Origin of the sequence: Hyunsoonleella aestuarii (assembly GCF_006148925.1) — a bacterium.
Lineage (GTDB): Bacteria > Bacteroidota > Bacteroidia > Flavobacteriales > Flavobacteriaceae > Algibacter_D > Algibacter_D aestuarii.
Genome location: NZ_VAWB01000001.1, coordinates 1322741 through 1380411, shown reverse-complemented (window position 1 = coordinate 1380411; position 57671 = coordinate 1322741). Strand labels below are relative to the sequence as shown.

The 57671-nt window shown below is 33.7% G+C and carries 44 protein-coding genes (2 of these 44 running past the window's edge); 19 read left to right on the top strand and 25 right to left on the bottom strand.

The features are described 5' to 3' along the window. From FEF17_RS06200 to FEF17_RS06180, 5 genes are all read left to right on the top strand, one after another. A protein-coding gene (locus tag FEF17_RS06200) for an META domain-containing protein (RefSeq protein ID WP_139001478.1) crosses the window boundary here: on the top strand, nt 1-457 show its 3' portion. It extends 335 nt beyond the left edge of the window; the window shows 457 of its 792 coding nt (coding positions 336-792); its start codon lies beyond the left edge, outside the window; its stop codon occupies nt 455-457. Nucleotides 458-497: 40 nt separating this feature from the next. Next, on the top strand, nt 498-920 hold the full coding sequence (locus FEF17_RS06195) for a SufE family protein (RefSeq protein WP_139001477.1): 423 nt from the start codon (nt 498-500) through the stop codon (nt 918-920). Nucleotides 921-997: 77 nt separating this feature from the next. Next, nucleotides 998-1324, top strand: coding sequence for an SUF system Fe-S cluster assembly protein (locus tag FEF17_RS06190; RefSeq protein WP_139001476.1), 327 nt, complete (start codon nt 998-1000; stop codon nt 1322-1324). 57 nt (nt 1325-1381) lie between these two features. Further along, nucleotides 1382-1888, top strand: a complete 507-nt coding sequence (locus FEF17_RS06185; protein WP_139001475.1) for a DUF2480 family protein — start codon at nt 1382-1384, stop codon at nt 1886-1888. 70 nt (nt 1889-1958) lie between these two features. Next, nucleotides 1959-2903, top strand: coding sequence for a DUF3078 domain-containing protein (locus FEF17_RS06180; protein WP_139001474.1), 945 nt, complete (start codon nt 1959-1961; stop codon nt 2901-2903). Nucleotides 2904-3076: 173 nt separating this feature from the next. Here the strand turns inward: FEF17_RS06180 and hflX are convergent, their stop codons facing one another. Then, nucleotides 3077-4294: a GTPase HflX gene (hflX, locus tag FEF17_RS06175; protein ID WP_139001473.1), complete on the bottom strand. Its 1218-nt coding sequence runs from the start codon at nt 4292-4294 to the stop codon at nt 3077-3079. A gap of 62 nt (nt 4295-4356) precedes the next feature. Between hflX and FEF17_RS06170 the strand changes: the two genes are divergently transcribed. After that, nucleotides 4357-5325, top strand: a complete 969-nt coding sequence (locus tag FEF17_RS06170; RefSeq protein ID WP_139001472.1) for an endonuclease/exonuclease/phosphatase family protein — start codon at nt 4357-4359, stop codon at nt 5323-5325. Nucleotides 5326-5367: 42 nt separating this feature from the next. Here FEF17_RS06170 and FEF17_RS06165 read toward each other — a convergent pair whose 3' ends face one another. The 3 genes from FEF17_RS06165 to FEF17_RS06155 all read right to left on the bottom strand — a co-directional run bounded on the left by FEF17_RS06165 (nt 5368) and on the right by FEF17_RS06155 (nt 10151). Next, the gene (locus FEF17_RS06165) at nt 5368-5745 is read right to left on the bottom strand and encodes a hypothetical protein (protein WP_139001471.1); all 378 of its coding nucleotides are present in this window, start codon (nt 5743-5745) and stop codon (nt 5368-5370) included. A 65-nt stretch (nt 5746-5810) separates the two neighbouring features. Continuing rightward, a complete protein-coding gene (locus tag FEF17_RS06160; RefSeq protein WP_170180974.1) occupies nt 5811-7277 on the bottom strand; it encodes a DUF5689 domain-containing protein in 1467 nt (488 codons plus the stop codon). A 69-nt stretch (nt 7278-7346) separates the two neighbouring features. Beyond that, nucleotides 7347-10151 (bottom strand): carboxypeptidase regulatory-like domain-containing protein, encoded by a 2805-nt coding sequence (locus tag FEF17_RS06155; RefSeq protein ID WP_139001469.1) that lies wholly within the window; start codon nt 10149-10151, stop codon nt 7347-7349. A 125-nt stretch (nt 10152-10276) separates the two neighbouring features. Between FEF17_RS06155 and FEF17_RS06150 the strand changes: the two genes are divergently transcribed. Further along, nucleotides 10277-11326 carry an endonuclease/exonuclease/phosphatase family protein gene (locus tag FEF17_RS06150; RefSeq protein WP_139001468.1) on the top strand — a complete coding sequence of 350 codons (1050 nt, stop codon included), beginning with the start codon at nt 10277-10279 and terminating at the stop codon, nt 11324-11326. Between the two features lie 33 nt (nt 11327-11359). Here FEF17_RS06150 and FEF17_RS06145 read toward each other — a convergent pair whose 3' ends face one another. The 11 genes from FEF17_RS06145 to uvrC all read right to left on the bottom strand — a co-directional run bounded on the left by FEF17_RS06145 (nt 11360) and on the right by uvrC (nt 28025). Beyond that, the gene (locus FEF17_RS06145) at nt 11360-11800 is read right to left on the bottom strand and encodes a hypothetical protein (RefSeq protein WP_139001467.1); all 441 of its coding nucleotides are present in this window, start codon (nt 11798-11800) and stop codon (nt 11360-11362) included. A gap of 102 nt (nt 11801-11902) precedes the next feature. Further along, complete coding sequence (locus tag FEF17_RS06140; RefSeq protein ID WP_139001466.1) at nt 11903-13768, bottom strand: hypothetical protein; 1866 nt, start codon at nt 13766-13768, stop codon at nt 11903-11905. Between the two features lie 12 nt (nt 13769-13780). Continuing rightward, the gene (locus tag FEF17_RS06135) at nt 13781-16354 is read right to left on the bottom strand and encodes a TonB-dependent receptor (RefSeq protein WP_139001465.1); all 2574 of its coding nucleotides are present in this window, start codon (nt 16352-16354) and stop codon (nt 13781-13783) included. Nucleotides 16355-16531: 177 nt separating this feature from the next. Next, nucleotides 16532-18151 (bottom strand): glucose-6-phosphate isomerase, encoded by a 1620-nt coding sequence (pgi, locus tag FEF17_RS06130; RefSeq protein ID WP_139001464.1) that lies wholly within the window; start codon nt 18149-18151, stop codon nt 16532-16534. After that, a complete protein-coding gene (locus FEF17_RS06125; RefSeq protein WP_139001463.1) occupies nt 18152-19471 on the bottom strand; it encodes a peptidoglycan DD-metalloendopeptidase family protein in 1320 nt (439 codons plus the stop codon). Continuing rightward, nucleotides 19429-20346 carry a tryptophan 2,3-dioxygenase family protein gene (locus tag FEF17_RS06120; protein WP_139001462.1) on the bottom strand — a complete coding sequence of 306 codons (918 nt, stop codon included), beginning with the start codon at nt 20344-20346 and terminating at the stop codon, nt 19429-19431. Before FEF17_RS06120 ends, FEF17_RS06125 begins: the two co-directional genes overlap by 43 nt. Before the next feature lie 7 nt (nt 20347-20353). Beyond that, the gene (locus FEF17_RS06115; protein ID WP_139001461.1) at nt 20354-21160 is read right to left on the bottom strand and encodes a DUF3108 domain-containing protein; all 807 of its coding nucleotides are present in this window, start codon (nt 21158-21160) and stop codon (nt 20354-20356) included. Nucleotides 21161-21306: 146 nt separating this feature from the next. Next, nucleotides 21307-22467 carry a 4-hydroxyphenylpyruvate dioxygenase gene (gene hppD / locus FEF17_RS06110; RefSeq protein WP_139001460.1) on the bottom strand — a complete coding sequence of 387 codons (1161 nt, stop codon included), beginning with the start codon at nt 22465-22467 and terminating at the stop codon, nt 21307-21309. 26 nt (nt 22468-22493) lie between these two features. After that, nucleotides 22494-23651: a homogentisate 1,2-dioxygenase gene (locus tag FEF17_RS06105; RefSeq protein WP_139001459.1), complete on the bottom strand. Its 1158-nt coding sequence runs from the start codon at nt 23649-23651 to the stop codon at nt 22494-22496. A 253-nt stretch (nt 23652-23904) separates the two neighbouring features. Further along, a complete protein-coding gene (locus FEF17_RS06100) occupies nt 23905-26181 on the bottom strand; it encodes a patatin-like phospholipase family protein (protein ID WP_139001458.1) in 2277 nt (758 codons plus the stop codon). A gap of 50 nt (nt 26182-26231) precedes the next feature. Continuing rightward, complete coding sequence (uvrC, locus tag FEF17_RS06095; protein ID WP_139001457.1) at nt 26232-28025, bottom strand: excinuclease ABC subunit UvrC; 1794 nt, start codon at nt 28023-28025, stop codon at nt 26232-26234. A gap of 84 nt (nt 28026-28109) precedes the next feature. Between uvrC and rimK the strand changes: the two genes are divergently transcribed. The 3 genes from rimK to FEF17_RS06080 are packed head-to-tail and all read left to right on the top strand — an operon-like array spanning nt 28110 to nt 30556. Continuing rightward, nucleotides 28110-28985, top strand: coding sequence for a 30S ribosomal protein S6--L-glutamate ligase (rimK, locus tag FEF17_RS06090; protein WP_139001456.1), 876 nt, complete (start codon nt 28110-28112; stop codon nt 28983-28985). Nucleotides 28986-29010: 25 nt separating this feature from the next. After that, the gene (locus tag FEF17_RS06085; protein WP_139001455.1) at nt 29011-29982 is read left to right on the top strand and encodes a succinylglutamate desuccinylase/aspartoacylase family protein; all 972 of its coding nucleotides are present in this window, start codon (nt 29011-29013) and stop codon (nt 29980-29982) included. A gap of 1 nt (nt 29983) precedes the next feature. Further along, a complete protein-coding gene (locus tag FEF17_RS06080) occupies nt 29984-30556 on the top strand; it encodes a 5-formyltetrahydrofolate cyclo-ligase (protein WP_139001454.1) in 573 nt (190 codons plus the stop codon). Here the strand turns inward: FEF17_RS06080 and FEF17_RS06075 are convergent. The 9 genes from FEF17_RS06075 to panC form a co-directional block, all read right to left on the bottom strand. Continuing rightward, nucleotides 30551-32092 (bottom strand): phospholipase D-like domain-containing protein, encoded by a 1542-nt coding sequence (locus FEF17_RS06075; protein ID WP_139001453.1) that lies wholly within the window; start codon nt 32090-32092, stop codon nt 30551-30553. The genes FEF17_RS06080 and FEF17_RS06075 overlap by 6 nt on opposite strands. Before the next feature lie 124 nt (nt 32093-32216). Then, nucleotides 32217-32843, bottom strand: coding sequence for a lipoprotein signal peptidase (locus FEF17_RS06070; RefSeq protein ID WP_139001452.1), 627 nt, complete (start codon nt 32841-32843; stop codon nt 32217-32219). 60 nt (nt 32844-32903) lie between these two features. Continuing rightward, nucleotides 32904-33278 carry a TraR/DksA family transcriptional regulator gene (locus tag FEF17_RS06065; protein ID WP_246046793.1) on the bottom strand — a complete coding sequence of 125 codons (375 nt, stop codon included), beginning with the start codon at nt 33276-33278 and terminating at the stop codon, nt 32904-32906. Between the two features lie 4 nt (nt 33279-33282). Next, nucleotides 33283-36687 carry an isoleucine--tRNA ligase gene (gene ileS, locus FEF17_RS06060; protein ID WP_139001450.1) on the bottom strand — a complete coding sequence of 1135 codons (3405 nt, stop codon included), beginning with the start codon at nt 36685-36687 and terminating at the stop codon, nt 33283-33285. 73 nt (nt 36688-36760) lie between these two features. Next, on the bottom strand, nt 36761-38119 hold the full coding sequence (radA, locus tag FEF17_RS06055; protein ID WP_139001449.1) for a DNA repair protein RadA: 1359 nt from the start codon (nt 38117-38119) through the stop codon (nt 36761-36763). Beyond that, entirely contained in the window at nt 38119-39270 is a 1152-nt protein-coding gene (locus FEF17_RS06050; RefSeq protein WP_139001448.1) for an alpha/beta hydrolase, read from the bottom strand. The genes radA and FEF17_RS06050 overlap by 1 nt, the downstream gene beginning before the upstream one ends. Before the next feature lie 87 nt (nt 39271-39357). Further along, nucleotides 39358-40326 (bottom strand): lysylphosphatidylglycerol synthase transmembrane domain-containing protein, encoded by a 969-nt coding sequence (locus FEF17_RS06045; protein WP_139001447.1) that lies wholly within the window; start codon nt 40324-40326, stop codon nt 39358-39360. Nucleotides 40327-40330: 4 nt separating this feature from the next. Then, entirely contained in the window at nt 40331-40681 is a 351-nt protein-coding gene (gene panD, locus FEF17_RS06040) for an aspartate 1-decarboxylase (RefSeq protein ID WP_139001446.1), read from the bottom strand. Between the two features lie 13 nt (nt 40682-40694). Beyond that, nucleotides 40695-41546, bottom strand: coding sequence for a pantoate--beta-alanine ligase (panC, locus tag FEF17_RS06035; RefSeq protein ID WP_139001445.1), 852 nt, complete (start codon nt 41544-41546; stop codon nt 40695-40697). A 109-nt stretch (nt 41547-41655) separates the two neighbouring features. Between panC and FEF17_RS06030 the strand changes: the two genes are divergently transcribed. From FEF17_RS06030 to FEF17_RS05990, 9 genes are all read left to right on the top strand, one after another. Next, entirely contained in the window at nt 41656-42465 is an 810-nt protein-coding gene (locus FEF17_RS06030; RefSeq protein ID WP_139001444.1) for a glycogen/starch synthase, read from the top strand. 21 nt (nt 42466-42486) lie between these two features. Next, a complete protein-coding gene (gene bamH / locus FEF17_RS06025; RefSeq protein ID WP_139001443.1) occupies nt 42487-44121 on the top strand; it encodes a BamH family beta-barrel-assembly machinery protein in 1635 nt (544 codons plus the stop codon). 12 nt (nt 44122-44133) lie between these two features. After that, entirely contained in the window at nt 44134-45981 is a 1848-nt protein-coding gene (gene glmS / locus FEF17_RS06020; RefSeq protein ID WP_139001442.1) for a glutamine--fructose-6-phosphate transaminase (isomerizing), read from the top strand. A 331-nt stretch (nt 45982-46312) separates the two neighbouring features. Continuing rightward, complete coding sequence (locus FEF17_RS06015; RefSeq protein ID WP_139001441.1) at nt 46313-49120, top strand: TonB-dependent receptor; 2808 nt, start codon at nt 46313-46315, stop codon at nt 49118-49120. Between the two features lie 170 nt (nt 49121-49290). After that, a complete protein-coding gene (gene atpD, locus FEF17_RS06010) occupies nt 49291-50799 on the top strand; it encodes a F0F1 ATP synthase subunit beta (RefSeq protein WP_139001440.1) in 1509 nt (502 codons plus the stop codon). Nucleotides 50800-50876: 77 nt separating this feature from the next. Beyond that, nucleotides 50877-51155, top strand: coding sequence for a F0F1 ATP synthase subunit delta/epsilon (locus tag FEF17_RS06005; protein WP_139001439.1), 279 nt, complete (start codon nt 50877-50879; stop codon nt 51153-51155). 98 nt (nt 51156-51253) lie between these two features. Next, nucleotides 51254-53626: a type IX secretion system anionic LPS delivery protein PorZ gene (gene porZ / locus FEF17_RS06000; RefSeq protein ID WP_246046792.1), complete on the top strand. Its 2373-nt coding sequence runs from the start codon at nt 51254-51256 to the stop codon at nt 53624-53626. After that, a complete protein-coding gene (gene recO / locus FEF17_RS05995) occupies nt 53626-54345 on the top strand; it encodes a DNA repair protein RecO (RefSeq protein ID WP_139001438.1) in 720 nt (239 codons plus the stop codon). Before porZ ends, recO begins: the two co-directional genes overlap by 1 nt. Further along, nucleotides 54345-56750, top strand: coding sequence for a TonB-dependent receptor plug domain-containing protein (locus FEF17_RS05990; protein ID WP_139001437.1), 2406 nt, complete (start codon nt 54345-54347; stop codon nt 56748-56750). The genes recO and FEF17_RS05990 overlap by 1 nt, the downstream gene beginning before the upstream one ends. Here FEF17_RS05990 and FEF17_RS05985 read toward each other — a convergent pair. Continuing rightward, nucleotides 56747-57671, bottom strand: partial view of a DUF8693 domain-containing protein gene (locus FEF17_RS05985; RefSeq protein ID WP_139001436.1) — the 3' portion only. It continues 1373 nt past the right edge of the window; only the last 925 of its 2298 coding nucleotides appear in the window; its start codon lies off the right edge, out of view — the gene reads right to left on this strand; its stop codon occupies nt 56747-56749. The two genes, FEF17_RS05990 and FEF17_RS05985, sit on opposite strands and share 4 nt — an antisense overlap.

Here is a 57671-nt window from a genome sequence, read left to right as displayed (position 1 = left end):
AAAAGCACTTGAAGATGCCAATACCATTTTGTTCTCAGAAAGCGGTTTTTCGTTATTTAAGAATAAAACATTACTTGTTGTTGCAACAAAAGAAATTCAAACAATGTTAAGCTTTGAATATGGCGCCAGTTCCCGAGGTTATTTTAAACACATCAAAATTGATAACAAACACATATCGGTTTCAAGTAAAAGAGGAAAAGATGCCATTATAAAAAACTGCTCAGAATCAGACTGGAATAAACTTGTAAGTGCTATTGAAAATATTGAAGTTAAATATATTGAAAATCTAGACCCTCCCTCTAAAAAACATCAATTTGATGGTGCGCCCATGGCACGATTAACCATAACTAAAAATGGAACCGTATATAAGACACAAGGGTTCGACGATGGTAATCCTCCAGAGGCTATCGCATCACTTGTCAAAGAAATCTTATCAATAGCTGAAAACATTGAATAGCAACTTTTGATGTTGTATTTTTGCATAAAAATTTGTGATTGTGAGTATTGATGAAATCCAAGAAGAAATAATAGACGAATTCTCAATGTTTGAAGATTGGGAGGAACGCTATCAATATATGATTGATTTAGGGAAAGAACTTCCTTTAATTGACGACCAATATAAAACTGAAAGCAATATTATTAAAGGTTGCCAGAGTAAGGTTTGGGTGCATGCCGAAATGAAAGATGATAAAGTTGAATTTACTGCAGATAGCGATGCCATAATTACTAAAGGCATCATAGCAATTTTAATTCGTGTATTTTCAAATCAACATCCAAAAGACATTATTGATGCCGACACCAGTTTTATCGATAAAATTGGTTTAAAAGAACACCTTTCTCCTACTCGTGCAAACGGATTGGTGAGTATGGTTAAACAATTAAAAATGTATGCCATTGCATACCAAACACAGTTGAATTAAGCTAGTCGTTTGTTGTGGAGTCTTTTAGAGCCTTCTCGACTTTACATCAAACAACTTAACAACAAACAATTTATATTATGAGTGAAACAACAATAGATACAACAGAGTTAGGAGAAAAAATTGTAAATGTTTTAAAAACTATTTACGACCCAGAAATACCTGTAGACATTTACGAGCTTGGTCTTATTTACGATGTATTTGTAAACGAAGATTACGATGTTAAAATACTAATGACATTAACAACTCCTAACTGCCCAGTAGCAGAAACTTTGCCTCTTGAGGTTGAAGAAAAAGTAAAGTCGCTAAATGACGTAAAGAGCGCTGAAGTGGAAATTACTTTTGACCCCCCTTGGACTCAAGATTTGATGAGTGAAGAGGCGAAACTTGAACTAGGTATGCTTTAATTTAGTTTCAGTTACCCTCTACCTGGTTAACAACTAAAAGATAAATACGATATTTCTATGGCAGATGAAATTATAAATCGCGTAGCGAAAAGCAAATTAGTAACCATTGACTTGGAAGACTTTTATCTCGAAGGAAAGCGCGTTCTATTCGATATTAAAGATTGGTTGTTTGAAGGTTTTGTGCTCCGTGAAAAAGACTTTAGGGATCAAGTATCGAAATACGACTGGAGCCAATACAAAGGTGCTTATGTTGCATTAACATGTAGCACTGATGCAATTATTCCAGGATGGGCCTATATGTTACTAAGCATTCAGTTGGAACCATATGCTAAACGTGTGATAGCTGGTAATTTGGAAGAATTGGAATCTGCCATTTACCAAGATATTATTAATAGTCTTAATCTGTCAGCTTATAAAGAAAAGCCGATTATTATTAAAGGCTGTGCTAACAAGCCCGTACCACAAAATGCTTACATTATGCTTACCAACAAGCTTAAACCCTTTGCGAAATCCATCATGTATGGGGAAGCTTGCTCTTCGGTACCCTTATACAAGAAGAAATAATTGTTTGTGACCAATTTATAATTATAAGGTCTAAACCTTATATTTGCACATATTTTATACCCAAAGAAAAATGAAAAAATTATTACTCGTATGCGTCTTTTTTATTGGTCTTATATCAATAAACGCGCAATCAAAGGAAGAGTTACAAGCTCAAAAAGCGGAAAAACAAGCTGAAGCCGATGCTGCACAAGCCGAAGTAAAAGCCTTACAAGCTCAAATTGATGCCCTCCCTGGTTGGCGTGTTGGAGCGTTTGGAACTATAGGTGGGAGTTTATCTAACTTTAACAATTGGTACGCACAAGGGACTCCAAACAACTCCTCTGGTAATATTGGTTTTACCTTTAATGGTTATGCCAATTTAATCCAAGAGAAATTCTTTTGGCGAAACGCCCTTACAACAAATCTTAATTGGGTTAAATTAGACGATAAAGATAACCCTACTGACGACGATAGCTTTAAGCCAACAACTGATGTATTTAACTTGTCTTCACTTTACGGAAGAAATATTACCAAAACATTAGCTATTTCTGGGTTAATGGAATACAGAACTACCCTTCTCGATAACTTTAATGACCCAGGTTATTTAGATTTCGGTGTTGGAGCAACTTGGACACCTATTGAAAACTTGATAGTGGTTATTCATCCATTAAACTACAACTTTGTATTTAGTAGTGGAGATACTGTTTTTGAATCGTCACTTGGCGCAAAAATAGTGGCTGATTATACCAGACAAATTGGAGCTATAAACTTTAAAACAAACTTATCTATGTTCCAAAGTTATAAGAGCTCAGACTTATCGAACTGGACATGGACCAACTCTTTTAGCTATACGCTTTGGAAAATGATTGGTGTTGGTTTTGATTTTGGTTTACGAAGCAATAAACAAGAAGCATTAAATTATGCCTTAGGACAGTTTGATCCTTTAGCTATTCCTGCTCAAACAGAACCAACATTCGATAATATTGATAATGATTTACAAACGTATTACACTGTTGGTTTAAGTTATAAATTCTAAATATCAATTAGAACTAATATTAAAAAATGCGCTTCCTTGAAAAAAGGAAGCGCATTTTTTGCGTTAGGGATAGATGTGGTAGCTTTTGGCGAGGCTTACATAGAGCCAAAACTATTAACGGATAGCCTGACATGTTATTGAAATAAATTCAGGATAAAGGTAACGCCATAACACTACCCCATGTCTTCGTAATTATAATCTGGATATAGGAAATGGTTATACGGGAAACGGGTAATGTGAATCTCCCGCACCTCATCGTAAACCCGTTTTTTAAAATCCTCAAGGTTTTGCTTATTCAATGCAGAAATAAACAAAGCGTTATTCCCTACTTTACTCATCCAAGTGCTTTTCCATTCCTCTAAAGAGTAATGTTTTTCGGTGCGCTCGGTTTCTAAATCATCCTCATCTAAGGGTTCTGCTTGATAGGCGTCTATTTTATTAAAAACCATAATAGTTGGTTTATCACTGCTTTTTATTTCACCTAAAATTTTATTTACAGAATCGATGTGCTCTTCGAAATTTGGGTGTGAAATGTCTACGACGTGGAGCAACAAATCAGCCTCTCTTACTTCGTCTAAGGTGCTTTTAAAACTATCTACAAGTTGCGTGGGTAACTTTCTAATAAAACCAACGGTATCACTTAACAAAAACGGCAGGTTTTGAATAACCACCTTTCTCACTGTGGTGTCTAAAGTTGCAAACAATTTATTCTCTGCAAAGACTTCACTTTTACTGATGGTGTTCATTAAAGTAGACTTTCCTACATTAGTGTAACCAACAAGTGCGACGCGTACCATTTGTCCACGGTTACCACGCTGTACAGCCATTTGCTTATCTATCTTCTTAATACGATCTTTTAACAAAGCTATTTTATCACGTACAATACGTCTATCGGTTTCTATTTCCGTTTCACCAGGTCCACGCATTCCAATTCCTCCTTTTTGTCTTTCAAGGTGGGTCCACATACCTCTTAAACGAGGCAGCAAATACTCGCATTGCGCCAATTCTACCTGTGTTCGTGCGTAGCTGGTTTGTGCACGCTGTGCAAAAATATCGAGTATTAAATTAGTTCTATCTAGAACTTTTACGTTAAGAATTTTACTAATATTACGCTCTTGAGCAGCAGATAACTCATCATCAAAAATTGCGGTGCCAATATCATTTTCTTCAATAAAAGACCTAACATCTTCCATTTTACCCGAACCAATAAAGGTTTTAGGATTGGGCATGTCCATTTTCTGTGTAAAACGTTTTACAGCATAACCACCAGCAGTAAAGGTTAAAAACTCTAACTCATCTAGGTACTCCTTTAACTTAGACTCATCCTGGTCTTTGGTAACAATACCTATTAAAACAGCTCTCTCAAGGCTTACATCTTTCTTTTCAATCATGGCGCAAAGTTACGCAATTGATTGCATTTTCTTTTTCATTATTTTAAACCTATTTTTGAGTCATGACAGAAACTTTTGATGACATTCCTGAGCGACACAACATGCAAACAGTGGCATTTTATAATGTTGAAAATTTATTCGATTTAAGAGATGGTAAATTTACTAATGATGGTGATTTTTTGCCCGAATCTGTTAAACGATGGACATCTAAACGTTATAAAAACAAATTGCGTAAAATTGGTTTTGCTATTTCCAATATTGGTAGGCAAGAAACAGGTAAACATCCAGCAATTGTTGGTTTAGCTGAAATTGAAAATGCAAAAGTTTTGAAAAATTTACTCGAATCTAAACATTTAGAAACATGTAATTACGATTACGTTCATTTCGACTCTTTAGATGAACGTGGTATTGATGTCGCCTTGTTATACGATACAAAAGTTTTTGAGCCTCTGTACACTGAAACTTTTTCGGTTATTTTAACCGATGAAAATGATATACCAGATTACACAAGGGATATTTTATTAGTTGGCGGGAATTTAGATGGTGAAAAAGTATATTTTATAATAAATCATTGGTCGTCTAGACGCGAAGGCGTAAAGGAGACAGAGTTTAAACGAATAGCGGCTTCTGAGAAGGTAAGTGAAATTATTTCTTCTTTAACTATAAATAATGAAAACGCAAGAATCATGATTTTAGGCGATTTTAATGACAACCCTCAAAATGAAAGCTTAAAACGATTGATAGAAGACCATAATTTATTTAATCCTTTCGAAACATTACGATCCTTTACACGAGGCACAGTAAAACATAGAAGACAATGGTTTTTGTTTGACCAAGTTTTAATATCAACCAACTTTTTTAAAAGTTCAAAAAAACAATTTGAATTCTTTAAGGCTAACATTTTTGATGTCGACTTTTTAAAACAATTTAAAGGCACTTTTAAAGGCGCTCCCTTTAGAACTTATGTTGGTAAAAAGTATAAAGGTGGATATAGTGATCACTTCCCTGTTTATGCTATTTTTAAGAAGTGATTTTAGCATTAAATGACGCTGAAAATAGCTTTGTCATTTTATTTATGAAGCTTGAAACAGAATATAGGTTAACCCTAAAACTACAATAGGTAATAACCAAAGAATATGTATATTATGCCTTTTGGATTTCTTTTTTATCATTTTCGCATTAATCATCATGCGCTTTTTACCAGTATATTGCATCCAATTTTTAAAGTAAATAAAAACCATTACCATCACAAATAAAAACCAAGCTTTGGTAGCAGACATGGCTACCATATTCATTTGTCTAAAAAATCCAGTAAAAAATACGCCTAAAAGTAATAGCAAAGTTGCTTGTAAAAGTGTGATATAGACAATAGCAATACTGCTAGCTTTTTGTTTATATCTGTTTTTATAAAAAATGAAAATGGTGTAAAAAAGTTCATCAAAAACTGTCATGGTCTAAAAATATAAAAGCCTGCTAAATTAGCAGGCTTAATATTTGAATTTATTTAACTTTTCAATTAGTAATCGATGCTTATCTCATCCAGCTCGTACGTACCATCAAAATCGGCCTCACCACTTCCAGTATATTTAAAGGCGATATATATAGTTCCAGAAGCACATGATAAGTCGACTATTCCAGAATCAAACCAAGCACCAAAAAAATCAGAGTCTTGCGTAATATAACCGTCTGTTAAAATACCCCATGTTGCAGCAGAAATTCCTTCTTCGGTTCCATCCCAATCGTTAGAAAACAATAATTCCATTTCGCTACCGTCAGAGAAACTATTCGACGTTTGAAACACTAAAGTCTCGTTGTCTTGAGCATCTAAATTAATCGCAGGAGAAATTAACCACGCTATAGTGGAAGCATCATCGGAACGGAAAGAACCTACTCTTGCCGATACTCCTAAAGAAGCATTAGTACCACCAGATGAATACGCTTCCCAACCTTCGGTTCCGGATTCAATATAGTTTGTCCACCCATTTCCAGAAATAAGAGATCCTGTAGATTGCGATTCAAAATCATCAGCAAATAAATTGTTTGTCCCTTGGGCAGACGCTAATCCACAACTTAACTCAATTGGGTCGCATCGTTCTTCATTCTCAAAACTTATATCTTCTCTTGTGTTAATTAGAAGCACACTAAAATCGTCTCTAAAATCACGACTATAAATTCCTTTAATACTACCTCTTAATTGAGGCACTGGTAAAGATTTAAAATCGGCAAAAGTACTTGTTTGCAAAGTTAGCGTACTATTGTCTGAGCAACTTTCTAAGGTTCTAAATCCATCAAATTCATCACTTACATCTCCTGCGAAAGTCTTATCAAGTTGGTTTCTGTTAATTTGAACGTCATCCAATTGAATAAATGTGTTTTCATCTAATTCAGTTAATTCAGAAATCGCTGTTACCTTTGGAGTAATCTCCGCTACCTCAGCACTTCTCATAATGAAATCTTGAAATTCAAATGCTTGGATTTGACCAACTTGAGTGCCATCTGGTTTCCCTATAACTAGAACGCCATTAGATTCTCCAATTGCTAAACCATTCATTTTTATATATACTTTACGACCAAACTCATAAGTATTATATAAACTGCTTACATTAAGTTCTACTTTAAAACCAAGCCGTGGGTTTTCAGACGGATTGCTGTCGTCTGGATAATTTTGAATTATTAACTCCTCAAAAAAGTTTCCCCCTTTATCACTTGAAACTACATAACCTTCTATGATTAATTCCGACTCGTCTGCTTCAAAAATACCGATGTCATCACCTCTTTCATTATCATCTAGTTCGCCATTTTCATTTGCATCAACCGCAGACACATAACGTTGAACAACGGCCTTAAACGTTGTTTTACTATTAGGGTCAATCTCTGGCTCATTAATAGTTAAATTTGGTGTATCATAATCGTCATCTTGAACGCAAGATGCCATTGAGAACACAAACGCAAATACACTTAATAAGGTTATAATTTTATTCACTTTATTCATAATTAGGTTTTTTTCTGATTTTGGAAATGCAAAGCATTTCATATGTTTTCTTAGTCTTTATTAAAATCTGAAGTTTACGTTAACAAAATAAGTTGTTCCCCTTCCATACCAATATTTAGATCCAAATACTTGAGTATCTAGTGCTTTATCGTCCCGCAATTGTCTAAAATTAGCGTTTCTGCCTTGTTCGAATCCTCCAGTTTTATAAACTTCATCTAAAAGGTTATTAATACTTGCAAATATGCTAATGTATTTATCTCCTAATTTCCAAGATTTACCTCCTATAAGATTAACAACCATGTAATCATCAAAGCGCTCTTGCTTTAGTAATTCCCTAGCAAGGTCTTCATCGTAATCATTGAACGTATTTCCATCAAAATCTGAGGTGAAATTTTCCGATCTGGTTAATGGGCTAACATCAATATATGTATTGGTGAAAAAATTAGCTGTTGCTCCAACCCACCAATAATCTGGATCACGATATTCGAAACCAACCGAATAAGCCCTATGAGGTCCAGCAGCCAATTTATAATCTTTTAAGTTAGCTTGTCCAAAATCCTTAAACCCTTCAACAAAACCTGCTGCAATTGACTCATCATCGGCCTCAGTTGTTAGAAATAAGTTTGGATTATTATCATAAGTATATTGACCAACAGAAGCAACACCTTTTAATTTAATGGTAGGTGTAACTTGCGCTTCAATTCCTAATTCACCACCAATATGTCTTTTATCAATTCCCTGCAATATTTCTTGAACAAAAGCCGTATTATCGCCACCAATACCATCTGCAAAAAAGAAAGATATTTCACTGGCATCTTGAATTTTGGTGTAATATCCTGTAAGTTTAGCCTTAACTATAGGTGAACGGAAAATATAACTTGCATCTACAGATGCTATTTTTTCTTCCGTTATATTAGGTACTACATTATGATTCTCCCTAGAATTAGAATAGGTGTTTCTTAGTGATGGTGCACGGGTAATATAACCCGCATTAAAATCAAACAAATGCTTTCCCGAAAATTTATATGTTAAGCCTCCTTTTGCTCCAATACCAGTAAAACTAAGTTTGTCTCCTTTACCAGCTGAATTATCTGGAAAACCTCCATTTTGGTAAATTCCTTCTCTTTGATATTGTGTACTTGTAACGCTCCCAGATAAGTAAAAATCTATCTTGTTATATTTAAACTGAGCCTGAGCATATCCGCTAATAATGTCTGCAAATAAATTAAAATTATACGCGAATCTATCTCCTTCTCCAACCAATCGGTTAGGGTTTAATAAGTCGTTTTGAGCTTCATCAATATCTGTTGCGAAGGCATCCACATCTAAATAGGTCGTCGCCCCTAACAAATCAATAATTTCAGCAAAATTTTCTGATTTTAAAGACTTATAATTTAATGCAGCATTAAGAATAATATTTTCATTTAATTCGGTATTGAATATGGTATTAACCGTAAGTTGCTTATCATCTGATCTATCCTCGTATAATGCATAAATAGCATTTCCACCGTTCTGAGCATTCGTGATATTGGCTTGATAAAGTGCATCCCAATCGATCTGTCCGTCATTTATAAACTGTTGTTGTAATCCAAATGCTATGCTAGTATCATCTGGAAAATTTCTTAACGCATAACTCGGCAATTTTTGGTAATAAGCAGGACTTGGGTTTAAGGCACCTCCTTCTGGAAAACCATTAACTAAATCGGTACCGTTATTATTTAAACGGCTATTTCCAATTTTCCCAAACTGATATCCAATATTAGTATTTAAAGTTGTTTTACTATTTAAATCCCAGTAATGATTAAGCATTACGATTGGTTCTTCAACTTCCTTTATACGCGAATTACGTTTTTCCCCATCTTGCCATCCCCAGTATTCATTATATCTAATATCCTTAAGATCGAAAATCTCTTGTGTATTTGGTGACGACTTTCCTCGTCTATTTGGTGCATAAATAGAAGTAAAACTTAAACTATGATTATCATTAAATTTCTTTTCAACGGATGCAAAAAAGGAATTAGAATCGTATAAAGTAGCATCTTGGAATCCTTCATTTCCCCATCGTCTTGCAACAGAGAAAGTGTAAGCAAAGCCATTTTTTAATAACCCAGATGCATAAGTAGCCATCAGCCTATTCGTGTAGCTTCTATTTGAAGAAGAATAGGTTATCCTTCCTCCTGGTCTCGCTTGAGATGCTCTTACATTAATGTTCGTTGTGCCTAAAATACCACCAAAATTATAACTTGAAGGCGTTAGACCTACGGTTAATTCTTGGTTTCGAACTACATCATTTAATCCTCCCCAATTACTCCACTGTGGTCTTCCGTTAAACAACTTATTCATTTCTATACCATTAATAAGTACCGAGCCATTATCGGAATCTAACCCTCTTACTCTAAAGAATGACGAACTAAACTCAAAAGCTGCTGTTCGTTGAAACACATCTAGTGAAGATGCCAACAAACCGGATATATTATCGGCTCCACTCTCATCATTGTCTAATTGATCATCTGACAGTGTGATGGTAAATAGTTCTTCTGCTGAAGAATCGTCCACCTCAAGAATCATATCTGTTATGTTCACGGTTTGGTTTTCATTTACAACAATTGGATATCTTCTGGTTACATACCCAATTTTAGAAATTCTTAAAACTTGTTCGCCTAAGGGAATATTTAATGTAAATTCAAACTCCCCAAAAGCATTTGTTTGCGTTGTTTGATCTGTTTCTTCAATAGTCACCAAAACATCCGCGATAGGCTCTAAAGAAATAGACTCTTTAACACTTCCTTTTACAAGTGTTTGTTGTGAAAATGCTGTGAAAATTGAAAAAAATCCGAATAAAAAAATAAGTAATTTTTTCTTCATACTTGAATTTATAATTAATACCTTCATCATGTATTTAAGGGAAACAAATTTACATTTTTTCTAGTTAATTCATAATTTTGGCTCAAGATTTGTACACAAAACAACAATAAATTAATATTCTTTTAATGAAGACATTTAAATCTCTACTCCTTTTTTGCTTTTTATGCCTATTAATTAAGGTAGAAGCCCAAGAAAAAAAATATAAAATTCACACCATAGCTTTCTACAACCTAGAAAATTTATTTGACACAATAAATGACACCACAAAGTTTGACGAAGCAAGCCCAATGATGGAGTTAAAAGCCGATCGTGATATTATTTATAAAAAGAAGGTTAAAAACATGGCAAGAGTTATTTCCGATATAGGTCGTGATGTTACAAACAATACTCCTGCAATAATAGGTGTGTCTGAAATAGAGAATAGAGAGGTTCTTGAAGATCTAGTAAATGATCCCTCTTTGATTTCTAAAGACTATGGCATTATTCACTATCACTCACCTGATGCTCGTGGGATAGACGTCGCCTTACTTTATCAAAAACGATTGTTCACTCCAATTAATACGAGTAGTCATGAATTGAAAATTTATGACGATTTATCTAGAAAACGTGTTTACACCAGGGACCAATTATTAGTTAGTGGAAAACTTGAAGGTGATTTAATACATTTAATAGTCAACCATTGGCCTTCAAGAAGTGGTGGCGAGGCTCGTAGTAGGCCTAAACGTGTTGCTGCTGCTAAACTTAGTAAACGTTTAGTTGATTCGTTACAAGTAATAGACCCCTATGCTAAAGTTTTTATTATGGGCGACTTAAATGATGACCCAACCAATAACAGTGTTAAGGATGTTTTAAAAGCTCAAAAAAACAGAAAAAAGGTTGGACTGAAAGGGATTTATAATCCTTATGAAAACTTCTTTAAAGATGGTTTAGGGACCACGGCATATCGCGATGCTTGGAGTCTGTTTGATCAAATACTTATAACGAAACCTCTACTTGAAAAAGATTACTCATCATTTCGTTTTTACAAAGCGGGGATTTTTAACAAAAACTATTTGATTAATAAAAAAGGGCAATATAAAGGATATCCATTTAGAAGTTTTTCAAATAGTGCCTTTACCGATGGCTTTAGTGACCATTTTCCTGTTTACACCTATGTGATAAGAGAAGCGAAATAAAAAAGGGAGCTAACTAATTAGCTCCCTTTTTTATTAGCCCAACCAAGCACTCCATGGAATTCTCGATAAAAACAACACCAAAGCAATACTATAGAAAATAGCAATAGTCTTTAACTTAGCTTTTGACGTTAACTTCTTTTTATGTTTTGAATAACCTATAGTTATTAAAGCAATAGCTATAATGTTTATTAATGGGTGTTCTACTAGATATAACCTATTAACAGAATCTTTCATGATTTCACCCATCCCTAACTCACTAAACAGACTTAAACGTGGAGACACAAAATACAAAACCAGTCCAATTAGTAATTGAAGATGCGAAACGATTAAGGTGAATAATGAAATTCTAAAGTCTTTAGCCTCGTATTCTTTCCCTCCAATAGATTTAACTACAGCATTACCAGCTGCTAATATTAAAATTAACAAGACTAAATATGCCCAATAAGAGTGTAATATTTGAACTGTACTATACATTGTTTTAATTAAATTAGTTATGTTGAACAAATGTAATAATTTAATGCATAAAAAAACCGCTTCTAATTGAAGCGGTTTTTATTTTATAATATTTAACTATTATTATTCTTGATAAACCCATTCACCATTAAGCTTTATAACGCTTTTGGTTTCATTGGTTGTTGATCCATTGTATATAACGAATGTAAGGACATATTTTTGCTCTTCGTCTGTTACAAAACCACCACTCTCAAGTAGCGCATTAAAAGCTTCTAGCAACATCTCGTCACTCCAGAAATTAGAACTTCCAGATCGTCTGTCGAAGCTACCAAAGAACCCTACATTGTCAGCTGGTCCAGGGTATATTTCAATAAAGGCATTTGAAATAAACGTAACATCTGCACCCGTAAAGGTATATCTAATCGTGTTGTCAGGTACCCAAGAATTTCCGTCATGTCCAAACTGTAAAGATGTATCAATTGTAGATAAATGTGGCTCCCAAGCACCATTTGTAAAGGTATAACGATTTCCACGAATCTGCGCACCACTAGAACTAGAAAAATAGTCGTATACCATTATTACCTCATCTTCTTCCTGTCCATAAGCCCAAGGAGCAGTTAGACTTAAGAAGGTTGGCAAATAATCTTCTGCTGGTGTTGAACTTCCAAAGTTATTAAATCGCCCAGGTTGACCAAACTCTTCACCCATTGAATCAAAATCTGAATCTTGAACAAAATAAACTCCTTCAGTAGCTTCCCACTCACTACCATCAAATGTATAAAATGTTTCAACATTAATTTTATTACCTTCAACAAGTTCTGCAACGTCGTTCTCCATAATAGCACTCCAAGAAGTTGCAACACGAATACCATCGAATGAGCCGGTAGGTCCTCCACTGCCTTGACGAATCGAAATACCAGATATAATTGCACCTGGAGACCCAGAATTTGTAGCTTCAGGTGTCATTGGCTCAGTTGATTCAGCAGTAGATAAAACATATAAGTTTGATACTCCCGTAGCTATATCGTAAGAAGAAACTAACAAATAGGTAGTATTTAAATCAAATGGGGTTGTTCCATATGTTAAAGAACTTGAGCTTGCTCCAATTCCAAATAAAACTTTTCCAGAACCATCATCCATTGCTCCAACCCTTGCAACATAACCCACTGCAAAATCATCATCTCTCATATGGAAAGTATATGTTCCTGTACTTACCGCACTTAAATTCACCAAAGTACTTGCATATACTTTACCTGATGAAATCTCACTAAACCAATTTGTTACATCCTCAGAACCCGAACCGTCTACCGTTAAAGATCCGCCTATACCCGACGATGGATAGTCTGTCATTGATAAACTAGCAATATCATATCCTATTGGACCGCTGCCAGCGCCTGAATGAGCTTCCCATTCTCCACCACTAACACTTGTTAAATCTCCAGCAGAACCACCATAATCCAAATTATCATCCAAATTGTAATTAGTAGATATTGAAACATTTGGCTCCTCTGTATATTGAACATAACGCGCTAATACTATTTGTCCGTCCACGGGAGTCATAACATTAGATTCAAGAATATCAGCTATATAATCTGAAGCAGTTACATCTGGATAAAAACCTGACACGTTACTACCACTTAATGCATAATCTGATTCAGAGAAATAGTAACTTTCAGCACCAGAGTAATCACTTACGCCTTCAGCATTACCTATATATAATTTATAACCAACTGTTACGGCCGAACCATTACCCCATGTTGGATATAAGCCATCTAAAAATGAAGGTAACATCGCTTTAGCATCATCTTCAGAGCTAAAGCTACCAAAGTTTAACTCTAGTTCGTCGTAGTCTTCACTAGTTAAGGTATAACTTGCCTCACCCGCAATAGCATTTTCTTGAGCATCTATTACTTTATAAATATCTTCATTAGGATTACACCCAGTAAAGGCAACTCCTAGAACTGTTAAAAAAATTAGTATTCTTTTCATTTTCAATATTTTTTAAAAATTAAATTTTGCACCAACACTAAAGGTTCTACCAAAGCCATAGTATACTAAAGCTGTTTGTGCTAAAGAACCATTGCCATCATCTGCATCTGCAATATATTCTGTATTGAATAAGTTGTTAATTCGCCCTGTTAATTGAGCATCAAACGGTCCAAATTGGAATCCGTGTCGCATAACAACATCAAAAACACCATAATCTGGCATTTTCCAAGCGTCCGGACCTGGTTCACCTCGATCACTAGGATCGAAATCTGCATAGATATCGGCAAAATAATTATAATCTACAACTATATTTGTTTCTGGACCTAATTTATAATTCATCCCTAATGCAAAGGTCGTTTGAGCAGCATCAGAAACATGAAGGTCTGAAATATAAAGATCCACTGTTTCGACAACCTCTTGAGCTTCATTAAATATTTGTACTCCAAGTACATCATTTTCCCATCTCCAATCACCGAAAGATGCCATACCATTAATTCTTAATTTATCGGTTGGTCTATAAACAAAATCTAACTCGATACCTTGATGAATTGCATTAACTCCTAAAATATTCGCAATACCATCTTCTTCAGGACTTAATTGGAAAGTCTCAGTTTCTGTTCTATCTCTCCAAGCTGTTCTATATAAGTTTATATTAGCAGATAATTTTTCTCCTCTGAAACCATAGCCTATTTCATAACTCGTAATCTTTTGGTTTTCTGCGTCAGGATTGACATCTTCGTTGTTAAAATTATAGAATACTGCATCGAAAAACGCTGCTCTTTCAAAATATCCAAGATTTGCAAATACATTATGATTATCGTCGATATTATAATTTGCACCTCCTTTTACACCAAATCCAAAGAAATTATATCTGTCTGATTCAAAAAGCTCTGGATTAACAGATAAGTCGTGGCTGAAATAATCTTTTCTCTTATAAGATGTATTAGAAACTGATAAAGAAACAAATCCTGCCCATTTATCTTTAGAATATTCTAATTGGCCAAAACCACCTAACCAACCTACAAAACCTTCATCATGATAATCTACCTTGTCTCCTACTTGTGCAGCAAATAAAGGATTATTTTCATTATCATCATTTATTATAAACTGTCCGCCTAATAAATCGGTAACTTCTCTAAAGTGAATTCCTTTATAGTCTCTAAAGTCTAACCCTGCTAATAAAACTAAATTATCGTTAAGATCTGTTTTAAATGTGGATAAAACGCCGTACCAGTTATGATCATTTCTCGAAGCCCTTAATGCTGCAGATGAACCGAATGCCCCATTCGATTTATTTTCATCTACAATTCTATCAAAATCTAAAGGGCCAAAATTTCCAATTCTATAATCAGGACTTGTGAATTTAGAACGACCATCACCTTCAAATCCAGTAGCCTCTAAGTCACTCCCTAAGGTTCCTCCGCCTCCACCAGATCCAAAAGACACGTATGCTGCAGTTGAAAGGCTAGATTTGTCACTTATAGTCCAATAATGATTTAATGAAATCTGAGGTTTATGATAAAAATTGTCCTCAATGTGTGTTACTTGACCATTTTTATAACCCCAATCTTGATTATATTTTATACCTCTCTCACTCTGTCTAAATGTTTCAATTAACTGCCTATTCTGTCTTTGTCCATGGCGCTGTTTTGCTCCAAAAGCTGTAAATGACAATGTGTGCTGATCATTAAACTCTTTAGATAGGTTTATAAAATAAGATATCCCCGTAAACTCTGTACCATCAACATAACCATCCCCTTCTGTTTTAGATCCAGAAATGGTTGCAGCAAATCCTTTATCATTTAACCCAGTTGAATATGTGAATCCATATTTCAAATAACCGTCATTGGCTAAAGTTGTATAAACATTACCTCCTTCTTCAACATCTGTAGTTTTAGATACGATGTTAATAGTACCACCAATAGAAGGCACAGCGACCTTAGAAGCCCCAAGTCCTCTTTGAACTTGCATAGAACTCGTAACATCAGATAACCCAGCCCAATTTGACCAAAATACTCGACCATTCTCCATATCATTAACAGGAACTCCATTAATCATGACTGCTACATTTTCAGAATTAAATCCACGAAGGTTTATTCTACCATCTCCAAATCCACCTCCAGCTTTGGTTGCATAAACACCAGGTGTTGATTTTAAAATTTCTGGAAATTCTTGAGTACCCAATTTTAACTCAATATCTGCAGATCTAATTGTTGAAACTGCTACAGGTGTTTTTCTATCAACTGCAACAGAGGCAATTATCTGAACTTCATCAAGTCCTACTTGGCTTGATTCAAGTTCTACACTACCTAAGGTCATGTCCCCAGTAAAAGCAATAGTTTTGGTTGTATAACCTACATAAGTAATTACGAGTTCTCCTGTCGAGTTTTGTGTTGTAATTGAAAAGTTTCCATCAAAATCTGATGTGACCCCATTCGAGGTTCCTTTTTCAATAACATTAGCTCCAAGAAGTGGAATGCTCGTTTTGGCCTCTAATAATGTACCTGTAATAGTACTTTGAGACATAGCAGTAACAGTAAATAATAGCACTGAAACTACCATTAAAAAATGAGTAGTTTTTTTCATAATATTAGAAAAGAATTAATTAATTAATTGAAATTAGTCAAGGCAAAAATAAGTATATTGGGCTTATTACCGTTAAGTACATGTTAATAAATTTAACAATTGTTGATAACTAAAAAAGCTGTTAACATTTTCATATTAACAGCTTTTCCTGCAAATCGCAACAATATTGTTAGGTTTTTAAATAAAACCTTTATAATAATTCAATAGATTTTGAGTAGATGAGTCATGGTTATTAACAGTTTCACTGTTAAATTCTTGTAAAATTTTATTGGCTAATTGCTTCCCTAGTTCAACTCCAAATTGGTCATAGCTAAAAATATTCCAGATAACCCCTTGAACAAATATTTTATGCTCATACATGGCAATTAATTTTCCTAAACTTTCTGGAGATAATTTATTAACAAAAATTGTATTTGTTGGCTTGTTGCCTTCAAATATTTTGAAAGGGACAATAATCTCTTTAGAACCTTCGTCAACAACTTGCGACTCAGTTTTACCGTTGAGAAGCGCTTCGGTTTGCGCTAAAAAGTTTGAAATTAGTTTATCTTGATGGTCTTGGTTTCCGTGTAGTGATTTTACAAAACCTATAAAATCGGCAGGAATTAATTTCGTGCCTTGGTGAATTAATTGAAAAAAGGCATGTTGTGAGTTCGTTCCTGGTTCTCCCCAAATAATAGTTCCTGTCTGATAATCTATTTGATTGCCATTTCTATCAACACTTTTGCCATTACTTTCCATAATTCCCTGTTGCAAGTAGGTTGCAAATTGATTAAGGTATTGCGAATAAGGTATTACAGCTTCGGTTTCAGCACCAAAAAAATTATTGTACCATATGCTAATTAGTGCTAAAACAACTGGAATATTACTTTCAAAATCAGTGTTTTTAAAATGTTCATCCATCTTATTAGCCCCTCTTAAAAGGCTATTAAAATTATTATAACCCACTGCTAAACTAATAGTTAACCCAACTGCACTCCATAAAGAGAAACGACCACCAACCCAATCCCACATGGGAAATATATTCTTCTGGTCTATTCCAAAGTTTTTTACCGCTTCTAAATTAGTAGAAACCGCAACAAAATGTTTAGCAATATCTTCTTTAGATGCTGATTGTAGAAACCAATCTTTTATAGTGTTAGCATTTGAAAGTGTTTCCTGAGTGGTAAAGGTTTTTGAAACGACAACGAAGAGTGTTGTTTCTGGATTTAGTTTTTTAATCACTTCGTTAACATGATCTCCATCAACATTACTTACAAAATAAGTAGTTAAATGATTTTTGTAAAACTGCAGTGAGTCAACAACCATTGCTGGTCCCAGATCCGATCCACCAATTCCTATATTTACCACATGAGTAAAAGGCTTTCCAGTGTAACCTTCTCTTTTACCCTCAATGACATCATTTGTAAAAGATTCAATCTTTCTCTTAACATTATAAACTTCGGGGATTATATTTTCACCTGCTACATTGACTACAGCAGACTTTGGTGCTCTTAATGCTGAATGCAAAACAGCTCTTCCTTCAGTTTGATTAATTATGTTTCCAGAAAACTGACTTTGAATTGCCTCTTTTAGTTTAACCTCTTCGGCTAACTTTAAAAGATGTAACATCGTTTCTTCAGTTATTCTATTTTTTGAGTAGTCTAAATAAAAATCGTCCCATTTTATGGTAAACTTATCTGCTCTTTGCTTGTCCATTGAAAATAAATTCTTCATGTGGACAGTTTCTAATTCATTGTAATGCTTTTCTAAATTTTTCCAAGCTTTAGTATCGGTTGGATTTATGTTTGGTAATGACATTTATGTATCTAATTGTGAAATAATAGGTTGATTTTTTTCTTCTTCGCTAATAATTTCAGGTTGAAAAAATATATTATCTAATTTATATTTAATAGGTTTTATAAAGTCTAGGTATTTAACTTTTAAGGAGTCTGAAATGGGTTTTGCTTCTGGCAATTTTTGTTTAAACGGATCCACTTGTTTTCCGTTTTTCCAAAAACGATAGCAAACATGAGGGCCTCCTGTATTTCCTGTCATACCTACCTTTCCTATAACATCACCTTGTTTTACAAAATCTCCTACATTAACTAAGCGTCTACTCATGTGTAAATATTGCGTTTCATAAGTGGCATTATGTCTAATTTTCACATACTTACCGTTTCCTCCTCTTCTTCTTGATTCTGTAACCGTACCATTGGCCGTTGCCATAATTGGTGTTCCAATAGGTGCGGCAAAATCGGTTCCCTTATGCGGTCTAACCTTGTATCCATAAACTGCGATACGGCGTCTTAAATTATAACGTGATGATATTCTACTAAACTTAACAGGAGCCTTTAAAAACGCACGACGTAAATTCTTGGCTTCTTCATTAAAATAATCGATAATTCCTTTAGTGGAATCTGTTAAAAATTCAAAAGCATAAAACGGTTCTTTATTATGTTCAAAATAAGCGGCCTTTATATCATGAACTCCTGCGTAAATAGTGTCGTCTATATATTTATCTGTATAAATAACTTTAAAACGATCGCCTTTTTGCAATCTTCTAAAATCTATAGTCCAAGCATAGATTTCATCAGCCATTTTATAAGCTAATCTTAGACTTAAGCCTTGTTCGTCAAGTGCTTCCGAAATATTCGTTTTTATGATACCAGTAGCTGTTTTTTCAACGTGTTTAATAGGTTTCCTACTTGTGTAGGCGTGAATGGAATCTTTAAAATTTATAACAACGTATTCTTCTTTATTAGGTTGATAAATGAAGGTTTCTGGTAATTCTAATGAATCTTTAGAACACAAAATTGTATACGGTTTCCCTTGTTGAAAAAAGCGTGCAATATTATAAGTTTCCTTTGTTTTTTCTGCTATATGAAAGATCTTGGGATATCCTATTTTATTACGTTCTAAAATTTCACCAAAACTCTCACCTCTTCTTACGGTATCTCTTTTTACCACAAAGTCGTTTAGTTTAAAACCAAACTCATAAACTTCTTGTGGCTCAATAACTGCTATTTCTTCTTTTTTTAGGGACTCAGGATCTTCTTTACAAGCGATAAAGAAAATTCCAATAACTAATAATGAAATTAAACGTTTGTTCCCCAATTTTCTAATTCTTCTTTTGTCCATAATTCCGGAAAAAATATTCTTTTTTGGTATTTAGGATGCATGTATTTTACCCACTCACTTCCTCCTGTGGCTTCGGCTGTTTTTCCACCAATATTTAAATAATGATTAGCAGTATTGTAGTGTGCCATGACCCATTTTATGTTTACCGTATAATCGTAATGCCTCATAGCTTCAATTAATGCCTTATCATCTCTAGCTTCTTTTGGCAAACTTTTAAACTTTGTCCATAAATTATTTTTATTATAAAAACGAGTAAACCTGATAAACTCTTCTTTATATTTTTCTTCAAACACTTCTAATAAATAGGTTTTCTTTCCTGTTTTATAATCTTTCCCAGCTGCTTGCCAATATAAATGCTCGAATGCATTTTCGTACGACGAATTTCGATTGATTGTATTTCTAAACCTTTTATCTATAAGATTTATTAATTCTGTTGAAGCGAATTCAATTTTTCTATATTGAGCACTCTGAAATCCACTAGCTGGTGTTAAAGTAGTCCTAAACTTATTGTATTGATTAACATCCATGCCCTCTCTCATAATATTGAAAGATGACGTAAGCATGTCGAAGTAACGGCTAATTCGCATTAACTTTGAAGTAAAAAGCCTCGTATCAACTTTATCTTTCTCAGCAACTTGACGGATTTCACCAAGTATCATCTTAAATAATAATTCATTGATTTGATGGTACATGATAAACACCATCTCGTCTGGAAGTACAGTGCGAGGCACCTGAAGATTTAGGAGTGCATCGGTTTGTATATAATCCCAATAATTAATAGGTTTACTATAAAGCAACCCCTCTAAATGAGTTTCAACATCTTGACCTATTTGATCGTATTTTTCTTTGAGTTGGTTGGTTATTTTTTTGTCCAAAGTTCCTTTAATTATCTACAACTATTCTAAAAGGATGTTTTAAACCTTTAAAGGCTTCTAAATCTGCTCTAAGCGACCCTACAGCGAGATCTGCCTTGATGCGCAAAGGTACTTTATTTTTGTCTTTTGTAACCCAAAGTGTCAAACTTTCTTCCTCTTTAAAAACACGTCCTGCCATTACATAAGGTCGAAACATTAAAGATTCTATATTACCAAAATCTGTTTTGATAGTTTCTTCTCCTAAATACTTTAATTTAAAGCCATAATTCTCACCATCAAAAAACATATCAATCATAACTTCATCACCCACCTTTAAACTACTAGTATCTAAATTGTTCCGCAAATAGTAAAAAGTTGAAACCATATCTTGAATATTCGGTTTCGTATCAAAAACCGATTTCGTTTTATGCTTTTTATCATTTACATAGGCCTTATTAGCCTTTTGATCAAAATCTATTTCTAAATTTTTTGTATGACCACCTTCATCAATATTTCTTATGAATCTATAAGGCGTTATGGTTTGCTTATCAAAATAACTTTCGTATCTATCTTTAACCTTAAAAAACCATTTAATCATTCCAGTTGTCCATCCCTTGCCTACTACATGATAAACCTCTTTATTATTTATCCTAGAATCTTTAACAGTTAAAGTTGCATTTCCTGCTTTTAAAAATCCGCTATAACTCATTTTGAATTTAAACCATTCTCCTACACCAAATGCAGATTCATTATTTGCTTTTAATACACTTGACTCCTGACTAAAAGTCAGCTGCAAAGTACTTATTATAAAAACTATAAGTAGTATTTTTTTCATTGTATTTGGGTAATTGTAATATAACTTAACGCATATTAAATTATTGTTATAATCCAGAAATTACAATTACTGTTCCAAAAGTATTAAAACAAAAAAACTCCATCAAAATTAATTGACAGAGTTTTCATAAAAAATCTAATAGCTTGTTATAGCGTTCCTCTATTTGCCTGCTCCCTTTCTATCGATTCAAAAAGCGCTTTAAAATTTCCAGCTCCAAAGCCTCTGGCTCCCATACGCTGAATGATTTCGAAGAATAATGTCGGTCTATCTTCAACTGGTTTTGTGAAAATTTGAAGCAAATAACCTTCCTCATCTGCATCAATCATAATCCCTAAGCTTTTAAGTATTTCAATATCCTCTCTTAATTCATGACTATGCTCTTCTAGCCTTCCAGGAACTGCCTTATAATACTCCTCTGGCGGAATAGATAAAAACTCAACACCTCTTTCTCTTAAACTACTGACTGTACTAATAATATCATCAGTAGCGACGGCTATATGTTGTACCCCGGCGCCTTCATAAAAATCTAAATATTCCTCAATTTGAGAACGTTTTTTACCTTCAGCTGGCTCATTAATTGGGAATTTTATACGTCCATTTCCATTACTCATCACTTTACTCATAAGCGCAGAATATTCTGTATGGATTTGCTTATCATCAAAGGATAAGAAATTTTCAAAACCCATAACATCTTCATACCATTTGACCCACTTATTCATTTGACCCCAACCAACATTGCCAACCATATGATCAATAAATTTTAAACCTACAGAAGTTGGGTTGTAATCTGATTTCCATTCACGAAAACCAGGTAAAAAAGTACCGTTGTAGTTTTTTCGTTCTACAAACATATGAATTGTTTCTCCGTAGGTGTAAATTCCAGCACGAACCACTTCTCCATGCTCGTCTTTTTCTACAACTGGTTCCATATAAGATTTAGCTCCACGACTTATTGTTTCTTCATAAGCATTTCTTGCATCTTCAACCCATAATGCTATTACTTTCACACCATCGCCATGCTTTACAATATGATTGTTAATCGGAGAACCACTATTAAGAGGCGTTGTTAAAACCAACTTAATCTTGTCTTGCTTTAACACATAGCTTACCGATTCTTTAGAACCTGTTTCTAAACCTTTATAAGCATAAGATTGAAACCCAAAAGCAGTTTTATAAAAATGGGCTGATTGTTTTGCATTACCAACATAGAATTCTACATAGTCTGTCCCTAGAAGCGGTAAGAAATCTTGAGCCCCTTCAAATATTTTCTCTAAACCGTAGTTTACTGATTTTATTTCTTTTGACATTTTAATTTAATTTGAAACATTAATAATTACTCCAACCATGATTTATGATAATCTTCATCGGCTATTTTCATAGCTTCTTCCGTTACCATTAATGGCTTAAAGGTATCAACCATAACAGCTAACTCATCTGTTTTTACTTTTCCAACACTGCGCTCAGTCGCTCCGGGATGTGGTCCATGCGGAATACCGGCTGGATGAAGAGAAATATGTCCCGCATCAATATCGTTGCGACTCATAAAATCGCCATCTACATAATACAGAACCTCATCACTATCGATATTACTGTGATTATAAGGAGCAGGAATTGATTGCGGGTGATAATCATACAACCTAGGCACAAAACTACAAACTACAAAAGCATCTGTCTCAAAGGTTTGATGCACTGGAGGTGGTTGATGAATTCGACCTGTTATGGGTTCAAAATCGTGAATTGAAAAGGCATATGGATAGTTAAAACCATCATAACCAATCACATCAAAAGGATGAGAGGCATAAACCATTTCAATGATATCATCTTGCTTTTTTACTTTAATTAAAAATTCTCCAGACTCATTGTAGGTTTCAAGTTCCTCTGGTCTACGAATATCACGTTCGCAGAAAGGTGAATGCTCTAGCAGTTGCCCAAACCAGTTTCTATACCGTTTTGGCGTGTAAATAGGTCTGCGAGATTCAACGATAAAGAGCCTGTTGTCTTCAGTATCAAAATCTATTTTATAAATGATACCACGCGGAATTAATAAATAATCTCCATACTTAAAATCGAGATTGCCCAACATGGTTCTTAATTTCCCTGTTCCCTTATGAACAAAGATTAATTCGTCGGCATCAGTATTCTTATAAAAATAATCGTTTGTAGATTGCTTTGGGGCGGCCAATATTATGGCACAGTCACTATTGATTAAAACCGTTTTTCGACTTTCTAAAAAATCGCTTTCAGGCTTTACTTGAAAACCTCTTAATCTATACGATTTAATATTATTTGCTTTAGCAATTTTTGGCGCAACACTATACTGGTTTTTAATTTCTTTTACCTGTGTCGGCCGTTGCTCATGATAACTATTTGTTGACATGCCATCAAATCCTATTGTTCCAAATAATTGCTCGTAATACAAACTACCATCTGGCTTTCTAAATTGAATATGGCGTTTGAGAGGAATGCTCCCTAATTTGTGATAAAAAGGCATATGTTTTAATATTAAATGTTAGTAAAAAATAGTGAACTTTCACTTAAATGAAAGATCCAACTTAACTAAAATCAATGTATCTAAAGATACAAAAATGCCTGCTTATTCAGGATTTCTCTTGATAAGGTAGTGAAGAAATGATAATAAGTCTTTCCAATGAAGTTGCATATCGATACAAATATCGTAAAAATATTAATACCTGGTTAAAACAGAGATATAAGAACTTCTCCTTTTTAAGACTTAAAAAACAGAATTAAAACCAGAATCCTATATTAAAAAACCAAGTGCTTTGATTCTGTTCTGGTGAATAACTAAACTTACCCTGTATTGGACCTAAAAAAGTTTCTATCCCGTAACCTAAGGCATATCCACGATAGTCCGGAAGCGTAAACCATTCTCCAGAGTCAAAAATATCATCATCTATATTTGCCCAATTACCCTCAGCTGTTATATGATGATTCTTAAATATTTCGTAATCCGCAATGAACGATGCTTTAACAAAACTGTTTCCTGTGAGTGAAATAAAGTCGTACCCCAAAAAAGGAATAAAGTTATTAATCAAATTATTGCCATAACCCCCTAATGCAAAATCTAAGGCTTGAGTAGACTTGTCTCCTATTTTAAAACCGCCTCCTGTTTGTAAGTTAAAAGCCAATTTGCTTGAAACACTAAATGCGTAGCCCATATTTGCCTTTGCAATAGAAAAATTCTCAAAATCATCATTGAAATGAGAAGCATACAAATACATGTGCAAATCTCCATGGAAGCTAAATCCATTTTTCGGAAAATAAATATTGTCATGAGTATCTAATTTAAGATCTCCAAATAAGCTGAAGTAATCCGTATTCTCAAACAAAAACTTATTACCGGCATTATTTCCCACTAAAGTTTCAGAATTTATTTTTAGTCGTTTATGTTCTGCCCCAAAACTAAGCGCAAAGTTTCGCAAAAATATAGTTTGCAAATAAAATTGATTGGTTTGATCTTGAAGCTTTACATCAATTTTGTTTAGACCTGTAGTCGTTATTTGAGTATCATCTAGTAAGAGCTCTGCGCTAATGTTTTTATCGAACTGATTATACCTAGATTTTAACCCGACACTCCAATAAAAGCCTTTATCAATTAAATACTCGAAGTTATATCTTACGTTATCTCCCAAAATAAAATCAAAAGAGCTTACATCGTTTTTAAAAAGCAATCGCTTCTTAGTGAGATTTAAGAGTGCCGCGCTTTTATATAAATCGTCGTAATGAATACCCAGCTTAAAAAAAGTGTTAACTTTTGATTCTTTAATGCTCGCAACTAGATCGTATCCTTCTTTATCCTTAGAGTTTCTTAGTTGGTATTCAAATGAATCAAAATTATTTGTTGCAACGACATTGTTTATGCCTTTACTAAAATCGTGGTAACTAATCGTTTCTTTTTCTTTAAATCTAAGTTTTCCCTTAATATAAGACCGTGTATAATTCTTATTTCCAAGAATAGAAATACTTTTTATTTTTAAACTATCTATTCTTTGTGGTTTAAGAGTTGATCGCACTTCTTCAACTCTTCGACCAGAAGCTAATTCCCTTAAAATATTTAATTTTGACATTGCAGCATGCTTACCTGCTTCAATAATTTTCTCGCCTTCGTTAAATGAAACCACATTGTATTCTTTTATATTCGGCTTAATATAAACATCTGTTTTTGGGACTTTTAACTTCATATCCTTTATCGTTCTGAAGTTATTAATTTGGACAAGTACATCTGGCGCAGAAGTTAATTCATCTCTATCTAGTAAGTCGTCTTGTACATCCACACCAATTATTATATCCACGCCTTTTGCTCGTAACTCATCAATAGGGTAATTATTTACAACTCCTCCATCTATAAGCATCGTCTTATCAATAACTACAGGTTGAAATAAGGACGGTAACGCCCCACTTGCCATTATAGACTGAGTTAAATTGCCTTTATCCAATATTACTTGTTTGCCAGTTTCTGCATTGGTTGCGATGCAGAAAAATGGAATTGGCAGTTTACTAAAATCATTAATCTCATTAACGTGTAAGGTTAGTTTTAAGAGTAAACTATACGTGTTATGCCCTCGAGACAAGGCCGAAGGCAGCTTTATTTTGAAATTATCAAAAGGTAATTTTATAGCGTATTTCTCATCATTATCTCTTTCTGAAAATGCTTTAGAAACTCTAGGTAAATCATCATTTATAATATCATCAAAATCTATTTCTTGAAATAAAGAATCTAATTGTTTACCTGAATACCCAGATGCATATAAGGCTCCAACTATGGCTCCCATACTGGTTCCGGCAACATAATCAACCTTAACTCCCAAACTATCCATAACCTTTAACACGCCAATATGAGCTAAACCTTTAGCACCACCACCACTAAGCACCAAGCCAACTTTGGGTGTTTTTTCTTGTGCTTCATTTTGCGCTTGTGCGGAAAAAGCAACGAGCAGGATTAAGATAAATATGATGCTTTTTAAATTCAATCTGTTTTTTATTAATTCCTTTTGTTTTTGCATTTAAAATGCTATTGAAGCAGCTTCTTTGTTATAACAACAACTACAATAAACTACTTCTCATGATAATAATTATAAACCTTTTCAGCTCGTGCAACACCAATTACAGCTTCTAATTCATCTAACTTAGCATTGGCAACGCGCTTCGCAGATTTAAAATGTCGTAACAATTCAACAACCGTTTTTTCACCCACACCATATATAGTTTCAAGCTCCGTATTTAACGCACTTCTGCTGCGTTTATTTCTGTGATGCTCAATCCCAAACCGATGTGCTTCATTACGAAGTTGCTGAATAATTTTTAGGGTCTCACTTTTTTTATCTAAATATAATGGAATTGGATCGTCTGGATAAAATAATTCTTCTAAACGTTTTGCAATTCCAACAATCGCAATTTTACCCCTTAAATTTAAAGCATCTAAACTTTTTAATGCTGATGACAACTGACCCTTACCCCCATCTATGATGATTAATTGCGGTAATGGTTGCGCTTCTTCTTGCAACCTTTTATATCTGCGATATACGACCTCTTCCATTGAGGCAAAATCGTCAGGTCCTTCAACCGTTTTTATATTAAAATGGCGGTAGTCTTTTTTACTTGGTTTTCCACTTTTAAAGACAACACAAGCTGCGACAGGGTTTGTTCCTTGTATGTTAGAATTATCGAAACATTCAATATGCCGAGGTTCTTCCTTAAGTCGTAAATCAGATTTCATTTGTGCCATAATTCTATTAGCATGTCTATCTGGATCGACTATTTTCATTTGTTTGAAACGCTCCATTCGGTAATATTTAGCATTCCTCAGTGACAAATCTAAAATGTGTTTTTTATCCCCTAGTTTGGGTACCGTTACTTTAATGGTGTCACCTAAATCAACTTTAAAAGGCACATAGACCTCTTTTGAATTGGAATTAAAGCGTTGTCGGATTTCTGTGATTGCCAATTCCAATAACTCTTGATCGGATTCGTCTAATTTCTTCTTAATTTCTAAAGTGTGAGAACGAATAATAGAACCATAAGATAATTGCAAAAAGTTTATATAACCGTAACTTTCATCGCTCATAATTGAAAACACATCCACATTACTAATCTTTGGGTTAACAATGGTCGATTTAGCTTGGTAATTCTCTAAAATTTCTATTTTTTCCTTTATTTTTTGAGCTTCTTCAAACTGCATAGATTTTGCTAAATCTTGCATTTGAACTTTAAATTGAGAAAGTGAATCTTTAAAATTTCCCTTTAAAATTTCTTTGATGGCTTTAATGTTTTCATTGTATGCTGCTTCGGTCTCCAGTCCTTCACATGCCCCTTTACAATTTCCTAAATGGTACTCTAAACACACTTTGTATTTCCCTGCTTTTATTTTTTCTTCAGCTAAATCGTAATTACAAGTCCTCAAACTAAATAAACCTCGAATCAAATCTAACAAGGTGTGGACCGTTTTCCCACTTGTATAAGGACCAAAATACTCGCCTCCGTTTTTAAATACGCGTCGTGTAGAAAACACTCTAGGAAATCTTTCATTTTTGATACAAATCCATGGATAAGATTTATCATCTTTAAGCATTACATTATACCTGGGTTTATGCTTTTTTATGAGGTTATTCTCAAGTAAAAGAGCATCCGTTTCAGTCTCAACCACAATGTGCTTAATGCTGTCTATCTTTTTAACAAGAACTCTTGTTTTACCATTTTCATGGGTTTTAGTAAAGTACGAGCTTACTCTTTTCTTTAAATTTTTTGCTTTTCCAACATATAAAATAACCCCTTCTGAATCAAAATATTGATAAACCCCAGGCTGATTTGGAAGGGTTTTAAGTTGTATGTCCAGCGCAGGTTTACTCATCTTTACCAAAGGTATAGTAAAAGTAACATAGTTAAAAATTCGATATGGTTTTTTAGTATATTGCAGTTAAATTATTGGTAATTAGTGAACATCGTTATTCTTTCTCGCAACGAAAATTTATATTCTACAAGAAGACTTATAGATGAAGGTGAAGATAGAGGCCACATTATAGAGGTTATTGACCCTTTAAAATGTGATATTATTATTGAAAAAGAAAAACCTACCATTTATTATAAGGATCGTTATTTGGATTATGTTGATGCCATCATCCCAAGAATTGGTGCTTCGGTAACATTTTTTGGGTGTGCTGTGGTACGTCAATTTGAAATGATGAATGTCTTTACATCCGTTACTTCCGATGCCATTATTCGATCTCGAGATAAATTACGTAGTTTTCAAAGACTCTCTAAAGCAGGTATTGGTATGCCAAAAACCGTTTTTACCAATTATTCCAGAGATGTTGAAGAGGTGATTTCTCATGTTGGCGGAACTCCAGTTATAATAAAACTACTTGAGGGAACTCAAGGTCTTGGTGTCGTTTTAGCTGAAACAAAAAATGCTGCCGAATCTGTATTGGAAGCCTTTAACGGGTTACAAGCCCGAGCTTTGGTTCAAGAATATATAGCAGAGGCTAAGGGTGCCGATTTAAGGGCTTTGGTTGTTGATGGACATGTAGTAGGTGCCATGAAACGACAGGGGCGTGAAGGCGAATTTAGATCTAATTTACACAGAGGAGGTTCAGCAGAAATAGTAAAACTTAGCGAAGCAGAAATAAAAGTAGCCATGAAAGCTTCTAGAGCCCTAAAGTTACCTGTTTGCGGGGTAGACATGCTTGAGTCTTCAAGAGGTCCTTTGCTTCTCGAAGTAAATTCAACTCCGGGATTAGAAGGTATAGAAAAAGCGACAGGTAAAAACATAGCCAAAAGTATTATTACCTACATTGAAAGAAACAGACGTTAGTTTACTTTATCATGCTATAAGAAATATGAATGCAGAAAAAAAAATACTAACTATCCTAAAAGAACTCATCGCTCCTGGAGAAAGTAAAGAAGTGAATTTTGACGTAGCTAATCTACACACCTCAACTCCTGTTAATGTTCCTGTAATTATTGAGCGTTCTAAAAAACCAGGTCCCACTGTGCTTTTTACAGCTGGAATTCATGGTGATGAAGTTAACGGTGTTGAAATTGTAAGGCAACTTATTGCTAAAGGTATTAATAGGCCAAAATGTGGTACAATAATTTGCATGCCTGTTATAAATATTTTTGGGTTTATAAATTTAAAACGAGAATTCCCTGATGGGCGTGACTTAAATCGTGTGTTTCCTGGAAGTTCAAACGGATCTCTCGCCAGTAGAGTAGCCTATAAACTAATTAAAGATATTGTTCCTCATGTCGACTATATTATGGATTTTCATACTGGAGGTTCTGGAAGATTCAATGCTCCTCAAATAAGGATTATTCATGGAGAGCGAAAACTAAAACAATTGGCTAAAGTATTTGGTGCACCTTTTGTTCTTTATTCTAAAAATTTGAATAAATCTTTTAGAAACACCTGTGCCAAAAAAGGAGTCCCTTTATTGCTTTTTGAAGGCGGCAAATCTTTCCATATAGATGATCTAGTAACAAATTCTGGTGTTAATGGTGCCAAACGTGTTTTAAATCATTTAGGCATGTTAAACTCTAAGTTTAAAGTTTCAAACCCTAAAAAAAAATGTGTTTTCATTAGTGAAAGTAAATGGAAACGAGCAAAATATTCGGGAATGTTTAAAGCAGTTGCAAAGATTGGCTCTAAAGTAGAAAAGGACGATATTATTGGTAATATTACCGATCCCTATGGAAAGTTTAATTTTTTTGTTCGAGCTGATAATTCTGGCTACATAATTAACGTAAATGAGGCACCAATTGTATATCAAGGTGATGCACTTTTTCATGTAACAACAAAGCTTTCTCGTTAACATGCATAAAAGTGATTTACGAAAAAAATATAAGCTCCTTCGACAAGAACTTTCTGAATGTCAAATAGATGATTTTAGTATTGCCATTGCAAATCATTTACTAAAACTTCCTATATGGAATTACTCTTATTATCACATTTTCCTCGCTATTGAAGAACAAAAAGAAGTAAACACAGATTACATTTTAAATGTTTTATCTGGAAAAGATAAACATATAATCATTTCAAAAAGTAATTTCAAAACGGGTGGAATGATTCATTTTTTGTTAACCGATAGCACAGTTATCAAAAAGAATCATTACAACATCCCAGAACCTATTGATGGTATTGAAATTTCGAATGATAAAATTGATGTTGTTTTTGTACCACTTTTAGCCTATGATAAATTAGGAAATCGGGTAGGTTACGGAAAAGGCTTTTACGATAGATTTTTAAGTAGTTGTAAAGAAGAAACGGTAAAAATTGGATTGTCTTTTTTTGAAGCTGAAGATAAGATTGATGATGTTTTTGATGATGATATTCGTTTAGATTACTGTATTACTCCCGAAGGAGAATTCCATTTTAATAAATTATAAGATATTTTTTGGTATTAATTTGCGAGTCCATGTTTTTATCCTTTTAAAGTTATTAACTTCGGAATCTGGATTATAATCTAAGGTAGTTTCCCATGAGTTTTCAATTTTAAACTCTTCTTCCATTCCCTCTAACACACCTTTAGTAACTTTTTCCGAATTTATTATAACTATACATTCCGTATTTAAATTAGCGCTTCTAGGATCTAAGTTAAACGTTCCAATTACTGTGGTTTTATTGTCTACAACCATCGTTTTTGCATGAAGACCAAAAATAGGTTGATGATTTAATGTTTCCTGTAATTCCCCTGTCATTATCTTCTTTCTTTCTGCGGCATCAGGTCGAAACTCAAAAATTCGAACTCCAGTTTTGAGCAATTCTTCACGATCTGATTGATACCCGCTAAAAGCTTCGATGTTATCGGTAGACGCTAAACTATTCGTAAGTATTCTAACTGAAACTCCTCTATCTACAGCATCTTTAAATAAGGTTCTACTTAATCTTGAAGTAACCAAATAAGGTGTTTGAATCTCAATAGATGTTTCAGCATTCATCACAAGTTCAATTAAAGCATTAGTTGAAAGACCACCACCGTTCAATCCATTTTTACCATCATTTTTACCCGGCACGTCGGAAATGAAAGTTACGTCATCTAACCAAACTAGTTCTCCTGATTCTTTAATTGCTTTAAATGTATTTGGTAGATTTTCTATTCTTGCCCTTACTTGTGGCCAAAAATTATCTGGATTACATGCATACTCATGAAGCTTATTAAAAGCATTTTCCGAATATTCTATTTTAATTTGTTCCTTTAAAAGAGTTGATACTTCAACACTTAAATCGTCTTCCCAATAATCTTTAAAAGACTTATTTACATTTTCAGATTCTTTTCCCAAGAGTAAAACATCTCTATCCCTAAAATTATATTCATGATCGTAGTCAAAATACTCATTCGCAATATTTCGCCCTCCAGTTATTACAACCTTACCATCTACAATAAATGTTTTATTGTGCATTCTCTGATTAGAGTTTCTAAAATCGGTCACAAATTTTTGAATTTTACCGAAAATATTCTTTCCTAAGTTAACTCCTGGATTATAAATTTTAATTGAGATATTCTCATGTGAACTAAAAGTCAATAATTCTTCTACATCAGCATCTACCATAATATCATCAACAATGATTCTGATTTTAACTCCACGATCTGCAGCTCGAATTAAATAATCACAGGCAATAAGACCAACGTTATCAGTTGAGAAAATAAAATATTGAATATCAATTGTCTTTTCAGCATGCTCTGTTAACCATGCGCGCGCTACCATAGAGCCACTTCCATCTTCCAAAACATAAACCCCTGTTTTACTTTCCATCAATTCAGCCATATCCTCTAGTTCTTTAGACAGAGAAGAACTTTTATTAGAATGTATTTTTGAACAGAAATCAGAGGTTTCATCAAGTTTTTTGCTTTCTTGACATGAAGAAAATAACAGTATTATTATTACGATCTTAAATGGTGATATTCTTACATAGGATATCATTTTTTGAATCAATTGATGCATCATAATCCTTGGATATTATCCCTCTAAGTTAGTTAAAGAAAAACTTTTAATTACATCTCACCAATTTAAATAGGCAAAATATTTAATTAAAAATAAATTATTCCTAAGAACCTTTTTTTGGAAAAGCCTTTCTATTAAAAACAATTAGCATTATAAATCCCGTGCTAATTGCCATATCTGCAACATTAAAGACCGGTTCAAAAAACGTAAAATAATCTCCACCATAAAACGGTAACCATTCTGGCAGATAACCTTTAAATAATGGAAAATATAGCATATCCACTACCTTTCCATGTAATAAACTATCATATCCCCCAGTTTCCGGTAAAAAAGATGCTACTTGTCCAAAACTAGTATCAAACCAAATACCATAAAATACCGAATCGATAATATTGCCTAAAGCTCCAGCAAAAATTAAAGTAATTGCTAGAATCAATACTTTTGGACTTTGCTTATTTGTTGTAGTGCATAACCAATAGCCTATTCCGAAAATAGCCACAACCCTAAAAAGGGTTAAAAACACTTTAGCCGAACGGTCTGAAATAAAGGACACAAAATCGCTAATCTTTGTTCCCCATGCCATACCATCGTTCTCAATGAAGTATATTTTAAACCAACTAAATACCTCAACACTATCATGAAGCATAAAATGTGTCTTGATATATATTTTACTAATCTGGTCAATTAGTAATACAAAAACGATAAGTAGAATTGATTTTTTTAAAGACATGTCGAAAATAAAAAACGCCTCAAAAAAAGAGACGTTTCAAATATATAATTTAATATAAGGTTATTGCATGTTTTTTGCTTCAATACTTAGGGTAGCGTGTGGCACCAACTCTAATCTTTTCTTATTAATAAGCTTACCTGTAACACGGCATACACCATAAGTTTTATTTTCTATTCTAATCAAGGCATTTTTTAAATCGCGAATAAACTTTTCTTGTCTAATTGCCAATTGCGAATTAGATTCCTTGCTCATAACGGCGCTTCCTTCATCAAAAGCTTTAAATGTAGGAGACGTATCTTCTGTCCCATTGTTATGATCGTTCATATAGGCACTTTTAATAAGCTCTAAATCGTGCTTAGCCTTTTCTATTTTTTCTTGAATTAATGTTTTAAATTCAGCTAAATCTGCATCAGAATATCTTACACTTTCTCCCATAGTTTTAATGTTTTTGAATAAACAGTTTGGTATTTACATCATCAAAAGCAACATCTATACCTTCGCTTATTTGATCTTTAATTTCTAATTCTTCAGTTAACGTTTCCGCTTTAATATAATCAATATTGGTTTTAACCGCATTAACTATTTGTTCATCTTTTTGAAGTATGACATCAATTCTGTCCGTGACTTCGAAACCAGAATCTTTACGTAAATTTTGAATACGGTTTATTAATTCCCTTGCGATTCCTTCTTTGCGCAACTCTTCGGTTATGGTAACATCTAATGCTACTGTTAAGGAGCCTTCATTTGCTACTAACCAACCTTCAATATCTTGCGATGTTATCTCTACATCTTCAAGCCCTAAAGTAATATTTTTTCCATTAATTACAACATCTAAAACACCCTTTTGCTCTATTTTTTTTATATCCGCAGAAGTTAACCCTTTTATTTTATTGGCAATGAGTTTCATGTCTTTACCAAATCGAGGTCCTAGTGTCTTAAAATTTGGTTTAATTTGCTTTACCAAAATATCTGAAGCATCTTCTAAAAGCTCCACTTCTTTTATATTCACTTCGTGCTTAATTAATCCTGAAACTGCTAAAATTTCTTTCTTTTGTTGTTTACTATCAATCGGAATCATAATTTTCTGCAGTGGTTGTCGCACCTTAATCTTTTCCTTAGCTCTTAACGACAATACCAGAGATGATATTGTCTGTGCACTTTCCATTTTGCGCTCTAAACTTTTATCGACAAAAGATGCATCATAAACAGGAAAATCTGATAAATGTACACTTTCAAAAGCTTCTTTACTCGTAACAGAATTTAAATCTAAATAAAGTCTATCCATAAAGAATGGTGCTATTGGTGCGCCTAACTTCGCAATAGCAGACATGCAAGTATAGAGCGTTTGATAAGCCGAAATTTTATCAACTTGATAATCGCCTTTCCAAAATCTCCTTCTACTTAAACGTACATACCAGTTACTTAAATAATCTTGGGTAAAATCTGATATAGCTCGCGCTGCTCGGGTTGGCTCATAGTCTGCGTAAAACGCATCCACTTTTTGTATTAAGGTATGTAATTCTGAAAGAATCCATCTATCAATTTCTGGTCTTTCGTTTAATGGAATTTCCTTTTCAGAATACGTAAAATTATCAAGATTTGTATACAACTGAAAGAATGAATATGTATTATAAAGTGTTCCAAAGAATTTACGTTTTACTTCTTCAATACCTTCTAAATCGAACTTTAAATTGTCCCAAGGATTCGCATTGCTAATCATATACCAACGTGTAGCATCGGCGCCATAAGTTGACAGAGTTTCAAAAGGATCAGCGGCATTTCCTAGACGCTTAGACATTTTCTGTCCGTTCTTATCCAATACCAATCCATTAGACACTACATTTTTATAGGCAATGGAATCGAAAACCATAGTCCCGATAGCATGAAGTGTATAGAACCATCCACGAGTTTGGTCAACCCCTTCAGCTATAAAATTCGCTGGAAAAGTGGTGCCTTTATCAATTAGGTCATTATTTTCAAACGGATAATGCCATTGCGCGTAAGGCATAGATCCAGAATCGAACCAGACATCTATTAAATCGCTTTCGCGGAACATCTTCTGACCTGATGGAGATACTAAAACAATATCGTCGACAATATTTTTGTGCAAATCAATCTTCGCATAATTTTCTTCTGAATTGTTTCCAACTTCAAAATCTTCAAAAATATCTTTATCTAAAACACCAGCTGAAACAGCTTTTGTCATTTCAGCCTTAAGTTCTTCAACAGAACCAATGCAGATTTCTTCTTTACCATCTTCAGTTCTCCAAATTGGTAATGGGATTCCCCAATAACGTGAACGCGATAAATTCCAATCGTTCGCATTAGCCAACCAATTTCCAAAACGACCAGTTCCTGTAGCTTTAGGTTTCCAATTAATGGTTTCGTTCAATTCGAACATACGATTCTTAACATCAGTTACCTTGATAAACCAAGAGTCTAATGGATAGTATAGTATTGGTTTATCGGTTCTCCAACAGTTTGGATAGCTGTGCTTATATTTTTCAACCTTAAAGGCTTTGTTTTCTTCTTTTAACTTGATAGCAAGCTCTACATCTACAGAGCGTTCTGGAGCTTCTCCCTCGGCGTAATAATCATTCTTTACATATTTACCCGCAAGTTCTGCCATTTCTGGTCTAAACTTGCCTTGCAAATCGACAAGAGGAACTAAGTTGCCGTAGTCATCCTTTACCAACATTGGAGGCACTTCTGGCGTAGCCTGTTTTGCTACCAAAGCATCATCTGCACCAAATGTTGGAGCTGTATGCACGATTCCAGTTCCATCTTCAGTTGTAACGAAATCTCCAGATATAACTCTAAAAGCGTTTTCGGGACTATCGTATGGTAAAGCGTACTTTAATAATTGTTCGTATTTAATCCCCAATAAATCACTTCCCTTACACTCCGCAGTAAATAAAAAAGGAATCTTTTTGTTTTCTTTTGAATATTCCGAAAGTTCAGCAACATCTTCAGTTTGATAATATTTACCATTGAATTGTTTTCCAACTAAATTTTTGGCTAAAATAACATGAATAGGTTCAAATGTATACTGATTATAAGTTGCAACTACAACATAATCAATTTTAGACCCGACAGTTAAGGCTGTATTACTAGGTAAAGTCCAAGGTGTAGTAGTCCAAGCAAGAAAATGTAAATGATCGAATTTTTTAAGAAATTCTGGCAATGTATTTTCCAAAGCTTTAAACTGAGCCACGACCGTAGTATCTGTAACATCTTGATATGTCCCTGGCTGATTTAGCTCATGAGAGCTTAAGCCTGTTCCTGCTTTTGGCGAATAAGGTTGAATGGTGTAACCTTTATAAAGTAAGTTTTTGTTGTAAATCTGTTTTAACAACCACCAAACACTTTCCATATACTTTGGCTCGTAGGTAATATATGGGTCATCCATATCCACCCAATAGCCCATTTTTTCTGTTAGGTCGTTCCACACATCTGTATAACGCATAACTGCTTTTCTACAGGCTGCATTATAATCTTCAACTGAAATGGTTTTACCAATATCTTCTTTTGTAATGCCTAATTCCTTTTCAACTCCAAGTTCAATAGGTAAGCCATGTGTATCCCATCCTGCTTTACGCTTTACTTGATAACCTTTCATGGTTTTGTAACGAGGGAAAATATCTTTAATAGCACGGGCTAAAACATGATGTACTCCTGGAAGTCCATTTGCCGATGGTGGTCCTTCATAAAACACGTACGGTTCGTTACCTTCTCGTGTAGAAACACTTTTCTCAAAGATGTTGTTTTCTTGCCAATATTGTAGTATGTCATTAGCTACATTTGGCAAGTCAAGTCCTTTATATTCAGGAAATTTAGCGCTCATTTACTCTTAAATCTTATAAGTTCGCGAATTTAAGGAATTTTAGGATAAAATGATACGCTCCTTATATGGTAATTTAAACAATAAATTCAACCAAATCCTCAATTTTAGAAATGAGTTGAATTTTAATTGTAGTATCCTTTAACGAAATTGTATTGTACTTAGAAACAAAAATAGTGGAAAAACCTAATTTCTCGGCTTCCAAAATGCGTTGTTCCACTCGTTGAACTGGACGAATTTCACCAGATAAGCCCACCTCAGCAGCAAAGCAAAAATCGCTCTGCAAAGCTTCATCTTCATTTGATGATAAAATGGCTGCTACTACTGCTAAATCAATAGCAGGATCGTCAACAGTAATACCTCCTGTAATGTTTAAAAAAACATCCTTTGCACCTAGTTTGAAACCTGCTCGCTTTTCCAAAACCGCTAAAAGCATATTAAGCCGTTTAGCATTAAACCCCGTAGCACTTCGCTGTGGTGTACCATAAACTGCTGTACTTACCAATGCTTGAACTTCAATCATCAAGGGTCGCATGCCTTCTAAGGTTGCTGCAATAGCATTGCCAGAGAGTTCTTCGTCTTTTTTAGAAATTAGAATCTCTGATGGATTTGAGACTTCTCTGAGTCCCGATCCTTGCATTTCATAAATTCCCAATTCATTTGTAGAGCCAAATCGGTTTTTATGAGCTCTTAAAATTCTGAATACATGATTTCTATCACCCTCAAACTGAAGTACTGTATCAACCATGTGTTCTAAAATCTTAGGTCCGGCAATATTGCCATCTTTGGTAATATGACCAATTAATAATACTGGTGTTGCTGTTTCTTTGGCAAATTTTATAAGCTCGGTAGTACATTCTTTTATTTGTGAAATACTTCCTGAAGATGATTCAATATAATCGCTATGCAATGTTTGAATAGAATCTATAATTACAATATCTGGTTCTAATGCCTCAATCTGTTTGAAAATATTTTGAGTTTTAGTCTCAGTAAGAATAAAACAATTGTTGTTTTCCGGGTTAATGCGCTCTGCTCGCATTTTAATTTGTTTCTGACTTTCCTCACCAGAAACATACAAGGTTTTGTATGGTAATTTTAAAGCTATTTGCAGCAATAATGTACTCTTACCAATTCCTGGCTCACCTCCTAAAAGCGTTAACGACCCAGGAACAATACCGCCGCCTAGAACACGATTAAACTCTGTGTCTTGTGTGTTTAAACGTGGTTCTTTAGAGGTGTCAATCTCATTTATCCTTAAAGGAACAGAGGCTCGTTTTACTGTTGAAGTTGGCGACTTCCAATCGCTCTTTTCTGGTTTTTGAATAACCTCTTCTACTATCGTATTCCACGCTTTACAAGCCGTACATTGGCCTTGCCATTTGGCATATTGATTACCACAACTCTGACAAAAAAAAGAGGTTTTTACTTTAGCCATTAATACCCGAAATCTTCCTTAATTAAATCTGCTTTTTCAAGCATTAAGTCCTTTGTTAAACCAGCAATCTCATCTAAAATATAAGCAGACTGATACGTTCTCATAGCTTTTTTAGGCTCTCCCGTTTCTTCATAAAAACGTGCTAAATAATAATTGCCTAACAATGTTTTAGGGTATTGCTTTCTGGCCATTTTACCAAGCTCTTCGTAATATTGAAAGTCTTCATTTTTTTCGATAGCAGCGGCAATCGCTTTAAAATCATTTATTAAAACTTGTTTGTCTATAGCAAACAAATCGTAGATAGTTTGATATTTCTCTTGCAAATAGGTTACTGGAGAATCTTCTAATTTTAAGATTGACTCTTTATACTCCTTCTTTGAAATTGGTTGAAACACATAAAAAATATTTTCAATAGCTTTTGGAATGGCATGAGCTGGAACCGAATAATGAGATGGTCCATCAAAATTATTATAGTTATAAAGTACGTTTTTATTATCAACTGTTTTGATACTTGTATCTAAAGCCTCTGTCATTTTTCTAATTGACTTAGAATCGTTACTTGTAATTGCCAAATAATAAAAGGTTTTAGTTTCTAATTTAGTTAATCGTTCTGGGATATAATCTAACATATTAGGCGCCAATTCCGGGCTTATAACTACATAAGCTTGAAATAGTGGCTGAGGCTTCAGCATATAATAATTAATAAAGTTAGCTGTTTCACCATGCCCAACGGCAACTCGAAAATTAACCGTCCGATAGGTGTTTTCAATATATGGAATGAGTTCCATCCCAATAAATTCAAAAAACGCTGCGCCTTTTTCAATTGGCAGCGAATTTTGTTCGGAATACATGCAATCATCATAGCGTTTATCAAGCTGATTTACCCCAACAACAATGGCCTCTGGCATATCTTCCCAATAAGAATAATAATCTACATTTCCAGCAATAGCTTCGAACATGTAATCCCCATCTAAAGCCAAAACTATAGGATAACTTTTATCCTCATTGCTATTATAACCTCTAGGTAATTGTATCTTAATTTCTCTTGTTTCTCCTAGTTTTAAAGATTCAATAGTTTCGTATTTAACCTGAGCCAAAGCAACATTCAAAATACAAAACAAGACAAAAAGGAAGCTAATTGATTTTTTCATTTTATGATGATTTGAGATTTAATAATGGCAAGGTAATAAATTCACCTAGAGATAAAAAGCAAAGCTTTGAAACCTTATTAAATGGTTTTAAACTTTTCTAGGCTGTTTATTTCTATTGTAAATTGGCAAGTATATTAATGATAGACCTCCAAGAATAATTATCATAAGTGTTTGTGACGCCCACATAATCCAACCGAAAGCACGACTTGGGTCTTCTGGAATATTAAATAATAAAAATGCTAAAACAATGGCCTCTGGATAAGAACCAATGCCTCCATTTGTAGCAGCTATACTAAAACTCGCTGCTATGAAACCTATTAAAATAGCTGTAAAGGGTATGTTTTGGATCTCGTCTAATGAAAACGAGGTTACATAAAACATAAGTACATACATCCCCCAGATAAACAAAGTATGAAAGATGAATGCCCATTTCTTCTTCATCTTAAAAATGCTTAAAGCTCCCTCAATTAAACCATTTACAAAATTTTTTATTCTTAGAGCGATTTTAGACTTACTACTTTTTATAAACAACGCAAAGAATAGCAGGATAAAAACTAAACCAAATAACCCTATTATAATTTTGGTTGGATTAAACTTTTCAACTAGAAACCCATAAATAAAATCGAATTGTAGAAAAAGCGTAACGCTAATAATACCAATCATGACAATCATGTCGGCTATTCTTTCTGCAACTATTGTCCCGAAACCTTTTTCAAAAGGAACATCTTCATAATTTGTAAGAATGGAAGCTCTAGCTACCTCTCCTGCTCTTGGAATTGTATAGTTTATGAGATAAGTAGCAAATACAGCCATAACACTATTTGCTATTCTAATCTTATAACCCATTGGCTCTAACTGAAATTGCCACCGATAGGCTCTAGAAAGATGACTTAACAGGCCTAAGAACATACCCAAAATAATCCAGGTATAGTCTGCTTTTTTCACATACCCTAGTAATTCATCAATAGAAATTTGAGACAAAGAATACCAGACTAAAAAAACTCCCAATAGCAATGGGAGTGAAATTTTTAGTATTCTTTTAATATTTAGTTTCAAAAATCTACTTTAATAAATTAGTTGCTTCATCTGGAAACACCAAGGATGGCTTGAATGCTTTTGCTATTTCAATATCCATAAAAGCATACGTTATAAGAATAAGTGTGTCTCCAACAGAAACTTTTCTTGCTGCTGCTCCATTAAGGGTAATTTCCCCACTGTTTCTGGGACCAGGAATACAATACGTTTCAAGGCGTTCTCCATTGTCGTTATTAACAATTTGAACTTTCTCACCTTGTATAATGTTTGCGGCTTCCATTAAATCTTCATCGATAGTAATACTACCAATGTAATTTAGCTCTGCTCCTGTACATTTGACTCTATGAATCTTTGATTTTACTACTTGAATTTGCATGTGGCAAAGATAATTAATTTAGTGCGATATTATCAATTAGCCTTATGTCGTCTGCATACACGGCAATAAAGGCTCTAACTAATCTTTTTTTTGACTTTCTTTTAATTGGCTTGAGGGTTTTAATATCTGCTATGATAAAATATTCTAATTTTAATAGATTATGATTAGCAAATTGTTTTTCAACCCATTCCGAAACTTTATTAGCACTTTTTGTGCCAAATTTAACTTTGGCAGCTATTAAAGTTTTATAGATAAAAGGTGCTGCTTTGGCATACTCTGGCTTAAGTCTTGTATTACGAGAACTCATAGCTAAACCATTAACTTCACGATGTATTTTACAACCTGTTACCATAACTGGAATTTGATATTTTTCAACTAATTTTTTTACGATTTGTAATTGTTGAAAATCTTTCTCTCCAAAATAAGCATTATCCGGATTTACAATTTCAAATAGTCGTTTTACAATAGTACCAACACCATTAAAATGCCCATTGCGAAATTTACCTTCCATTTCAAACTCTAAACCATCGAACTCAAAGATTTCGGAATCAACATCCCCTTCATAAATATCTGTAACAGTTGGCGCATACACATCAATTCTATCATTGCTGATTGTTTGAAGTAATGCAACATCAGATTCCAAAGTCCTTGGATATTTTTTTAAATCTTCTTTATTATCAAATTGAGTAGGGTTTACAAATATGCTTACAATAACTCTATCATTATTCACAAGACCCTCACTAACCAAAGCTAAATGACCTTCGTGCAATGCTCCCATTGTAGGGACCAATCCTACAGTAAAACCTTTCAGTTTTAAAGAATTTACAAGGTTACTTATTTGATTTTTATTTGAGTAAACTTCCACTTTTTAATAAAAAATTAACGCGTGCAAACTTAAGATTTTACAACCAATCTGCATAAATTTTTGTACTTTTGCGTGTTTTTTATTTTGAATCTTCAAAAGCAAACTATATATGAAAGATAAGAGGATATTATATGTATCATCTGAAGTAGTACCTTATTTACCTGAAACCGAAATTTCTTCAATGTCGTTTGAGGCACCTAGATTAGTAAATCAGCAAGGTGGTCAGATAAGAATATTTATGCCGAGATATGGAAATATTAATGAAAGAAGGCATCAATTACATGAAGTTATTAGACTTTCTGGAATAAACCTTGTAATAAATGACTTGGATATGCCGCTCATTATTAAGGTCGCTTCTATTCCTAAGGAGCGAATTCAGGTTTATTTTATAGATAATGACGAATATTTTAAGCGTAAAGCTACCTTAACAGATGAAAATGGCGTATTATTTTCGGATAATGATGAACGTGCTATCTTTTTTGCTAAAGGAGTAATTGAAACGGTTAAAAAACTTAATTGGTCTCCAGATATTATTCATGTGCATGGATGGTTGGCGTCTTTATTACCCCTTTACTTAAAAGAATACTATAAAGATGAACCTTTATTTAATGAAAGTAAAATAGTAACCTCTATATACAATCAAAGTTTTAATGATACGTTAAACAAAGACATGTTTAACAAAATTAAATTTGATAATATTAACGAAGAAGCTTTTAAATCTCTAGAAGAACCTACCTATAACAACCTAATGAAGATTGCAATCGATTATTCTGATGCTTTAATTGTTGGTTCAGAGGATATTCCAGAAAACCTAGACAATTATATAAAAAACTCTGAAAAACCTATTTTAGATTACAAAAGTAAAGATGAATTTGGTCCAGCTTACACAGAATTTTTCACTTCTGAAGTTTTAAGTTAGTCAATTCATTAATTAAGACATATGAAGAAGATATTCAAAGCCCTCAAATTCATTGGTGCTGGTGCATTTTTAGTTTTAACATTTATAGCTTGCGACAAAGAATTTAATTCGATAGACAGTGATGTTCTTGGAAAAGAAAACTCGAACTTTAGTACCAATAAATTTGATATAACACCTTTAGCTTATAATAAGAAATTAGAAAATGTTCAAGTTAATGGACTAAACTCAAATCTTTTAGGTTTTTATGAAGACCCAATTTACGGAACCACAACGGCTAGTATTGTAACACAATTAACGCCATTATCTTTCGACCCCGATTTTGGTGTTAATCCAGTAATAGACTCTGTAATAATGAGAATCCCCTATTTTAGTACGCCAATAGGTACTGACGAAAATAACGGTACAGAATATAGACTGGATTCATTATATGGTAATGTAGAGGCGCCTATTAAACTTTCAATATATCAAAGTGATTATCTATTGAGAGATTTTAATCCAACAGGTGAGCCTAACTCCCCTCAAAACTACTTTTCGAAGGCGGACAGAGATCTAACAAACCCAACCCATAATTTTGTGTTCAGCAATAATACAAGTGTAGATTTTGATCAACAAATAATAGGTAGTCCCTTATTTGAAAAGCTTGATTTTAAACCTAGCGCTCTAGCCACAATTACAAAAACGGGAACAGGTGATGATGAAGCTGTAACAGAATCTACGCCTTCCTTTAGAGAAAAATTAGATAACAATTTTTGGAAAACCTTAATAATTGATAAAGAAGATGATCCTGTTTTAAGTAACGCCAATAACTTTAGGAATTACTTTAGAGGTTTATATATTAAAGCAGAGCCAGCATCTATTGATGGCAGTATGATTTTAGTAAATTTAGCCTCAACAGAAGCGAATATTACTATTTATTATACCAATGGAGAAACTGATAGTAGAACTCAGACTTCCTTCGTTCTCAACTTTACAGGAAACAGATTAAATACGTTTATAAACGATTTTAGCTTTAACGGAATACCTCTAACTGATGGAGATGATAATCAAGGAGATAATAAATTGCTCTTAAAAGGCACAGCTGCAGGTTCTATGACCATAATTGATTTGTTTGCAAATGAAGATTTCCAAGCTTTGAAAGATGAGTTTACTGATGGAGATAACGCCTTAAAACTTATTAATGAAGCACGTTTAACTATTTTTGAAGACCACGAAAGCATAAATTCAGATAGCCAAATCCATAAGTATGATAGACTTTATGTTTATGATTTAAATAATAATACTAGCACAATCGATTACGCTTTTGACCCAACTGAAAACACTGCTTCACCTATAAATTCAAAAGTCGTTCACCTGGGTCTGAGAGACACAATTAATGTGAATGGGGTTGAAAGAATGGGTTATAAAATTCGAATAACTGAACATATTAAGAACATTTTGTTAAGGGATTCTTTAAATACCAAGCTTGGTTTAGTAGTCTCAAATAATGTGAACTACATAGCTAACGCTAACATTTTAAATATTACTGATGATGTTGAAGGTATTCCTGCTGCAACTATTATAACTCCAAGAGGTACAGTTTTATGGGGCAGTAACGATAACATTGAGACAGATTTACAGATGAAGTTAGAAATATTCTATACCGAACCTAATAACTAGAAATATTACGTTATGTGTGGCATTGTTGGATACCTAGGAAATAGAGAAGCTTATCCCATCATCATAGAAGGGTTGAAGCGTTTGGAGTATCGAGGTTATGACAGTGCTGGAGTAGCCATATACGATGGAAGTAGCCTAAAAGTATCAAAAACCAAAGGGAAAGTTGCCGATTTAGAACAACGTGTTGAATCTGAAATAAGTTCAAATGGTAACTTAGGTATTGGTCATACAAGATGGGCCACTCATGGTGTTCCAAATGACATTAATTCACATCCACATACATCAAATTCTGGAAATCTGGTAATTATTCATAATGGTATCATTGAAAATTATGAATCCTTAAAGAAAGAATTAATTTCTAGAGGCTATACTTTTGAATCGGATACAGATACCGAAGTTTTGGTTAATCTTATTGAAGATGTAAAACTTAAAGAACAAGTAAAACTAGGTAAAGCAGTTCAAATTGCTTTAAATCAGGTTATCGGCGCCTATGCTATTGCCGTTTTTGATAAAACACAATCAGATGAGATTGTAATTGCTCGTTTAGGTAGTCCATTAGCCATAGGGGTTGGAGAAAATGAATTTTTTATAGCTAGTGACGCTTCTCCTTTTCTTGAATACACCAAAAATGCTATTTATTTAGAAGATGAAGAGATGGCAATTATTCGACTTAATAAGGATGTTAAAATAAGAAAAATTAAAGATGATTCTTTGGTTGACCCCTATATTCAAGAACTGCAAATTAGTCTGGAGCAAATTGAAAAAGGTGGGTACGAACACTTCATGCTTAAAGAAATTTACGAACAACCTAAAGCTATTACTGATACTTATCGTGGTCGTTTAAATCGTCAACAAGGAATTGTGAAAATGTCTGGAGTAGAAGACAACCTAAAAAAGTTCCTTAATGCTAATCGCATAATAATTGTTGCCTGCGGCACATCATGGCATGCCGGTTTAGTTGCTGAATATATTTTTGAAGATTTAGCGAGAATCCCTGTAGAAGTAGAATATGCTTCAGAATTTAGATATAGAAACCCTGTTATAAGTGAAAAAGATGTTGTCATAGCCATTTCACAATCTGGTGAAACGGCAGATACTCTTGCCGCTATTAAGCTTGCGAAATCGAAAGGGGCATTTGTTTTTGGCGTTTGTAATGTTGTTGGATCTTCAATTGCCAGAGAAACACATGCCGGAGCCTATACACATGCTGGCCCAGAAATAGGAGTGGCATCAACAAAAGCATTTACAACTCAAATAACTGTTTTAACATTGATAGCCTTACGTTTAGCAAAGGCCAAGGGCACCATTTCAGATTCAAAATTTAGACAACATTTGTTGGAATTAGAAATGGTTCCAAGGAAGGTTGAGGAAGCCTTAAAATCTGATACCCATATTCGAATGATTTCAGACATCTATAAAAATGTTCGTAATTTCTTGTATTTAGGTCGAGGCTATAATTTCCCAGTGGCGTTGGAAGGCGCTTTAAAACTTAAGGAAATATCTTATATCCACGCAGAAGGTTACCCTGCAGCCGAAATGAAACATGGTCCAATAGCTCTTATAGACGAGAATATGCCAATAGTTGTTATTGCTACAAAGAAAGGACATTATGAAAAGGTGGTTAGTAATATTCAAGAAATAAAATCTAGAAAGGGTAAAATTATTGGTGTTGTAACCAAAGGAGATACCCAGGTAAAAGAATTAGCAGATCATGTAATAGAAGTTCCTGAAACTTTAGAATCTTTATCACCGCTATTAACAACTATTCCACTCCAATTGTTGTCATATCACATAGCTGTATTACTTGATAAGAACGTAGATCAACCAAGAAATTTAGCAAAATCTGTGACTGTTGAATAAAGCGCGTGTCTAAATCGTAATTGACTCTTAAATCATCAAAGTCTTAATTGTTTACAGTAGCATAGTAGCTACTTAACTATCGCTTAGTTATATATCCTAATTTATCTTGAGAAGACATTGTCGGATAATTCTTGACCTAAGACTCTTTAATTTTGTGACATGATATTTTTCGATTTTGACAAAAAAACAAATTAAAAATGCGGAATTAACAAAAAATACAGTTGTTTTTTGTTAAAATATACTATGCACGCATAACTTTTTATTGATTTTTTTCAATTGTGTAGTATATTATATATATATTGCTCAAACATTTTAACATAACTAATTTCTAATGAAGACAATTCTCCCAATTTTAATGTTTTTCTTTTGCGGACTTACATTTGCCCAAACAACTATTACTGGTTCCGTTAAAGATGATAGTGGTCAACCTATTCCTGGAGCCAATATCATTGTTGTAGGAACAAGTACAGGTACAGTTACAGATTTTGATGGTAATTTCTCGCTTACCTATAGCCAAAACCCACCATTTTCTATTCAGGCAAGTAGTGTTGGTTTTGAATCTTCTACTGCTGAAGTCATATCTAACAACCAAGTTGTAGGTATGACGCTTAATGAAGGTACATCCTTAGATGAAATTGTAATTTCAGCTTCAAGAACCCCAGAAAGTGTTCGAGAATCTCCTGTTACAATTGAAAGATTTGATACAAAGGATATTCGTCTTGCTACTTCACCCGATTTCTACTCAAGTTTAGAAAATTTGAAGGGCGTAGATGTTAATAAAGGAAGTTTAACTTTTAACGCAGTAAATACACGTGGTTTTGCAACTTTTGCAAATACACGATTTGTTCAGATGGTAGATGGAATGGATAATTCCTTGCCAGGGTTAAATTTTGCTTTAGGAAATATATTAGGACTTAGTGAGCTTGATATAAATAGTGTAGAAATACTACCTGGAGCATCGTCGGCACTTTATGGAGCTAATGCATTCAATGGTATTCTTTTTATGACAAGTAAAGACCCTTTTAAACATAAAGGTATAAGCGCATACGTTAAAACAGGATTAACAGTACAAGATGAAGCTGGTGATAATCAATTCCATGATTTTGGCTTTAGAGCTGCTCATGCCTTCAGTGATAAATTTGCAGCAAAAGCTTCCTTTTCTTACTTAAGAGGTACAGACTGGTTTGCATCAGACGACAGCCAATACAATTTAGGACCGGTAGGTACAGCCGATACAATCGATCCTTTTAGGTCTAGTCCTGCTCATGATGGTTTAAACATTTATGGCGATGAAGTGAGTCTAGGAGTTTTAGGCCTAAACCTAAATCAAGTTGCTCAACAATTGGAAGCCGGAGGTAGATTACCACCCGGAGCAAGTGCGTTAGTCCCAGCAGTTAATGTTGCCAGAACAGGATATAGAGAATCTGATCTAACCGATTATAAAGCTGAAAGTTTAAAAGCTTATTTTACTTTACATTACAAACCTTTTGGAGACAATACAGAGGTGCTTTGGAGTTCTAAATTTGGAACCGGATCTTCAATTTATCAAGGTTCCAATAGATATGCCATTAGAGATTTTGCATTACAACAACATAAATTAGAGTTTAGAGGAGATAATTTCTTTTTAAGAGGTTATACAACCATCGAAAATGCTGGAAACTCCTACGACATGCGTTTTACAGGACTCAACATGAATAGGGTTGGTGCCACTGAATGGTTTGGTGCGTATGCTGGAGCATACGCCCTAGGTGCTGGACAAATTTTAGCTGGTGGCGGAAACCCTAGCGATCCAGCTACCCAAACTCAAATACATGCAGGAGCAAGAGTCTTTGCTGATGATTTATTTACACCACAACCAGGCACTCCTGAATTTAATGCTCTTTTTAATAAAGTTACAAATGATCCTGATGTTACTACTGGATCTAAACTTGTGGATGAATCGAAAATGAATGTAGTAGATGGAAATTATAATTTTAAAGACTTATTAAATAATGCTTTAGATTTACAATTAGGAATACAATACAGACAATATTCATTGAACTCAGGTGGAAGTATATTTACAGATTATGATGGCTCTATCGATTATAATGAATATGGTGCTTATTTACAAGGCATTAAAAAACTAATGGACGATAGGTTAAAAGTAACCGCTTCGATTCGCTATGATAAAAATGAGTTTTTTGATGCAAGTTATTCACCACGACTTTCTTTTGTTTATGCAGCAGGAGAAAACAGAGATCATAACTTCAGAGCTTCTTTTCAAACAGGATTTAGAAATCCAGATACCCAAGCCTTATTTATAGGATTTGATGTTTCCAGAGCCATATTAGTTGGTGCGGCTCCAGACAATTTAGATAGAAGACTACCTAATACCAATTTGACAGGTAGAGATGCTTACTTCAATTCTTATACTTTAAATTCTGTACAAGCTTTTGCAGCAAGTGGTGGAACAACACCTTTAGAAGCTGTTCAAGGAACTGGAATAACACCTCTAATTGAACAAGAAAAAGTAACTGCATTTGATATTGGTTATAGAGGTAAAGTTGGATTCTTAACCGTTGATTTCAATGCTTATTATAATTCTTATGATAATTTTGCGGCTCAAAAGTTTGTGGTTACTCCTAAAACAGGCTCTGTTTCTGATGCATCAGGAGTTGGAGACGTAGCAACTGGAAATGTTCAAATTTTCAATGTGTACACAAATTCCTCAGCAGACGTTAGCTCCTATGGTGGTGTTATTGGGTTATCAACAAAGATTGCTAAAGATTTTGACTTTGGACTAAATTATACTTATGCTAAACTAGATTTTGACCAAGCGTCGGATCCAGATTTTAGCGCAGGATTTAACACTCCTGAGCATAAGGTAAAAGTATCACTTGGTAATTCTAACTTATTTAAAGATTTTGGATTTAATATCAATGCACGTTGGAGTGATGAATATTTCTGGCAAGCAACAATAGCAAACACCATGATACCTTCAAGAACAGTTGTTGATGCTCAAATTAACTATTCTGTACCTTCAATAAAGTCTACTTTCAAAATTGGAGGAACAAATTTAGGAGGAAAAGAATATCAAAGTGCTGTTGGATCGCCATTTATAGGTTCACAATATTTTGTGTCATGGACAATAAATAATTAATTTATTTTAAACATATAATACTTAATAAACACCTTCAGTTTGAAGGTGTTTATTTATTATAAAAAAGCTTGAGAAACAACTTTTATTTTAAATTAAAAAATATATCTTTGCAGCGCGAAAACAGAACGTGTTTTCAGTCAATTAATTAGCATAACAAAAACATATAAGTAATGGCTAAAGTTACAGGTAAAGTTGCACAAATTGTAGGTCCAGTTATCGATGTTGAATTCGCTGCCGGCTCTGAGCTTCCAAAAATTTACGATTCGTTAGAAATAAAAAGACCAGATGGTTCATTATTAGTTTTAGAGGTACAATCTCACATTGGTGAAGATACAGTTCGAACTATTGCAATGGACTCTTCAGATGGTTTAAGTAGAGGAACTGAAGTTTCTGCAACTGGTGCTCCTATTCAAATGCCAATTGGTGATGATGTTTATGGACGTTTATTTAATGTAATTGGAGATGCTATAGATGGACTTGGTGATTTACCTAAAGCTGGTAAAGCAGGTTTACCAATTCACCGTCAAGCGCCTAAATTTGAAGATTTATCAACTTCTACAGAGGTCTTATTTACAGGTATTAAAGTAATCGATTTAATTGAGCCTTATGCAAAAGGTGGTAAAATTGGTTTATTTGGTGGTGCTGGTGTTGGTAAAACAGTATTGATTCAAGAATTGATTAATAATATAGCAAAAGGTCACGGTGGTTTATCAGTATTCGCTGGTGTAGGAGAAAGAACACGTGAAGGAAATGACCTTTTAAGAGAGATGTTAGAATCTGGAATTATCCGTTATGGTGATGATTTTATGCACTCGATGGAAGAAGGTGGATGGGATTTATCTAAAGTGGATAAATCTAAAATGAAAGAATCTAAAGCTACTTTCGTATTTGGACAAATGAATGAGCCTCCAGGAGCACGTGCGCGTGTTGCGTTATCTGGATTAACAATAGCAGAATATTTCCGTGATGGTGCTGGAGATGGACAAGGAAAAGATGTACTTTTCTTCGTAGATAACATTTTCCGTTTTACACAAGCTGGATCAGAGGTGTCTGCATTACTTGGTCGTATGCCTTCTGCGGTAGGTTACCAACCAACTTTGGCGACAGAAATGGGTGCTATGCAAGAGCGTATTACATCAACTAAAAAAGGCTCTATTACTTCTGTACAAGCGGTTTACGTGCCTGCAGATGATTTAACTGACCCTGCTCCTGCCACAACATTTGCTCACTTAGATGCAACAACAGTATTATCTCGTAAAATTGCTGAATTGGGTATTTACCCTGCAGTAGACCCATTAGATTCTACATCAAGAATATTAACAGCTGATATTTTAGGTGCAGACCATTATGATTGCGCACAGAGAGTAAAAGAGTTATTACAACGTTATAAAGAACTGCAAGATATTATCGCTATTCTTGGTATGGAAGAATTATCGGAAGAAGATAAATTAGCTGTAGGACGCGCACGACGTGTACAACGTTTCTTGTCTCAACCATTCCACGTTGCTGAGCAATTTACAGGTATCCCAGGTGTATTGGTTGATATTAAAGAAACAATAAAAGGTTTTAACATGATTATGGATGGTGAATTAGATCACTTACCAGAAGCTGCATTTAACCTTAAAGGAACTATAGAAGAAGCTATTGAGGCTGGAGATAAAATGTTAGCTGAAGCCTAATTAAGTTAAGAGTTTAGAATTTAGAGTTCAGAATTTTGACTCATAACTTCTAACTCGTAACTCATAACTAAAGAGATATGTATTTAGAGATTGTATCACCAGAAGCCACTTTATTTAGCGGAGAAGTAACATCTGTTGCTGTCCCTGGGGTAAATGGTGAGTTTGAAATGTTAAAGGATCACGCACCTATTGTATCTTTATTAAAAGATGGATTTGTTAAAATTTCTGGTAATATTGAACTAGATGAAGAAGTTCAAGATAAATTCACTAAAGGGGATAAAAACACAACTTTATTAAAAATAAATTCGGGGACTGTAGAAATGAAAGACAATAAGCTTATTGTTCTTGCTGATTAAAATATAGTTAATACTTAGATGTATCTTAAATAAAAAAGCTTTCTTAAATTAAGAAAGCTTTTTTATTTATATTATTTCAAACTAAAATTCGTTATATAATGGATATATTTGAAATTGAAGAACCTATTATGCTTCGAAAACTTATTTTACTTACTATTTTTCTTTTCCCATTATTACAATTCTCCCAGAATTTCTCAGAATTATGGGTAGGCCATTTTTCTTATTATAACATTTCTGAAGTAGTTCAAGGCAACGGAAAAATATATGCTTCAGCCGAAAACGCAATTTTTAGTTACGACACCCAAACTAATGAATTAAGGACGATTACAACTATTAATGGACTTTCTGGTGAAACTATTAGCACTATATCCTACAGTGAAATCTATGAACTATTAATTATTGGTTATGAAAACGGGTTAATAGAAATAGTTTTTGATAATGATGACGACGTATTATCAGTTGTTGATATAATAGAGAAACCAACAATTTTGTCAACAAATCGTGGGATCAACCACTTTAATATTGTGGGTAATCTTGTTTATATTTCTGCCGACTATGGAATTTCAGTATACGATTTAGAACGATTAGAGTTTGGGGATACTTATTTCATAGGTAGCTCCGGGGAGCAGATTCAGGTAACTCAAACCGCGATTTTAAATGACTTTATTTATGCCTCCTGTTTAGGAAACAACGGGATAAGAAAAGCGCAAGTTTCTAATCCAAACATCATAGATTTCAATAATTGGAGTATCATTTCAACAGGTAATTTTTCAGCAATAGAATCTGTGGGCAATCAACTTTATACTATTAGAAATAACAGAAAAATATATCGAATAACAAATGATGCATTATCTGAGTTATTTACCTACCCAAGTTTACCAGTTTCTTTAAAATCTATTAATCAAAATTTAGCAGTCGTTTTGAATGACATTGTATATTTCTATGATGCAAATTTCAATGTAATGAATCAAGTAGCTACTAACAGTGAGTATGATACAAGTTTTACTTCCGCTACAATAACACTTGAAGATATTTTTGTTGGAACTCCCGATTTTGGTGTTTTAAAAATATCTATTAATAGTTCTTCTACTTTTGAAGAAATAAGACCTGATGGTCCTTTGCTTAATGTGCCGTTTTCTATAAATGCCTCATTAAACAATCTTTGGGTTACTTTCGGAGAACATAGCATACAGTTAAACCCTTACCCCTTGAATAGTAGAGGAATTAGTAATTTCAATGATGGAAAATGGATTAACACGCCCTTTGAACAAGTCTTAGGTGCTAGATGTTTAAAAACAATTGCAACTAACCCTAATAACATTAACCAAGTATTTATTGGTTCTTACGTGGATGGTTTACTAGAGTTAAATGATAAGATTCCTACTTTCTTATATGATCAAACGAATAGCGATTTAGAATTATTTATAGATCCTGACCCCAATTTTATTAATGTTAGGGTAAGCTCTACAATTTTCGATAGCGATGGCCTATTGTGGACACTTTCTAATCGTGTTAAAAAACCATTAAAATCTTATAACCCTACCAATAATCAATGGCAATCTTATGATTTAAGTGAAGTTATAATTGATCCAAATGACATAAACGGATTCAATGATTTAGTAATTGGAAGTGATGGAACTAAATGGATTGCCAGCTATAGGAAAGGTCTAATAGGATTTAATGAAAATAGCGGTACCAATATAATCAAAAACATTGAAGATGAGGAAGCAAATATACCATCCAGTGTTGTTACTGCCCTAGCATTGGACAAGAGAAACCAGTTATGGATTGGTACTTTTGAAGGCCTGAGAGTTTTATTTAATACAAGTAATTTCTTCACAGACGAAGACGTTAGAGCGGAAGAAATAATTATTCTTGAGGATGGTATTGCCAAAGAATTACTTTTTCAACAACGAATAGCAGATATAAAAGTAGATGGTTCTAACAATAAATGGATTGGAACTCGAGATTCTGGTCTTTTTTATTTTTCTTCAGATGGTCAAGAAACTATTTTTCATTTTACTAAAGAAAATTCTCCCCTACCTTCTAATCTAATAAATGATATATCCATAGATGAACAAAATGGTATTGTTTATATAGCAACTGGTAAAGGATTAGTATCTTTTCGTGCAGGAGGATCAAGCCCCAATCTAGATTTAGAAAAAGCTTTTGTGTATCCAAACCCGGTGCGACCACAATTTGATATTGTTGAAAAAAAGGTAAAGATTAAAGATATATCGGAAAATGTGAATATTAAAATTACAGACATTGAAGGAAATTTAGTTGCAGAAGCGCAATCTCGAACTAACCAACGATACAATGGTTATAATTTAGAAATTGATGGGGGCACTGCCTTCTGGAATGGAAAAAATTTGGCTAATAATCTTGTTGCCTCTGGAGTATATCTCATCATGCTTTCAGATTTAGATACCTTTGAAACTAGAGTATTAAAGTTAATGGTTGTACGGTAATGCAAACTAACACAAATGCCATTGTCTTGTCTAAACTTAAATATCGAGAAAACGACTTAATCGTTAAATGTTATACAGAAAAATTTGGCGTTGTTAGCTTTTTGCTGAGAGGTGTTTTAAAAAATAAAAAAGGTGGTGCAAAAGTTGCTTATTTTCAGTTGCTCTCTCAACTTCAACTCGAGATTATTTTTAAACCTAATAGGTCATTGCAAAGTGTTAAAGAAGTAAAGATTAATCAATTTTATTCTAGTTTACATTCTAATGTTTTAAAAAGTGCAATAGTGATGTTCTTAGCCGAAGTATTATCAAGTACTCTTAAAGAAGAAGAAGAAAATGAGTTACTTTTTAGTTACCTTGAAACTACGTTACAATGGTTAGACAACCATAACGACTTTGCCAATTTTCATTTACTCTTTTTATTAAAACTTACTAAATATTTTGGTTTCTATCCAGAGAATCCTTTACCCGAATCAAACTCATTTAACTTACTAGAGGGAAGATTTGAAACAGTGACACAAAATAAAAACAGTGTGTCTGGGGAAAATTTAACACTTCTAAAACAATTATTAGGCACAACATTTGATGCCTTAAATAATGTGAAAATTAGTGCTAAACAAAGACAATCTTTTTTGAATATGATTTTGCATTATTTTGAGCTACATTTGGGCAGTTTTAGGACGCCTAAATCATTACAGATTTTTAACCAAGTTTTTAGTTAATGAAATTTATTCAAACGATATTTTTCCTTTTATTAGCTTCAATAACTTTACATGCCCAACAGATTAAAGTTCTCAATAAACTAACCGCAGAACCTATTTTTGGCGTAGCAATTTACAATGCAGATAAATCTAAGAGTGTTATTACTAATTTCGAAGGTGAAGCATCAATAGATAAATTTAATAGTTCTGAAATTTTATATTTTCAACACCTAACACACATCACCAAAAGTTTAGCTAAAAGCAAGATTATTAAAACTAATTTAGTTTATCTTAATTCTAATACACAAGGACTAGATCAAATAATCATTTCGGCGTCCAAGTTCGAACAGAACAAAAAAGATATTCCACAAAAGATTATAAGTATTAAGGCTAAAGATGTTCAATTTACAAACCCTCAAACAAGTGCCGATTTACTTCAAAACTCTGGCAGTATATTCGTTCAAAAAAGTCAATTAGGTGGAGGAAGTCCAATGATTCGGGGGTATTCTACCAATAGGTTACTTTTAACTGTTGATGGTGTAAGAATGAACAATGCTATTTTTAGAGGAGGTAATTTACAGAATGTCATTTCAATAGATCCTCTTTCAGTACAAAACACAGAGGTTATTTTAGGTTCCGGATCTGTTATATATGGCAGTGATGCGATTGGAGGAGTAATGAGTTTTTATACCCAAAAACCCCAATTATCTTACGCCGATTCATTATTGTTTAAATCGAATGTATTAACGCGATATGCTATAGCCAATGATGAAAAAACAGGTCATTTAGATTTTAATTTAGGTTACAAAAAATGGGCTTTTATAACCAGTCTTAGTTATAGTACTTTTGGCGATTTAAAAATGGGGAAGCACGGTCCAGACGCTTATTTAAGACCGGAATTTATTACCAGATTTAATAACGAGGATGTCATTGTTGAAAATAATGACTATCGCATTCAGAAAGAGACTGGTTACAACCAAATAAACCTGATGCAAAAAGTGCGCTACGAAGCTTCAGAAAATTTAAGCTTCGATCTAGGGTTGCACTTCTCTGCGACTTCAGATATCCCGAGGTATGACCGCTTAATAAGATATCGAGATAATAATTTACGATCTGCTGAATGGTCTTATGGGCCTCAAAAATGGTTCATGTCCAACTTTCAAGCAACCAAATTAAGTAGTAGATCTATTATTTATGATAAAATAAAAGCAACTGTTGCTTATCAAAACTTTCAAGAAAGTAGAATGGATAGAAGTTTTCAATCCAGCATAAGAGATTTTAGGGAAGAATCTGTTGATGCTTATTCCTTGAATTTAGATTTTGAAAAAAGGCTAAGCTCAAAAACCAATTTCTTCTATGGGCTGGAGTATGTCTACAACAAAGTTATGTCTCGAGCCACCGAAGAAAACATCGATACAAATACTAACGAACCAACAGTAACAAGATACCCAAATGGTGCAAGCTGGAAATCTGTCGCGGTATATACAAGCCTTAAATATAAACCTAATGTGAAATTTATATTTCAGTCTGGATTAAGATTTAATCATGTGGTTTCAAAAGCCAATTTTCAGGAGAATAATAGGTACTTAAACTTACCTTTTGAATCTTCATTAAATAAGTCTGGTGCCTTTACAGGAACCGCAGGAATAAGCTATCTTCCAAATCCCATAGTTCAATGGAAGTTGAACGCATCTTCCGCATTTAGAGCGCCAAATATTGATGACATTGGTAAAGTTTTCGATTCTGGACCTGGATCGGTAGTCGTTCCCAATGAAAGTCTAAAACCAGAATATGCTTATGGAGGGGAAATAGGTATTAAACTAAATTTTAAAAAGGTGACTCTAGATATGAGTTCTTATTATACCTACCTGGATAATGCGCTTGTTAGACGTGATTATAACTTAAACGGTGAAACAACTATTTTATATGACGGAGAGTTAAGTAATGTACAGGCTATTCAAAATGCTTCTAAAGCATGGATTTATGGTTTTGAAATAGGGTTAAAAGCAAAAATATCGAGACTGTTAAATCTTATCTCACAATATAGCATTATCGGTGGAACTGAGGAAAATGAAGGGATTGAAGTTCCTGTAAGACATGTTTCTCCAAGTTTTGGAAACACACATTTAGTATGGGATAACAAGCGTTTAAAAATAGATGTATTTGCTAATTATAATGGAGAATTATCATTTAATAAATTAGCGCCCTCAGAGATTGAGAAAGATTACCTATATGCCTTAGATGAAAATGGTAATCCATACGCTCCCTCTTGGTACACTTTAAATCTTAGAACTCAATATAGAGTAGGAAAAACACTCCTTTCTGCTGGTTTAGAAAATATTACAAATCAACGGTACAGGACTTATTCTTCTGGAATAGCGGCACCAGGCAGAAACTTAATATTATCGTTGAATTATAGTTTCTAATTATTTTTTATAAATTTCTTAGTGATAATGTCTCCGCTTGAAAGTTCTACTTTTGCGATGTATAGTGACTTTTTCAATTTAGACAATTCAAAAGTTTCTTGTGACGAATTACCCTCTAATTTATAAACGAGGTTTCCTGAAAAATCAAATATCGAAATTTCATCAAGCACCAAATCGTTTGTTGACGAAAATGTAAACTTATTTGCTTGATCTTCTATAATATGAACTTCAGTTTTTTCTACAGTAGCCAAATTCCTAAATTCAGTATCTTTGAATACAATTTCAAAACGATCCTTGAATTCACCTGCATCAGAGGTAAAAGAGTAATCATATTGAGATAATTCATGTAATTTATTTAAGTATTTATCCCTTAAAAAGATAGTGCTATTATTTAAAAAATCTCCTTGCGTTTTAACGATAGAAAATTTATAAATGGTAGGTGTTTCTATGAAAGTTTGTAAACCTAGCTTAATTTTTTCACCTTGGTTTAAATTCTTGGGGCTTCTTCCTTGAATCGCAAACTTCTTATTAGACCTTTTTATAGTACTAAATAGATTAGCTCCCTTGTTTGCAGTAATTAATCTTGGTGCATCAAACATAAGTCCATCATTCTGCATAGTGGCTCCTTCGACGTAGGCAACGAGTATTTGACTAAATACTCCATTATCGCTTGTTAAATTAAACCAAATTTTATTATCGCTTAATGAGGAATTCGTTTTAGAACTAACACTTTTAAAAAATTGCGAATTACTTCCAGTATCCGTTTTTCGAATGCCATTTGTAAATGTTACTAAACCATTGTTAACTAAACCTGCTACAAAAAAAGATTGTCCTGAGGGAATATAACCATTTGGAATATCTGGACCTCCTCCTGCAATACCGCCACTACCTACCGTATATGTCGCATAATCATTCTGACTA

Bases quoted from the DNA above. Each gene is read 5' to 3' on its own strand.
- FEF17_RS06190 (WP_139001476.1), top strand. From the start codon at position 998: ATGAGTGAAACAACAATAGATACAACAGAGTTAGGAGAAAAAATTGTA.
- FEF17_RS06185 (WP_139001475.1), top strand. From the start codon at position 1,382: ATGGCAGATGAAATTATAAATCGCGTAGCGAAAAGCAAATTAGTAACC.
- FEF17_RS06180 (WP_139001474.1), top strand. From the start codon at position 1,959: ATGAAAAAATTATTACTCGTATGCGTCTTTTTTATTGGTCTTATATCA.
- hflX (WP_139001473.1), bottom strand. From the start codon at position 4,294: ATGATTGAAAAGAAAGATGTAAGCCTTGAGAGAGCTGTTTTAATAGGT.
- FEF17_RS06170 (WP_139001472.1), top strand. From the start codon at position 4,357: ATGACAGAAACTTTTGATGACATTCCTGAGCGACACAACATGCAAACA.
- FEF17_RS06165 (WP_139001471.1), bottom strand. From the start codon at position 5,745: ATGACAGTTTTTGATGAACTTTTTTACACCATTTTCATTTTTTATAAA.
- FEF17_RS06155 (WP_139001469.1), bottom strand. From the start codon at position 10,151: ATGAAGAAAAAATTACTTATTTTTTTATTCGGATTTTTTTCAATTTTC.
- FEF17_RS06150 (WP_139001468.1), top strand. From the start codon at position 10,277: ATGAAGACATTTAAATCTCTACTCCTTTTTTGCTTTTTATGCCTATTA.
- FEF17_RS06145 (WP_139001467.1), bottom strand. From the start codon at position 11,800: ATGTATAGTACAGTTCAAATATTACACTCTTATTGGGCATATTTAGTC.
- FEF17_RS06140 (WP_139001466.1), bottom strand. From the start codon at position 13,768: ATGAAAAGAATACTAATTTTTTTAACAGTTCTAGGAGTTGCCTTTACT.
- FEF17_RS06135 (WP_139001465.1), bottom strand. From the start codon at position 16,354: ATGAAAAAAACTACTCATTTTTTAATGGTAGTTTCAGTGCTATTATTT.
- pgi (WP_139001464.1), bottom strand. From the start codon at position 18,151: ATGTCATTACCAAACATAAATCCAACCGATACTAAAGCTTGGAAAAAT.
- FEF17_RS06125 (WP_139001463.1), bottom strand. From the start codon at position 19,471: ATGGACAAAAGAAGAATTAGAAAATTGGGGAACAAACGTTTAATTTCA.
- FEF17_RS06115 (WP_139001461.1), bottom strand. From the start codon at position 21,160: ATGAAAAAAATACTACTTATAGTTTTTATAATAAGTACTTTGCAGCTG.
- hppD (WP_139001460.1), bottom strand. From the start codon at position 22,467: ATGTCAAAAGAAATAAAATCAGTAAACTACGGTTTAGAGAAAATATTT.
- FEF17_RS06105 (WP_139001459.1), bottom strand. From the start codon at position 23,651: ATGCCTTTTTATCACAAATTAGGGAGCATTCCTCTCAAACGCCATATT.
- FEF17_RS06100 (WP_139001458.1), bottom strand. From the start codon at position 26,181: ATGCAAAAACAAAAGGAATTAATAAAAAACAGATTGAATTTAAAAAGC.
- uvrC (WP_139001457.1), bottom strand. From the start codon at position 28,025: ATGAGTAAACCTGCGCTGGACATACAACTTAAAACCCTTCCAAATCAG.
- FEF17_RS06085 (WP_139001455.1), top strand. From the start codon at position 29,011: ATGAATGCAGAAAAAAAAATACTAACTATCCTAAAAGAACTCATCGCT.
- FEF17_RS06080 (WP_139001454.1), top strand. From the start codon at position 29,984: ATGCATAAAAGTGATTTACGAAAAAAATATAAGCTCCTTCGACAAGAA.
- FEF17_RS06075 (WP_139001453.1), bottom strand. From the start codon at position 32,092: ATGATATCCTATGTAAGAATATCACCATTTAAGATCGTAATAATAATA.
- FEF17_RS06070 (WP_139001452.1), bottom strand. From the start codon at position 32,843: ATGTCTTTAAAAAAATCAATTCTACTTATCGTTTTTGTATTACTAATT.
- FEF17_RS06065 (WP_246046793.1), bottom strand. From the start codon at position 33,278: ATGGGAGAAAGTGTAAGATATTCTGATGCAGATTTAGCTGAATTTAAA.
- ileS (WP_139001450.1), bottom strand. From the start codon at position 36,687: ATGAGCGCTAAATTTCCTGAATATAAAGGACTTGACTTGCCAAATGTA.
- radA (WP_139001449.1), bottom strand. From the start codon at position 38,119: ATGGCTAAAGTAAAAACCTCTTTTTTTTGTCAGAGTTGTGGTAATCAA.
- FEF17_RS06050 (WP_139001448.1), bottom strand. From the start codon at position 39,270: ATGAAAAAATCAATTAGCTTCCTTTTTGTCTTGTTTTGTATTTTGAAT.
- panD (WP_139001446.1), bottom strand. From the start codon at position 40,681: ATGCAAATTCAAGTAGTAAAATCAAAGATTCATAGAGTCAAATGTACA.
- FEF17_RS06030 (WP_139001444.1), top strand. From the start codon at position 41,656: ATGAAAGATAAGAGGATATTATATGTATCATCTGAAGTAGTACCTTAT.
- bamH (WP_139001443.1), top strand. From the start codon at position 42,487: ATGAAGAAGATATTCAAAGCCCTCAAATTCATTGGTGCTGGTGCATTT.
- glmS (WP_139001442.1), top strand. From the start codon at position 44,134: ATGTGTGGCATTGTTGGATACCTAGGAAATAGAGAAGCTTATCCCATC.
- FEF17_RS06015 (WP_139001441.1), top strand. From the start codon at position 46,313: ATGAAGACAATTCTCCCAATTTTAATGTTTTTCTTTTGCGGACTTACA.
- atpD (WP_139001440.1), top strand. From the start codon at position 49,291: ATGGCTAAAGTTACAGGTAAAGTTGCACAAATTGTAGGTCCAGTTATC.
- FEF17_RS06005 (WP_139001439.1), top strand. From the start codon at position 50,877: ATGTATTTAGAGATTGTATCACCAGAAGCCACTTTATTTAGCGGAGAA.
- porZ (WP_246046792.1), top strand. From the start codon at position 51,254: ATGGATATATTTGAAATTGAAGAACCTATTATGCTTCGAAAACTTATT.
- recO (WP_139001438.1), top strand. From the start codon at position 53,626: ATGCAAACTAACACAAATGCCATTGTCTTGTCTAAACTTAAATATCGA.
- FEF17_RS05990 (WP_139001437.1), top strand. From the start codon at position 54,345: ATGAAATTTATTCAAACGATATTTTTCCTTTTATTAGCTTCAATAACT.